The organism is Natrinema sp. LJW11 (genome assembly GCF_056135975.1).
Map to the genome: position 1 here is coordinate 280,307 of NZ_JBWBDM010000004.1, position 55,901 is coordinate 336,207.

55 protein-coding genes (1 of these 55 cut by a window edge) are annotated in these 55,901 nt (G+C 66.2%); 29 read left to right on the plus strand and 26 right to left on the minus strand.

Annotation, left to right across the window (positions count from 1 at the left end; genetic code table 11):
* Positions 1 to 41: 41 nt before the first annotated feature.
* Complete coding sequence (locus tag AC0QDI_RS13195; RefSeq protein ID WP_474668837.1) at positions 42 to 1,421, plus strand: tryptophanase; 1,380 nt, start codon at positions 42 to 44, stop codon at positions 1,419 to 1,421.
* Between the two features lie 30 nt (positions 1,422 to 1,451).
* Here the strand turns inward: AC0QDI_RS13195 and AC0QDI_RS13200 are convergent, their stop codons facing one another.
* From AC0QDI_RS13200 to AC0QDI_RS13215, 4 genes are all read right to left on the minus strand, one after another.
* Complete coding sequence (locus AC0QDI_RS13200) at positions 1,452 to 1,820, minus strand: hypothetical protein (RefSeq protein WP_474668839.1); 369 nt, start codon at positions 1,818 to 1,820, stop codon at positions 1,452 to 1,454.
* Between the two features lie 96 nt (positions 1,821 to 1,916).
* Positions 1,917 to 2,369: a GNAT family N-acetyltransferase gene (locus AC0QDI_RS13205; protein WP_474668841.1), complete on the minus strand. Its 453-nt coding sequence runs from the start codon at positions 2,367 to 2,369 to the stop codon at positions 1,917 to 1,919.
* A gap of 104 nt (positions 2,370 to 2,473) precedes the next feature.
* Positions 2,474 to 2,731, minus strand: a complete 258-nt coding sequence (samp2, locus tag AC0QDI_RS13210; protein ID WP_474668843.1) for a ubiquitin-like small modifier protein SAMP2 — start codon at positions 2,729 to 2,731, stop codon at positions 2,474 to 2,476.
* A gap of 145 nt (positions 2,732 to 2,876) precedes the next feature.
* Complete coding sequence (locus AC0QDI_RS13215) at positions 2,877 to 3,971, minus strand: bactofilin family protein (protein ID WP_474668845.1); 1,095 nt, start codon at positions 3,969 to 3,971, stop codon at positions 2,877 to 2,879.
* A gap of 130 nt (positions 3,972 to 4,101) precedes the next feature.
* Between AC0QDI_RS13215 and AC0QDI_RS13220 the strand changes: the two genes are divergently transcribed.
* Positions 4,102 to 5,094: a replication factor C small subunit gene (locus AC0QDI_RS13220; RefSeq protein ID WP_474668847.1), complete on the plus strand. Its 993-nt coding sequence runs from the start codon at positions 4,102 to 4,104 to the stop codon at positions 5,092 to 5,094.
* A gap of 379 nt (positions 5,095 to 5,473) precedes the next feature.
* On the opposite strand, the gene AC0QDI_RS13225 is transcribed toward AC0QDI_RS13220, so the two are convergent.
* From AC0QDI_RS13225 to AC0QDI_RS13235, 3 genes are all read right to left on the minus strand, one after another.
* Positions 5,474 to 7,696 (minus strand): GAF domain-containing protein, encoded by a 2,223-nt coding sequence (locus tag AC0QDI_RS13225; protein WP_474668849.1) that lies wholly within the window; start codon positions 7,694 to 7,696, stop codon positions 5,474 to 5,476.
* A 132-nt stretch (positions 7,697 to 7,828) separates the two neighbouring features.
* The gene (locus AC0QDI_RS13230; RefSeq protein ID WP_474668851.1) at positions 7,829 to 8,521 is read right to left on the minus strand and encodes a hypothetical protein; all 693 of its coding nucleotides are present in this window, start codon (positions 8,519 to 8,521) and stop codon (positions 7,829 to 7,831) included.
* A complete protein-coding gene (locus AC0QDI_RS13235; protein ID WP_474668853.1) occupies positions 8,518 to 9,174 on the minus strand; it encodes a hypothetical protein in 657 nt (218 codons plus the stop codon). The genes AC0QDI_RS13230 and AC0QDI_RS13235 overlap by 4 nt, the downstream gene beginning before the upstream one ends.
* 353 nt (positions 9,175 to 9,527) lie before the next feature.
* On the opposite strand from AC0QDI_RS13235, the gene alaS reads away from it, so the two are divergent.
* From alaS to AC0QDI_RS13255, 4 genes are all read left to right on the plus strand, one after another.
* Positions 9,528 to 12,305, plus strand: a complete 2,778-nt coding sequence (gene alaS / locus AC0QDI_RS13240; RefSeq protein ID WP_474668855.1) for an alanine--tRNA ligase — start codon at positions 9,528 to 9,530, stop codon at positions 12,303 to 12,305.
* 78 nt (positions 12,306 to 12,383) lie between these two features.
* Positions 12,384 to 13,169 carry an alpha/beta fold hydrolase gene (locus AC0QDI_RS13245; RefSeq protein WP_474668857.1) on the plus strand — a complete coding sequence of 262 codons (786 nt, stop codon included), beginning with the start codon at positions 12,384 to 12,386 and terminating at the stop codon, positions 13,167 to 13,169.
* Positions 13,170 to 13,311: 142 nt separating this feature from the next.
* Positions 13,312 to 14,559 (plus strand): class I adenylate-forming enzyme family protein, encoded by a 1,248-nt coding sequence (locus AC0QDI_RS13250; RefSeq protein ID WP_474668859.1) that lies wholly within the window; start codon positions 13,312 to 13,314, stop codon positions 14,557 to 14,559.
* 131 nt (positions 14,560 to 14,690) lie between these two features.
* A complete protein-coding gene (locus AC0QDI_RS13255; protein WP_474668861.1) occupies positions 14,691 to 15,422 on the plus strand; it encodes a type 1 glutamine amidotransferase in 732 nt (243 codons plus the stop codon).
* 382 nt (positions 15,423 to 15,804) lie between these two features.
* On the opposite strand, the gene AC0QDI_RS13260 is transcribed toward AC0QDI_RS13255, so the two are convergent.
* Entirely contained in the window at positions 15,805 to 17,982 is a 2,178-nt protein-coding gene (locus tag AC0QDI_RS13260; RefSeq protein WP_474668863.1) for a (Fe-S)-binding protein, read from the minus strand.
* A gap of 181 nt (positions 17,983 to 18,163) precedes the next feature.
* Here AC0QDI_RS13260 and AC0QDI_RS13265 point away from each other — a divergent pair, with 181 nt between their 5' ends.
* Both AC0QDI_RS13265 and AC0QDI_RS13270 read left to right on the plus strand, forming a co-directional pair.
* Positions 18,164 to 18,754, plus strand: a complete 591-nt coding sequence (locus AC0QDI_RS13265; RefSeq protein ID WP_474668865.1) for a conditioned medium-induced protein 4 — start codon at positions 18,164 to 18,166, stop codon at positions 18,752 to 18,754.
* Positions 18,755 to 18,928: 174 nt separating this feature from the next.
* Positions 18,929 to 19,615, plus strand: a complete 687-nt coding sequence (locus AC0QDI_RS13270; protein WP_474668867.1) for a CRISPR-associated protein Cas4 — start codon at positions 18,929 to 18,931, stop codon at positions 19,613 to 19,615.
* A gap of 292 nt (positions 19,616 to 19,907) precedes the next feature.
* Here the strand turns inward: AC0QDI_RS13270 and AC0QDI_RS13275 are convergent, their stop codons facing one another.
* From AC0QDI_RS13275 to AC0QDI_RS13285, 3 genes are all read right to left on the minus strand, one after another.
* Entirely contained in the window at positions 19,908 to 20,492 is a 585-nt protein-coding gene (locus AC0QDI_RS13275; protein WP_474668868.1) for an L-threonylcarbamoyladenylate synthase, read from the minus strand.
* Positions 20,493 to 20,553: 61 nt separating this feature from the next.
* On the minus strand, positions 20,554 to 21,069 hold the full coding sequence (locus AC0QDI_RS13280) for a redoxin domain-containing protein (protein ID WP_474668870.1): 516 nt from the start codon (positions 21,067 to 21,069) through the stop codon (positions 20,554 to 20,556).
* Positions 21,069 to 21,374, minus strand: coding sequence for a glutathione S-transferase N-terminal domain-containing protein (locus tag AC0QDI_RS13285; protein WP_474668872.1), 306 nt, complete (start codon positions 21,372 to 21,374; stop codon positions 21,069 to 21,071). The genes AC0QDI_RS13280 and AC0QDI_RS13285 overlap by 1 nt, the downstream gene beginning before the upstream one ends.
* 112 nt (positions 21,375 to 21,486) lie before the next feature.
* Here AC0QDI_RS13285 and AC0QDI_RS13290 point away from each other — a divergent pair, with 112 nt between their 5' ends.
* Complete coding sequence (locus AC0QDI_RS13290) at positions 21,487 to 22,896, plus strand: hemolysin family protein (protein ID WP_474668874.1); 1,410 nt, start codon at positions 21,487 to 21,489, stop codon at positions 22,894 to 22,896.
* Between the two features lie 11 nt (positions 22,897 to 22,907).
* On the opposite strand, the gene AC0QDI_RS13295 is transcribed toward AC0QDI_RS13290, so the two are convergent.
* From AC0QDI_RS13295 to AC0QDI_RS13305, 3 genes are all read right to left on the minus strand, one after another.
* Positions 22,908 to 23,639: a hypothetical protein gene (locus AC0QDI_RS13295; RefSeq protein ID WP_474668876.1), complete on the minus strand. Its 732-nt coding sequence runs from the start codon at positions 23,637 to 23,639 to the stop codon at positions 22,908 to 22,910.
* Positions 23,640 to 23,727: 88 nt separating this feature from the next.
* Positions 23,728 to 24,921 (minus strand): inorganic phosphate transporter, encoded by a 1,194-nt coding sequence (locus AC0QDI_RS13300; RefSeq protein ID WP_474668878.1) that lies wholly within the window; start codon positions 24,919 to 24,921, stop codon positions 23,728 to 23,730.
* Positions 24,922 to 25,011: 90 nt separating this feature from the next.
* On the minus strand, positions 25,012 to 25,734 hold the full coding sequence (locus AC0QDI_RS13305) for a DUF5828 family protein (protein ID WP_474668880.1): 723 nt from the start codon (positions 25,732 to 25,734) through the stop codon (positions 25,012 to 25,014).
* Between the two features lie 201 nt (positions 25,735 to 25,935).
* Between AC0QDI_RS13305 and upp the strand changes: the two genes are divergently transcribed.
* Positions 25,936 to 26,613, plus strand: a complete 678-nt coding sequence (gene upp, locus AC0QDI_RS13310; protein WP_474668882.1) for a uracil phosphoribosyltransferase — start codon at positions 25,936 to 25,938, stop codon at positions 26,611 to 26,613.
* 84 nt (positions 26,614 to 26,697) lie between these two features.
* Positions 26,698 to 27,075, plus strand: a complete 378-nt coding sequence (locus AC0QDI_RS13315; RefSeq protein WP_474668884.1) for a cupin domain-containing protein — start codon at positions 26,698 to 26,700, stop codon at positions 27,073 to 27,075.
* Between the two features lie 53 nt (positions 27,076 to 27,128).
* Here the strand turns inward: AC0QDI_RS13315 and AC0QDI_RS13320 are convergent, their stop codons facing one another.
* Positions 27,129 to 27,329, minus strand: coding sequence for a YgaP family membrane protein (locus AC0QDI_RS13320; RefSeq protein ID WP_474668886.1), 201 nt, complete (start codon positions 27,327 to 27,329; stop codon positions 27,129 to 27,131).
* A 192-nt stretch (positions 27,330 to 27,521) separates the two neighbouring features.
* Between AC0QDI_RS13320 and AC0QDI_RS13325 the strand changes: the two genes are divergently transcribed.
* Positions 27,522 to 28,370, plus strand: a complete 849-nt coding sequence (locus AC0QDI_RS13325; protein WP_474668888.1) for a hypothetical protein — start codon at positions 27,522 to 27,524, stop codon at positions 28,368 to 28,370.
* A gap of 45 nt (positions 28,371 to 28,415) precedes the next feature.
* Here the strand turns inward: AC0QDI_RS13325 and AC0QDI_RS13330 are convergent, their stop codons facing one another.
* Positions 28,416 to 29,030 carry an IMPACT family protein gene (locus AC0QDI_RS13330; protein ID WP_474668890.1) on the minus strand — a complete coding sequence of 205 codons (615 nt, stop codon included), beginning with the start codon at positions 29,028 to 29,030 and terminating at the stop codon, positions 28,416 to 28,418.
* A gap of 162 nt (positions 29,031 to 29,192) precedes the next feature.
* On the opposite strand from AC0QDI_RS13330, the gene AC0QDI_RS13335 reads away from it, so the two are divergent.
* Complete coding sequence (locus AC0QDI_RS13335; protein ID WP_474668892.1) at positions 29,193 to 29,612, plus strand: DUF7522 family protein; 420 nt, start codon at positions 29,193 to 29,195, stop codon at positions 29,610 to 29,612.
* Positions 29,613 to 29,705: 93 nt separating this feature from the next.
* Here the strand turns inward: AC0QDI_RS13335 and AC0QDI_RS13340 are convergent, their stop codons facing one another.
* Positions 29,706 to 30,209: an amino acid-binding protein gene (locus AC0QDI_RS13340; RefSeq protein ID WP_474668894.1), complete on the minus strand. Its 504-nt coding sequence runs from the start codon at positions 30,207 to 30,209 to the stop codon at positions 29,706 to 29,708.
* 150 nt (positions 30,210 to 30,359) lie between these two features.
* On the opposite strand from AC0QDI_RS13340, the gene AC0QDI_RS13345 reads away from it, so the two are divergent.
* A complete protein-coding gene (locus AC0QDI_RS13345) occupies positions 30,360 to 31,082 on the plus strand; it encodes a hypothetical protein (protein ID WP_474668896.1) in 723 nt (240 codons plus the stop codon).
* 89 nt (positions 31,083 to 31,171) lie between these two features.
* Here AC0QDI_RS13345 and hisB read toward each other — a convergent pair whose 3' ends face one another.
* Positions 31,172 to 31,759, minus strand: a complete 588-nt coding sequence (gene hisB / locus AC0QDI_RS13350; protein ID WP_474668898.1) for an imidazoleglycerol-phosphate dehydratase HisB — start codon at positions 31,757 to 31,759, stop codon at positions 31,172 to 31,174.
* Between the two features lie 272 nt (positions 31,760 to 32,031).
* Between hisB and AC0QDI_RS13355 the strand changes: the two genes are divergently transcribed.
* Together AC0QDI_RS13355 and AC0QDI_RS13360 are read left to right on the plus strand one after the other, a co-directional pair.
* On the plus strand, positions 32,032 to 32,298 hold the full coding sequence (locus AC0QDI_RS13355; RefSeq protein ID WP_474668900.1) for a DUF8028 family protein: 267 nt from the start codon (positions 32,032 to 32,034) through the stop codon (positions 32,296 to 32,298).
* A gap of 109 nt (positions 32,299 to 32,407) precedes the next feature.
* Positions 32,408 to 33,904 (plus strand): TrkH family potassium uptake protein, encoded by a 1,497-nt coding sequence (locus tag AC0QDI_RS13360; RefSeq protein WP_474668902.1) that lies wholly within the window; start codon positions 32,408 to 32,410, stop codon positions 33,902 to 33,904.
* Between the two features lie 211 nt (positions 33,905 to 34,115).
* Here the strand turns inward: AC0QDI_RS13360 and hisA are convergent, their stop codons facing one another.
* A complete protein-coding gene (gene hisA, locus AC0QDI_RS13365) occupies positions 34,116 to 34,868 on the minus strand; it encodes a 1-(5-phosphoribosyl)-5-[(5-phosphoribosylamino)methylideneamino]imidazole-4-carboxamide isomerase (RefSeq protein ID WP_474668904.1) in 753 nt (250 codons plus the stop codon).
* 118 nt (positions 34,869 to 34,986) lie between these two features.
* On the opposite strand from hisA, the gene AC0QDI_RS13370 reads away from it, so the two are divergent.
* The 3 genes from AC0QDI_RS13370 (at position 34,987) to AC0QDI_RS13380 (ending at position 38,640) form a co-directional block, all read left to right on the plus strand.
* Positions 34,987 to 36,846: an SLC13 family permease gene (locus AC0QDI_RS13370; RefSeq protein ID WP_474668906.1), complete on the plus strand. Its 1,860-nt coding sequence runs from the start codon at positions 34,987 to 34,989 to the stop codon at positions 36,844 to 36,846.
* A gap of 163 nt (positions 36,847 to 37,009) precedes the next feature.
* Positions 37,010 to 38,173: an inorganic phosphate transporter gene (locus tag AC0QDI_RS13375; protein WP_474668908.1), complete on the plus strand. Its 1,164-nt coding sequence runs from the start codon at positions 37,010 to 37,012 to the stop codon at positions 38,171 to 38,173.
* A gap of 41 nt (positions 38,174 to 38,214) precedes the next feature.
* A complete protein-coding gene (locus AC0QDI_RS13380) occupies positions 38,215 to 38,640 on the plus strand; it encodes a universal stress protein (RefSeq protein WP_474668910.1) in 426 nt (141 codons plus the stop codon).
* 21 nt (positions 38,641 to 38,661) lie between these two features.
* On the opposite strand, the gene AC0QDI_RS13385 is transcribed toward AC0QDI_RS13380, so the two are convergent.
* Positions 38,662 to 39,366, minus strand: a complete 705-nt coding sequence (locus tag AC0QDI_RS13385) for a hypothetical protein (RefSeq protein WP_474668912.1) — start codon at positions 39,364 to 39,366, stop codon at positions 38,662 to 38,664.
* Positions 39,367 to 39,706: 340 nt separating this feature from the next.
* On the opposite strand from AC0QDI_RS13385, the gene AC0QDI_RS13390 reads away from it, so the two are divergent.
* From AC0QDI_RS13390 to AC0QDI_RS13410, 5 genes are all read left to right on the plus strand, one after another.
* Entirely contained in the window at positions 39,707 to 40,888 is a 1,182-nt protein-coding gene (locus tag AC0QDI_RS13390; protein WP_474668914.1) for an inorganic phosphate transporter, read from the plus strand.
* A 492-nt stretch (positions 40,889 to 41,380) separates the two neighbouring features.
* Positions 41,381 to 41,770 (plus strand): ferredoxin Fer, encoded by a 390-nt coding sequence (gene fer / locus AC0QDI_RS13395; protein WP_474668916.1) that lies wholly within the window; start codon positions 41,381 to 41,383, stop codon positions 41,768 to 41,770.
* Between the two features lie 442 nt (positions 41,771 to 42,212).
* Positions 42,213 to 42,611, plus strand: a complete 399-nt coding sequence (locus AC0QDI_RS13400; protein WP_474668918.1) for an ArsR/SmtB family transcription factor — start codon at positions 42,213 to 42,215, stop codon at positions 42,609 to 42,611.
* On the plus strand, positions 42,604 to 43,767 hold the full coding sequence (gene arsB / locus AC0QDI_RS13405) for an ACR3 family arsenite efflux transporter (RefSeq protein WP_474668920.1): 1,164 nt from the start codon (positions 42,604 to 42,606) through the stop codon (positions 43,765 to 43,767). The genes AC0QDI_RS13400 and arsB overlap by 8 nt, the downstream gene beginning before the upstream one ends.
* Positions 43,768 to 43,787: 20 nt before the next feature.
* Positions 43,788 to 44,231: a low molecular weight phosphatase family protein gene (locus tag AC0QDI_RS13410; RefSeq protein ID WP_474668922.1), complete on the plus strand. Its 444-nt coding sequence runs from the start codon at positions 43,788 to 43,790 to the stop codon at positions 44,229 to 44,231.
* A 22-nt stretch (positions 44,232 to 44,253) separates the two neighbouring features.
* Here AC0QDI_RS13410 and AC0QDI_RS13415 read toward each other — a convergent pair whose 3' ends face one another.
* The gene (locus AC0QDI_RS13415) at positions 44,254 to 44,760 is read right to left on the minus strand and encodes an HPP family protein (protein WP_474668923.1); all 507 of its coding nucleotides are present in this window, start codon (positions 44,758 to 44,760) and stop codon (positions 44,254 to 44,256) included.
* Positions 44,761 to 44,957: 197 nt separating this feature from the next.
* Here AC0QDI_RS13415 and AC0QDI_RS13420 point away from each other — a divergent pair, with 197 nt between their 5' ends.
* Positions 44,958 to 45,986, plus strand: a complete 1,029-nt coding sequence (locus AC0QDI_RS13420; protein WP_474669242.1) for an A24 family peptidase C-terminal domain-containing protein — start codon at positions 44,958 to 44,960, stop codon at positions 45,984 to 45,986.
* Between the two features lie 301 nt (positions 45,987 to 46,287).
* Here AC0QDI_RS13420 and AC0QDI_RS13425 read toward each other — a convergent pair whose 3' ends face one another.
* The 4 genes from AC0QDI_RS13425 to AC0QDI_RS13440 all read right to left on the minus strand — a co-directional run bounded on the left by AC0QDI_RS13425 (position 46,288) and on the right by AC0QDI_RS13440 (position 48,366).
* Positions 46,288 to 46,515 (minus strand): hypothetical protein, encoded by a 228-nt coding sequence (locus AC0QDI_RS13425; RefSeq protein ID WP_474668924.1) that lies wholly within the window; start codon positions 46,513 to 46,515, stop codon positions 46,288 to 46,290.
* Positions 46,516 to 46,602: 87 nt separating this feature from the next.
* Positions 46,603 to 47,022, minus strand: a complete 420-nt coding sequence (locus tag AC0QDI_RS13430) for an HIT family protein (RefSeq protein WP_474668926.1) — start codon at positions 47,020 to 47,022, stop codon at positions 46,603 to 46,605.
* A 70-nt stretch (positions 47,023 to 47,092) separates the two neighbouring features.
* Positions 47,093 to 47,467, minus strand: coding sequence for an SRPBCC family protein (locus AC0QDI_RS13435; RefSeq protein ID WP_474668928.1), 375 nt, complete (start codon positions 47,465 to 47,467; stop codon positions 47,093 to 47,095).
* A 197-nt stretch (positions 47,468 to 47,664) separates the two neighbouring features.
* Complete coding sequence (locus AC0QDI_RS13440) at positions 47,665 to 48,366, minus strand: uracil-DNA glycosylase (RefSeq protein ID WP_474668930.1); 702 nt, start codon at positions 48,364 to 48,366, stop codon at positions 47,665 to 47,667.
* Between the two features lie 119 nt (positions 48,367 to 48,485).
* Between AC0QDI_RS13440 and AC0QDI_RS13445 the strand changes: the two genes are divergently transcribed.
* The 4 genes from AC0QDI_RS13445 to AC0QDI_RS13460 all read left to right on the plus strand — a co-directional run bounded on the left by AC0QDI_RS13445 (position 48,486) and on the right by AC0QDI_RS13460 (position 55,559).
* Positions 48,486 to 48,716, plus strand: a complete 231-nt coding sequence (locus tag AC0QDI_RS13445; protein ID WP_474668932.1) for a DUF8151 family protein — start codon at positions 48,486 to 48,488, stop codon at positions 48,714 to 48,716.
* 96 nt (positions 48,717 to 48,812) lie between these two features.
* Entirely contained in the window at positions 48,813 to 52,064 is a 3,252-nt protein-coding gene (ileS, locus tag AC0QDI_RS13450) for an isoleucine--tRNA ligase (protein WP_474668934.1), read from the plus strand.
* Between the two features lie 309 nt (positions 52,065 to 52,373).
* Positions 52,374 to 54,464 carry a CARDB domain-containing protein gene (locus tag AC0QDI_RS13455; protein WP_474668936.1) on the plus strand — a complete coding sequence of 697 codons (2,091 nt, stop codon included), beginning with the start codon at positions 52,374 to 52,376 and terminating at the stop codon, positions 54,462 to 54,464.
* A gap of 75 nt (positions 54,465 to 54,539) precedes the next feature.
* Entirely contained in the window at positions 54,540 to 55,559 is a 1,020-nt protein-coding gene (locus AC0QDI_RS13460) for a sensor histidine kinase (RefSeq protein ID WP_474668938.1), read from the plus strand.
* Between the two features lie 201 nt (positions 55,560 to 55,760).
* Here the strand turns inward: AC0QDI_RS13460 and AC0QDI_RS13465 are convergent, their stop codons facing one another.
* Positions 55,761 to 55,901, minus strand: partial view of a heme NO-binding domain-containing protein gene (locus tag AC0QDI_RS13465; RefSeq protein WP_474668940.1) — the 3' portion only. It continues 402 nt past the right edge of the window; only the last 141 of its 543 coding nucleotides appear in the window; the start codon falls outside the window, past its right edge; its stop codon occupies positions 55,761 to 55,763.

Here is a 55,901-nt window from a genome sequence, read left to right on the forward strand (position 1 = left end):
ACTTCAACTAGAGTGAACACGCGCGGCGGTGTCGAACGAGTATGGTCGCCTACAAGTCGAAAGTAGTCCAGCGGATCCGCCTTCCATCGAGAGAACAGCGGGAACAAGCGCTCGAGGACGCCGGGTACAACGCGTTCAATCTCTCCGCCGACGACGTCTTCGTCGATCTCCTGACCGACAGCGGGACGGGCGCGATGAGCGACGACCAGTGGGCCGCGCTCTTCCGGGGCGACGAAGCGTACGCCGGGTCGGCGAGCTTCGATCGCCTCGAGTCCGCGGTCGCGGACGTGATGGGTTTCGACCGCGTGGTGCCGACTCACCAGGGTCGCGGTGCGGAAAACGTCCTCTACGGCACCCTACTCTCCGAGGGCGACGTCGCGCTCAACAACACCCACTTCGACACGACGCGAGCGCACGTCTCGAATCAGGGTGCCGATCCGATCGACTGTCCCGTGTCGGGCGCACACGATCCGGCGGCGACCGAGCCGTTCAAGGGAAACTTCTCGCTCGAGGAGGCGCGAGCGGTCGTCGACGAGGTCGGTCCGGAGCGCGTCCCGCTGGTGATCCTGACGATCACGAACAACTCGACGGCGGGCCAGCCGGTCAGCGTCGCGAACACCCGTCGCGTTCGGGCGTTCGCCGACGAGATCGACGCGACGTTCGTGATCGACGCCTGCCGGTTCGCGGAGAACGCCTACTTCGTGACCCGGCGCGAGGACGAGTTCGCCGACGCGACGGTGGCCGAGGCGGCTCGCGAGCAACTCGGATACGCCGACGCGCTCGTCATGAGCGGGAAGAAAGACGGGCTGGTGAACGTCGGTGGCTTCGTCGCGACCGACGACGAGGCCCTCTTCGAGCGGTGCAAACAGCGCGCGATCCTCTACGAAGGATTCCCGACGTACGGCGGGATGGCCGGGCGGGACGTCGCCGCGATGGCCGTCGGCCTGCGCGAGGCCGTCGAGGAGTCGTACGTCGAAGACCGGGTCGAACAGGTCCGCGAACTCGGCGCGATGCTCGAAGCGGTCGGGCTTCCGGTGTACACCCCGACCAGCGGGCACGCGGTCTACATCGACGCGGGAGCGACGTTTCCGGAAATCCCGGCCGACGAGTTTCCGGGGCAAGCGCTGGTCTGTGAACTGTATCGAGAGGGCGGGGTTCGCGGGGTCGAACTGGGGAGCTTCGCGTTTCCCGAGACCGACCGGCCGGAACTGGTTCGGCTCGCGGTCCCGCGCCGGACCTATCACCGGGAGCACTTCGATCACGTCGTCGAGACGGCCGCAGCCGTCCTCGAGAAGCGCGACGAGGTCTCCGGACTCGAGATCGTTTCCAATCCCGCCGTCCCGGAGCTCCGTCACTTTTCGGCGTCGCTCGCGCCGCTCTCCGCCGAGCCCGCGACTGTGACTGACACGAATACTAACTGACCGTGAGAGGAGGATCCTCGGATCGGGCCGCTACAGACTCGAGAAGACGCCGCGAGCGCGGTCGCGTAGCGTCGGTTCCGGTTCGGGCTCCGATCGACCGCCGAGTTGCCGTTTCGCGAGTGATCGGAGGGCCCTCGAGGCGGATTCCGAGGTCATCGCGTCGACCGCCCAGTCCGGGACCTGGGACTCGAGTTCCCGTCGTTTCTGCGCTTTCATCCGGCTGAACCGGTGCAGGACGAACCCGACGCCGAGAAACAGGCCGGCGTCGAGTAGCTCGCGCCGGAACCGCTCTCGATCCTTCCGGACCGCGAGCGCTTTGACCAGCGAGAGCGCACCGATCGCCAGATAGACCTTCGAACTCTTCGACGGATCGCCGCTGAGCATCCGTTGGAGCGCCATGCGGAGGTGGCTACCACGTTCTCTCGGATAAAACTCCGCCGGCAGGCGACGGGTCGCGGCGAGAATCGGGACCGGACGGCCTGGCGCGGACCGCGGTCAGACGCTGTCGGTCGCGATCACGACGCCGGAGTAACGCTGCTCGTCGATCGGCTCGATCGAAAACCCGAGGCGATCGTAGAAGGGCCGGACGCCGTCGTCGAATCTGGCCGTTAGTCGGCCTTCACGTTCGAGGCCCCTCTCGATCAGCGCTCGCCCGATACCCTGGCCCCGATGGCGACGCCGAACACCGATCGCGCCGACGTGTGCCCCGGACTCGGCGTCGAGGGGTTCGAGAACGGCCGTGCCGAGGATTCGCTCGCTCGCGTCCGGGCCGTCCGCGGGAGCGGCCCCGTCGTCACCGGCGCTCGCCGCGCGACCCCGTCGATCACCCGCGACGAGGACGTCACTGGCGTCGATTCGGCTTTCGACGTCGCCCGGCTCGAGTAACGCTGCGTCGAGGATGCGCCGGACCTCGAGGGCGTCGTCGGGAGTGGCCGTGCGGACGAACATCCGTCATGAGGGTCGATCGGCGGGGGCTAACAACGCGTCGGTTTCGGGCCGATCGAATACCGTCCCGTCTCGCGGAACGGGTTCGACCCTTTCGGAGCCGGTTCTCAGTGGCTGCCGCCTTTGATGAGCCGCAACACCGTCACGCGATCGCTCTCGACCGGCTGGTCCTCGGGGACCGGCCGCCCGTCGACGAGGACGCTCACTTCGTGGGGGCTGAGTTCGACCTCGCGGAGCAGGTCCGCGTACGTCGGCGTCGCATCGGTCGGCCCGCCGTCGTCGACGCCCCCCGACGCGTCGGCGGTCACCGCCTCGAGCTCGAGTTCGTAGGTGTCCTCGCCCTTGACGTCGACGGTGACGTGCATACGGCGCGTTGTGGAGCGATGGTCTTGAGCGCGTCGCTCCGCGCGCTCGCAGGTTCCGCATCGTCACACGACTACTGTCGGTCAGTTTCGGCGCACCCGCTGGACGATTCGCGGCCGCGCCGGCAGCTCGGTACGACAGACTGTATCAGTCCGTCGTCGGTTCGTCCGCACCCGAGCCGACCCGCCGTTCTCGCTCTCGAGCGTGCCGTCGATTGCTGAACAGCGCCCGAGCGATCGCACCCAGTCCGAGCAGGAGGACGATCAGATTGATCGCCTCGCCGACGACGGGGACGGGCAGCCGAGAGAGGAGGGCACCGGCGAGCAGGCCGACGACGAGCGCGAGCCAGCGGTTGCCGAGACCGACCAGCGAGAGGAGCCACGCGGCAACGGCGAAGCGGCCGTAGATGACGCCGATCCAGAGCAGCAGAGCGAACGCGAAGCCGCCGACTATCGACAGCGGGATGCCGACGACGGTGATCGCGAGCGCGATCAGGAGGATCGGGATCCCCACGAGCACACCGAGCCCGACCAGTCCGGAGCGGAGGGGACCCGTCGCGACGCGGTCGGCGACGGCGTCGGAGAACCGCGGGAACAGCGCGAGCAGTATGGCGCCGAGTAGCAGATTCACCGCGAACGCGTAGGCGGTGAACAGCCACGACGCGAACGGCTGAATCGTCGGCGCGACGTCGACCCCGAGCGAGGAGTCCTCCCGGATCTCGCCCGCGACGGCATCGGTGTTCCCCTCGAGGTCGCCGTCGTAGCGCAGATCGCCCGCGATCGAGGCGCTCTCGCCCAGCCGAATCGTCTCGGCTCCGATTTCGGCGTCGCTCTCGAGCGTACCGTCGACCGTCGCGCTTCCGACCCCGGCCGTCACGGTGCCGCCGACGGTCCCGCTCTCGGTGACCGTGAAACTCCCCGCGCCGACCTCCACGTCGCCGTCGACGGTCCCGGCGATGGTGACGCTCCCGCCGGCGGCCTCGAGGTCGCCGTCGACCTGGCCCGTCTCCTCGATTCGAACGTCGCCCCCGACGGCGCTGACGTCGCCGGTGACGGTGCCACGAACGATGACGCTTCCGCCGAACGCCTCGAGGCTGTCGACCGTTTCGCCTTCCTCGACGACGACGCTTCCGCCGGTTCGGGCGTCGGATTGGGCGGCGGCCGTCGCCGGGACGATACCGATGACCACGACCGCGACCAGTAGCGCGACGACGAGCCGCGATCGGTTGTTCTCCCCGTTCATGGATCGCTCTCCGATAAGCAGAGAGAAAAACATGTTACTCAAATATCAACATGTGTGGCGGTTCTGGCGGCCGCTCGAGACGCACACCGACCTTCGGTCGTTTTATCTTCGGGCCACCCCTTCGACCGGTATGAGCGAGGCCGACGCCGAGGCGGCGGAGCCCACCCCCGGCAAGACCGAAGTCTGGATCGAGAAGTACCGCCCGGAGCGACTCGTCGACATCAAGGGCCACGAGAACATCATCCCGCGCCTCGAGAACTACGTCGAACAGGACGACCTCCCCCACCTTCTTTTCGCGGGACCAGCCGGTACGGGAAAGACGACAGCGGCGAAGAGTATCGCTCGAGAGGTCTACGGCGACGACTGGCGCGAAAACTTTCTCGAGCTCAACGCCTCCGACCAGCGCGGGATCGACGTCGTCCGCGACCGGATCAAGGACTTCGCGCGCTCCTCGTTCGGCGGCTACTCTCACCGCATCATCTTTCTGGACGAGGCCGACGCGCTGACCTCCGACGCCCAGTCCGCGCTGCGCCGCACGATGGAGCAGTTCTCGAACAACACGCGCTTCATCCTCTCGTGTAACTACTCGAGCCAGATCATCGACCCCATCCAATCCCGCTGTGCGGTCTTCCGGTTCACCGAACTCTCCGAGGACGCCATCGAGGCGCAGGTCCGCGAAATCGCCGCGAACGAGGACATCGCGGTGACCGACGACGGCGTCGACGCGCTCGTCTACGCGGCCGACGGCGACATGCGGAAGGCGATCAACGCCCTGCAGGCCGCCGCGGTGATGGGCGAGACCGTCGACGAGGAGACCGTCTTCGCGATCACCACGACGGCCCGCCCCGAGGAGGTCGAGGCGATGGTCGGCCACGCCATCGACGGCGACTTCACCGCCGCTCGAGCCGCCCTCGAGGACCTCCTGACCGAGCGCGGGCTCGCCGGCGGCGACGTCATCGACCAGCTCCACCGCTCCGCCTGGGAGTTCGACATTCCGGAGCGGGCGACGGTCCGCCTGCTCGAGCGCCTGGGCGAGGTCGACTACCGGATCACCGAAGGCGCGAACGAGCGGCTGCAACTCGAGGCGATGCTGGCGTCGCTGGCGCTCGAGAACGAGGCCTGAAACGGTCCGCCGGGCCCGTATGCCGGTGCAGTCGTCTGGCGGGTCTCGGATGCGCCGGAACTGACGGAGAGTAGTCCGTACGAGAGGAAAACTGTGTGAATGGAACAGTAGGTTTTGGCTGGAATACAGTGAACGAAGTGTCCTGCTATCGTGGCAACAGGGGATCGCCACGCCCTCCCCAGCCGATTCGTTCGCGCCTCACGGCGCTCACTCATCCCTCGCACGGCTTTATACCGCGGCTCACAGTCTGTTCGCCGCGGCCCAGCGCGCGCCACCGCATGCCGTTGGCTGGTCTCGAGTGAGACGTGGCTACCCTGTACGGAACGGCTGAGTTACAGCCAGTTCGAGCCGCGTACCGCTGGTCGACTCTCGAACGGAGTCACTCTCCCTCCACGTCGGCCGGTTCGATCCCGCGAAACGAGACCGTGAGGCGACCGTTCGCGTCGGCGACGCCGACGTCCCAGCCGTGGGCATCGGCGATCCGTTCGACGGTACCGAGCCCGAAGCCGGTCCCGTCCGCCGCGGCCAACCGACCGGAGGCGGGATCCGCCTCGAGATCGGCGTCCGCCTCAGCGGCGGCCGGGTCGCGGCGAACGACGGCGAAGCCGTCGTCGGTCGCGCGGACGGTGACGACTGGCACTTCCTCGGTCGCCTCGTCCACGACGGCCACCAGCAGGGATTCGAGTAGCTCCCGCAAACGCGCCTTGTCGGCCTCGAGGACGCGATCGCTCGCCGCCCGCGTGACGAGCCGCGCGTCGCCGGTGTCGACGGCGACCCAGGCCCGCCGCGCAACGTCGTGGACGGCGACGGGTTCGGTCTCGACGATCACCTCGTCCCGTCGGGCGATCGCGACCAGCCGATCGACGAGTTCCCGCAGCCGCTCCTGCGCGTCGTCGACCGCCGCGAAGTGCTCCCGATCGCCGGTCTCCTCGGCGATCTCGAGGTAGCCGCGGGCGACGTTCAGCGGCGGTCGAACCTCGTCGGCGACCAGGGCCGCGATCGTCTCGAGGCGCGCTTCGGCGGCGGCCAGCTCACGTTCGCGGCGGTTGGTTTCGGTGACGTCGCTGTAGACGATCAATCCCTCGGGATTGTGGTCGGCGTCCTCGTTCCCCTCGGCGACCGCACCTCTGTGTTCGTCCCCGGCGGCGTTTACAGCGAGGGGGACCAGCGTGAGCAGGAACTCGCGGACGCCGTCGACGGTCTCGCGCCGGCTGCCGAGTTGGCGACGCTCGCCCGCCCGCAGCGACTCGAGGAGCGTCGCCCGCCGTCGCTCGAGACCCGGCGGGACGGTCGACTCGTCGACGGGGTCGCCGACGATCGTTTCGGGGTCGGTGCCGAACACGTCGACGAAGGTGTCGTTGACGCTCTGCACGACGGGCTCTCCGTCGACGACCTCGTACCGGACGGCCGGCTTCGGAACGTTCGCGAAGAGCGTTCGGTAGCGGTCGCGTTCGGCCGCCAGTTCGTCGCGTTCGGCCGCGAGTCGGTCGCGCTCGGTCCGTAGTCGGTCCCGTTCCCGACGCAAGCGCTCTCGCGCCGTGGTGTGGGTCGCGTCGGCGTCGAGTCGTTCGAGAACCGACGTGGCGATCCGGCCCCACGCCGCCAGGGCGTCGCAGTCGCGCTCGGCGAACGCGGCCGGCTCGTCGGCGGCCGCGTGCACGATTCCGACGTCGCCGACCGGAACGCAGTACAGCGACTCGACCCCCTCGAGCGGGGTCGCCAGCCGATCGTCGGTCGCGAGGTCGTCGATTCGGAGCGGCTCGCCCGTCCGGAGGACGTCTCCGAGCGGTCCCGCACGCGACGGCGACTCGAGCGCGTCGGCCGAGAGCCCCGGCGCGGTCGTCCGCGGGACGAGGTCACCGAAGCGGACCGTCGACAGCCAGCAGTACTCGGGTTCGAGCGCGTCTGCCGCGATTTCGATGACCAGTTCGAAGAGCCGATCGCGGTCGCGGCAGGCGACCAGTTCGGGGATCGACTCGAGGAGTACGTCGGCCGGTCCGTGGCTCGGTGGCGCCGGGACGCCGGCCATCGCGATCACGTCAGCCTCGGCATCGGTTTCGGTGTCGGATTCAGCCTCGGGATCTGTTTCGGCGTCGGTGTCGGATTCGACCTCGGCATCGGAGTCGGATTCGACCTCGGCATCGGAGTCGGATTCCGCGTCGATATCGCGCCCACCGGCGTTTCCGGTGGTCCCGACGCCGCCACAGACCCACTCGATCTCGTCCGCGAGGTGGGAAACGGCGTCGTCGGTATCGCGGCGGACGTAGCCGTCGATGCCGTCGGTCGACCGGGCGGCAGCGGGCGCGTACGACGCCTCGGAAAAGAGGATCACGGGCGCGGAGTCACAGGCCTCGACCACGTCGAGCAGATTCGACCCCGCCGCGGTCGTCGGCGTCTCGGCGAAGACGACGCAGTCGGACTCCGGCGCCCAGGTGCGGACCCGGTCGACGTCGGTCACGGCGCGGACCGACCGTTTCGGCCCCGACTCGACCCCTTCGAGCGCACCGGCACCGTCGCTGGCGGCCGTCTCCGAGGCGGCCACGTAGAGTACCGTTCGCGGTCGGGGGTTCGCTGGCGGAGTCGCCGTGCCGTCGCCGTTCAATTGTCTGTGTAGCGTGACTGTCCCGCACGATAAAGCTCTACTGTGCGTATCGAACGCTGAGTTGCAAGCGGAGATCGACGGGCTCCGGTCGCGGATCCGATCGGCCGTCGGTTCGGGAGACCCGGTGGAACACTACGACCCTCCGGCGCTCCGGTCGGTACGAGCGTGCCACGCCGACCGAACCCAGTTCAGCCAGTAGCTCCCGAGGATGGCGGCAGTCACGAGCCAGACGGGACTCATCGGCGCGTACCACTCGAGCACGTAGGACGGGGCGGTACCGACGAACCGGCCGACGCCGACGGCGGCGACGGTCGCGATCGCGGTGACCAACAACAACCGATCCTCGTCGATGCCGGCCCGCCAGAATCGAACGGACCCCACCCGCCGAACGTCGGCGGAGAGGAGTGCGAGTGCGGCTGCACTCGCGCCGACGGTCAACGCGACCGCGAGATCGAGATCGAGCACGTACGCACCGGCCACGGCGTCGCCGACGACGACCGGGACGAGGGGAAGACCGAACGACAGCAGCGGACCGCCGTTCCAGACCGCGTAGCAAAACGGCGCGAGCAGAATCGTCGCCGCCACCAGCGAGATGACGAGCAGGCTGAGCGTATCCAGCCCCGCTGTCAGCGGCGTGCGAAGGGCGTCGCCGATCGGTACCCCCGTTCCGACGTAGCTGGCGAGAAACATCGCGATGAGCCCCAGTACAGAGGCTCCCGCGAGCGCCGTCCGTCGCGGGTCGAGACCGAGCAGGGGGTGCTCGAGGGCAGCGCTAACGGCCGCCCGTACCTCGAGCGATCGGTGGTCGTCCGTCTCGGTACTCATGGGTCCTCCGCGACGACCGTCGCGAACCCGTCGTGATCGGGTGCCTTCGCGTTCGCCAGATCGATCGCACCGGGGGAGACCCGCCAGCCGGCTCCGTCGAAGATCGCTTCGATCGTGTCTCGGCCCCGCCGGTAGGAGGGGACCCCGTGCGTCGGCCGAGCGGGGGAATCCTCGTGGGCCTGCATCGAGACGACGCCTTCGAACGACCAGCACCGGACGTGGCGGCGACCGTTGACGCCGTAGTAGGCCTGGGCGGCCGTGGCCTGCTGGCGCACGTACGACTCGGTCTCCCGATCCCAGGCGAACCGCGTGTATTCCTCGGGGCCGCGTATCCACCCTTCTCCCTCGAGGACGGACATGACAGTCTCGAGGCCGCGCTCGCCGTCGGCTTCGGGGAGCACGACGACGTTGAACGGAGCGGTCGCGCGGAACCCGTCGACCGTCGGCTCGTAGTGGTAGCGACCGATCGGCGCGTCGTCTTCGTCGGTGATCGGTTCGTCGACCCAGTCGGCGACCGCCGCGGGGGGCTCGGCGGCCTCGACCGTCCCCGTCGGTTCCGTCGCGTCGGGCGGCGACGGGAGGAGGCTGATACCGGCGACCGTTCCGACGGCGGACAGGCCGACCTTCCGGAGGAGGGACCGTCTGGTCGTCATCGTCAGTATTCGACCTCGTTCGCGAACCCGCGTGTGTCACCGGGTCGATTCGGACTCGCTCGATCCGTCCCAGCGGATCGCGTCGTCCGAACACCCCCTCGGTTTCGCTCGAGATTCGCCATTACCGGTACGCTTCACTGGCAGATACTTATCAATTACTTATCTTAATCGAAGATGATATTGTAACTCCACCGGTTTAACAAATCACACCGGAGTATCGGGCGGATAGCTCGATTGCGGCGGTGCCGCGGGGCTCCGGTCCGTACGAAGACCGGTCGCCGCCGCCGCGAACGATCGCGTCGTGACGCCGGTTGCGGAACTGTTTTACGCGCTGCAGGGCCAATAGACGCGTAATGAGCGAACTAGAGGAGGAGTACCGCCTCGAGTACTTCGAGGAGGAAGGATTCGAGCGCAAAGAGTGTCCGGAGTGTGGCGCTCACTTCTGGTCGCGCGACGAGAGCAGGGTGACCTGCGGTGAACCGCCCTGCGAGGAGTACGGCTTCATCGACAACTCGGGATTCGACGAGTCGTACGATCTGTCGGAGATGCGCGAGGCTTTTCTCTCTTACTTCGAGGCCAACGAACACGAGCGAATCGATCCCTACCCGGTCGCGGCGAACCGCTGGCGCGACGACGTCCTGTTGACGCAGGCGTCGATCTACGACTTCCAGCCGCTGGTGACGAGCGGCGAGACGCCGCCGCCGGCGAACCCGCTGTGCGTCTCCCAGCCCTGCATCCGGATGCAGGACATCGACAACGTCGGCAAGACGGGTCGACACACGATGGCCTTCGAGATGATGGCCCACCACGCGTTCAACACGCGCGAGGACGTCGAGGAGGACGAGTACGCCTACCACGGCGAGGTCTACTGGAAGGACCACACCGTCGAACTCTGCGACGGCTTCTTCGAGTCGATGGGCGTCGATCTCGAGGAGGTCATCTACATCGAGGACCCGTGGGTCGGCGGCGGCAACGCCGGCCCCGCCATCGAGGTCATCTACCGCGGCGTCGAACTCGCCACACTGGTCTTCATGTCGATGGAACAGGACCCCGACGGCGAGTACGAGATGAAAGACGGGAACCGCTACAGCCCGATGGACACCTACATCGTCGACACCGGCTACGGGCTCGAGCGCTGGACCTGGGTCTCCCAGGGCACGCCGACGGTCTACGAGGCGGTCTACCCCGACATGATCGCGTTCCTCAAAGAGAACGCGGGGATCGACCACACCGAAGAAGAGGAGGAGCTGATCCACCGCACGGCCAAGCTCGCGGGCCACATGGACATCGACGAGGCCGAGGACATGGAGACCGCCCGCGGCGAGATCGCCGCCGAACTCGGCGTCGACGCCGCGGAACTCGAGGCGCTCGTGGAACCCCTCGAGGACATCTACGCGATCGCCGATCACTGCCGCACGCTGGCCTACATGCTGGGTGACGGCATCGTCCCTTCGAACGTCGGAACGGGCTACCTCGCGCGGATGGTGCTTCGCCGCACCAAGCGGCTCTGTGACACCGTCGGCATCGACGCACCGCTTGACGAACTCGTCGACATGCAAGCCGAGCGCCTCGCGTACGAGAACCGCGATACGATCCGCGATATCGTCCGCACCGAGGTCGAGAAGTACCGCGAGACGCTCGAGCGAGGCGGCCGCCGGGTCGAGACGCTGGCCGAGGAGTACGCGAAGAAGGGCGAGCCGATCCCGACCGAGGAACTGATCGAACTCTACGACTCCCACGGCATCCAGCCGGACATGGTCGCTGAGATCGCCGAGGAGACGGGCGCAGCGGTCGACGTTCCCGACGGCTTCTACAGCCTCGTCGCGAAGCGCCACGACACGCCCGAAGCGGCCGCGACCGCCGAGGAGGGCGAAAACGAGCGCTTCGAGGACCTCCCCGCGACGGAGAAACTCTACTACGACGACCAGGAGCGAACCCAGTTCGAGGCGGTCGTTCTGGACGTCTTCGAGCGCGAAGACGGCTACGACGTCGTCCTCGATCAGACGATGTTCTACCCGGAGGGCGGCGGTCAGCCCGCGGACGCGGGAACGCTTTCGACCGACGACACCACCGTGGAGATCGAGGACGTCCAGATCGTCGACGGCGTCATCCTCCACCGGGTCGACGAGGACCCCGGGAAGGGCGAACTGGTCAACGGCCAGGTCGACGGTGAGCGTCGCCGACAGCTCATGCGACACCACACCGCGACCCACATCGTCATTCACGCCGCACGGCAGGTGCTCGGCGAGCACATCCGACAGGCCGGTGCCCAGAAGGGCGTCGAGAGCTCGCGGATCGACGTTCGCCACTACGACCGGATCGACCGCGAGACCGTCAAACGGATCGAGAATCTCGCCAACGAGATCGTGATGGACAACACCGCGGTCTCCCAGGAGTGGCCCGACCGCCACGACGCGGAGGCCGAGTACGGCTTCGACCTCTACCAGGGCGGTATCCCGCCGGGCGAACAGATCCGCCTGATCCACGTCGACGAGGATACCCAGGCCTGCGGTGGCACGCACGTCGCCCGGACCGGCGACATCGGGACCATCAAGATTCTCACCACCGAGCGCGTGCAAGACGGTGTCGAGCGGATCACCTTCGCGGCCGGCGAAGCCGCCATCGCGGCGACCCAGGACAAAGAGGACGCGCTCTACGAGGCCGCCGAAATTCTCGATGTCTCTCCCGCAGACGTGCCCGAGACCGCCGAACGGTTCTTCGAGGAGTGGAAGGGACGGGGCAAGCAGATCGAGGACCTGAAAGAACAGCTCGCCGAGGCTCGAGCCGGCGGCGGTGGCGGCGGCGAGGAAGTCGACATCGGCGATGCGACGGCCGTCATCGACCGGATCGACGCCGACATGGACGAACTGCGCGCGACCGCGACTGCCATCGCCGAGGAGGGCAAGATCGCGGTCCTCGGCAGCGGCGAGAGCGGTGCCCAGTTCGTCGTGGCCGTGCCCGACGACGTGGGCGTCAACGCGGGCGAGGTCGTCGGCGAACTCGCCGGCCGAGTCGGCGGCGGCGGCGGCGGCCCGCCGGACTTCGCACAGGGCGGCGGCCCCAACGTCGAGGCGTTAGACGACGCGCTCGAGGACGCGCCGGACGTGTTGCGGCAAGTACTGAACGCCTGACCGCGACCCGCCGCTACGTCTCTCGTCGCTCGAATCGAATCGGTTCCTTCTTTCACCGTTCGTCCCGTCGGCCCCCACATGCCGACTGCGTCGAACGGCTCCGTCTCCATCCACTACGACCGCGCCGGCGAGGGCGAATCCGTCGTCTTCGTCTCCGAGGCCGGCCTCGGCGGCTGGCTCTGGGGCTGGCAACACGCCGCGATCGCCGGCCCCCACGAGGCCGTCGTCTGGGACCTCCGCGGGACCGGCCGCTCCGACCGACCCGACGGCCCCTACGCCCTCGAGACGCTCGTCGACGATCTCCAGGCGGTTCTTTCGGACTGCGAGATCCGCAACGCGCACCTCGTCGGCTGCGGGCTCGGCGGCGCGGTCGCGCTCGCGGCGGCCCGGATCTCGAGTCGCGTGGCGACGCTGACGCTCTTCGGAACCGCGCCTCGAGGGGCCGAGTACGACCTCGATCCGCTCTTCGCGCCGCCAAACGATCGGGACGCGCTTCGCCGATCGATCGCGGCGGGATTCTCAGACGACTTCCTCGAGGCCCAGCCCGACGTGCTGGACGGAATCGCTGACTGGCGCGCGGACGGCGACGCCGACCGCGAGGGGTGGGACGCCCAGGTTGGGGCGCTCGAGGGTTTCGATGCGACGGGGTGGCTGGTCGAGGTGACCCAGCCGACGCGGGTGATTCACGGCGGTGCGGACGAACTGGTCTCGCCCGCAGCCGGGCGGGACCTCGCTCGAGGGCTTCCGCGAGGGGAGTTCCGCGAACTCGAGGGGGCCGGCCACCTGGCGTTCATCGAGCGCTCGCGGACGGTCAACGATCTGTTGCTCGGCTTTCTCGAGGCGCAGACGGCCGATTCCGAGTGAGTCGGCCGGACCGGCGGTGGGACTTGACGCAAGCGCGAACCGTCGACCTCGGGGCGCCAGCTCGAGCGTCGGCCCGTCTTCCGGTTCCGTGCTTGCGCTTGACCCCCTGTCTACTACGTGCTCGAGCGTTGGAGCATTCACCGTGACTCTCTCGCTGGCTCGTCGGGCGGAACGATTTCCGGATCGGACGGCGGTCGTCGACGTCTCCGAGCGGCGACTCTACGCCCCCGCGGCGACGATTCACGAGGACCGCGTCTCCTACGGCGAGCTATCGACTATCGCGACGCGGACGGCCGAGCGGCTCTCGACCCTGGACGTCGGCCCCGGGGACGCCGTCTGTCTCCTCACGCGAAACCGGGTGGCCGCGATCGCGCTGTTTTTCGCCTGTCGACGGCTCGGTGCGACGTTCGCGCCGATCTCCCACCTGCTGACGCCAGCTACCGTCGAGCGCCCCTTCGACATCCTCGAGCCCGATCTGGTCGTCTCGGAGGCGGCTCAGCGGGATCTTGTCAGGTCGATCCCGTTCGATCGCTCGGTGACGCTCGAGGAACTGGTCGAAACCGAACGCGACGAAGTCGATGCCGACGAGCGACCGTCGATGGAAAACCCGCTGCTCGCCCTCCACGGCGAGACGGGGCGGCCGGTCGCCGGCTACTCGCCCGCGACGATCGAGCGCAACTGCTCCAGTGCCGTCGCGGCCTGGGGACTCGCTGCGAACGACGTCGTTCCACTCACGGCACCGCTGTCGACCCCGGCCGGCCTCGTTCGCGTCGCGCTGTCGGTGCTGTACGCCGGCGGTACGCTCCTGCTCGATCGAGCGTTCGATCCCGGCGACGCGCTGGCCGCGATCGAACAGGAGGGAGCAACGCTGTTGCCCGGTCGGGAGACAGTCCTCCGCGATCTCGCGGCCGAATCCGGCTTCGAGGACGCCGTCGCATCGCTCGAGCGGGCGATCTGCGAGGCCCCGGTCCACGACGAGGTGGTCGCGGCCTACCGAGACCGCGGCGTGCCGGTCGCACGGGTCTACGGCCGCCTCGAGTGTCCGACCGCGCTGAGCCAGGGATTTACCGACGATTCGGCGGATGCCGACGACGAATCCGGTGTCGGTCGACCGGTACCGGACTGTCGCGCCCGGTTGGTCGACGGCGACGGCGCGGTTCTCGAGGGTGCGGCCGACGGAACCCTGCAGCTCTCGGGGCCGATGGTCGCCGACGGCTACGTCGACGCTGCCGGAACCGACGACGAGAACCGGGACGACCCCGTCGAAACCGAGCGCGGACTCGAGGGCGGGGGTGGCGAGAGCGGCGACCGCGGTCGGTTCGCGGACGGCTGGTTCGATTCCGGCGAGCGATTCCGTCGCGACGCGTCCGGAAGCTATTACCTGCAGTGAGCGTCAGTCGGTCGACCGCTGCTGGCTTCCGGTCCCTCGACTCGAGTCCGAGGCGAGCGAGCCATCACCGGTCGCGGCAACGTCGGCACCGGGCGGAACACCTATTCCCGTCGAGTTGCCACTAGCGCCCAATGAGTCAGCTCCGAATCGCCGTTCTGAACGCGGCCCATCAGGACGAGAACACGACGCGAAACTTCCGGCGCGAACTCGACGCCTCCCTGGCGGAGTTCGACGCCACCGACGGCGCGGTCCCCGACGATTTCGACTACGACGGAGCCGTCGTGACCGGCTCTCGAGCGTCGGTGTACTGGGACGACGAGTGGATGCAGCCCGTCAAGGAGTGGGTCGGCGAGGCGATCGATCGCGGACTCCCCTTCCTCGGCGTCTGTTGGGGTCACCAGCTGCTGGCCGACGTTCTCGGCGGTACCGTCGCGGATATGGGCGTCTACGAGGTCGGCTACAGCGAGATCGACCAGGTCGCGGACGCGGAGTCGCGATTGTTCGACGGTATCGACGAGACGTTTACCGCCTTCACCAGCCACTCCGACGAGCTCGCAGCGTTGCCGCCGGGTGCCCAGCCCCTCGCCGAGAACGAGTACTCAAACCACGGCTTCCGCAAGGATCGGGTCTTCGGCGTCCAGTTCCACCCCGAGTACGATACGAAGACCGCCCGCGAACTCGTCCACCGGAAGGAGCTTTCCGACGAGCGCCTCGAGTCGATCCTCGGCGAAATCACGGACGCGAACTATCAACGGTCCTGCGAAGCGAAGCTCGTTTTCGACAACTTCCTCGAGTTCGTTCGCGAGGTGACGCGGATCGATACCGCTGCTGACGCGTCGGCTTCGCTCGGTCGTTCCGATTGAAGCGGTGTTCCGTTCCGCCCGGTGTCTGCTGCCAGCTACTGACGGTTCGGAACGGAACCCAACGAAAATATTTTCCTGAGAGGGGTCAAAATAAGGACATATGACGCCATCGATCGAGATCACGGAAACGACGCCCGACCGGCTCGAGGAGCTTTAGGCGGAGATTCGTTGCGAGATCGGACGGAACGTCCCCGAATCGGTGGTACTCGAGAAGATAATTCGGGGTACCTACGAGTCGAAAGACGAGGTAATCGAGCCGTTTCGTGGCGATTTGGAGTCGTAACCGGACAGTGAGTACACGGCTCCGTAACAAGCACGTCAGTTCGCAGGAGAACGCGATCGAAACGCACGCATCACCGAGATCGAACTGACTGCGGATCGATCAGTCCGCGGCGACTTCGACCTGCGCTTCGTCGGCCTTCCCGATCGCTTCGACGATGAGCTCGGCCACGTCGACGACTTCGATGTCGTCCTCGTAACCGCCGGTCTTGCGGCCGTCCTCGTACATCGTCATGCACATCGGACAGGCGACGACGAACTTCTCGACGCCGCTGCCGGCATCGGTGTCCTCGAGCGCTTCTCGAATCCGTTCTTCGCTCGGCTTCGGATCCTCCTCGAAGTCCATCCAGAGGCCGCCACCGCCGCCACCACAGCAAAAGGAGTTGCTGCGGTTGCGGGGCATCTCGTCGAGCGTACAGCCGGTGGCTTTGATGAGTTCGCGCGGGGCCTCGTACTCGTCGTTGTATCGGCCGAGGTGACACGGGTCGTGGTAGGTGACCGTGTAGTCGAGCTCGGTGCCGCTCAGATCGAGTTTGCCATCGGCAACGAGCTCTTCGACGGCTTGCGTCCAGTGATAGACCTCGATTTCGCCGTCTTCGTTCCACTGCTCCTCGTAGTCGAACGGCATCATCGGATCGTCCGAGAACTCGTCGAAGTTGACCTCGGGATACTCGTTTTTGAACGTGTTGTAGGAGTGGGGATCGGTGCAGACGATCTTGTCGAACTCGCAGTCCTCCCAGGTCTCGACGTGGTGGCCGGCAAGTTCGACGTAGAGCAACTCTTCGCCGACGCGGCGGATGTCGTTGCCGTCGAACTTCTCGTCGTCGAAGAGGATGCCGAAGCTGACGTCCGCTTCTTTGAGAATGGTCGCGAGCGAGCGGGCGACCTGCTTGTTGCGCTCGTCGTAGCTCGGGAAGTCGCCGACGTACCAGAGGTAGTCGACTTCCTCTTCGCGGGCGTCCGTGACGTCGAACTCGAGTTCGTCCGCCCAGTCGCCCCGGTTGCGCGGCGAGTCGCCGAACGTGTTGCCGTTTTGCATGACGTTCTGGAAGACGTCCTGCATGCTGGGGGCGACGTCGCCCTGGTCGGTCATCTGGCGGTTGAGCCGGGTAAAGCTCTTGAGGTGCTCGATTTCGACGGGGCAGGCGTCCATGCAGGCCATACAGGCCATGCAGGACTCCATCGTTTCGGCGTTGATCACGCTCGTCCCGCCGTCGGCGATGATCGGTTTCTCCTCGCCGCCGGCGTCGAGGTCCTCCCGGTACGATTTCAGGTCGAGGATGACGTTTCGCGGGTCGAGCGGTCGGTCGGACGCCTTCGCGGGACAGACGGAGGAACAGCGGCCGCACTTGGTACAGGCGTCCTGGTCGAGGATCTCCTTCCAGGTGAAGTCGTCGATGGATTCCGCGTTGGTCGCGTCCAGATCCGAGGGAACGTTCGGAAGGCGCTGCCCGGCCTTCTCGTCGCGCGTGACGACGTTCGCGAACGAAGAGAGCATGTGGAACGGCTTGGCGTAGGGGATCCACGCGATGAAGAAGAACGCGATCAGCGAGTGGGTCCACCACGCGAGCCAGTGGAGGTTCTCGACGTTCAGCCCCGAACCGTTGAGCCCGGCCTGCTCGGCCCCCAGCGTCGCGAGGCCGACCCCGTTGAAGCCGAGCGCCAGCCCGTAGCCGACGAAGCTGACGATCTCGTGGTCGGGGATACCGGCGCTGTAAATCCGAAGCCCCTCGAGGAGGAAGCCGCCGATGCCGAGCGCGAACAGCGTCCAGATGAAGATGTCGTCTTCGGTGGAGGTGTGACGGTCCCAGAGGCGGTGGTTACGGACCCAGTAGCGGCGGTACATCGCCATTCCGATTCCGACGACGAACAGCAGTCCCATCGCGTCGACGATGAACGAGTAGGCGAGATAGAAGTCCCCCTCCCAGAACGTCATGTGGAGGACTTTCTGGAAGGCGTACTGATCGACCATGATGATCAGGGTCGCGATGAACAGCGTCAGGAATCCCCACATGATAAACGAGTGCATCAGTCCGCCGTAGAGGTCCCTGTTGAACTGCTTCTCGTTCGAGAGCACGATTTTGGCGCTGCTGACGATTCGATCCGACAGGTCGTTCAGCCGCTCGAACGAATCGTCGTCCCCCTCGGCGTAGCGGCTGAACCGCTGGTAGACGCCGTACGTGAGAACGGCGATAGCGATAAACGCAAGGAGATAAAACACCGCGTACTCGACGCTGGTGATCCCCCAGTACGTCTCCCTCGTTTGTGCGATGGTGCTCATGTGCATTGACGGGCAGGGCTGTAACTTAATTCTTCCCCCACGGGCCGGAAGACAACCTCGCTGCCGTCTTGCGGAAATTTTCCTCCGATTTCGAGTTTATAATAGTCGTCCGTGTTCGATTCGACGGCCCAACGTGATCTGGCAACAGGCTTAAATAGACTCCCGTCTGGAGTGTCCACCCATGAACGACAAAACCGAAGAACTCCGGGATATCTTCACCGACGTCACCGATGGCGAGGAAACCGTCACCGAATCGCAGGAGAACACCCGCGGTTCGCTCGAGCGAGACGAGCGGTCGGACGAGGAGCGCCTCGAGAGCGTCGTCCAGCAGATGCGCGAGCGCTACGAGTTCGAAACGGCGCTCTCGGACGACGAGTTGATCACGGTCGCCAGGGGCTTCTACGACGACCGGAGCGACGACGACGTCGCCGACGAGTTGGGGGTCGACGCGGACGAGGTCTTCGAGGCGCGACTGTCGTTACACCTCGTCGGCGAGACCGATGCGGACGAGGTCGACCTCGCGGCGATCCGCGACCGCGAGGAGGACGACGCGACGCTGGCCGACGAGTACGACGTGAGCGAGGCCCGGATCCGGCGGTACCGCCGCGTCGCCGAGGCGGAAGACCAGTCTCGCGCGGCGAACGACCGCTACCGCGACGAGTTCGACAGCGTCCTCGCCGACGCCGATCTCTCCGAGCGCATGACGTCCGACCTCCGCGAGGACGGCCTCGAGGACGCGACGGAGGGGATGGAGACCGAAGTCGAGTTCTGATACGGTCTGCTGTACCGATGTACCGGAGCAACCGCAGGACGGTTCGCGGTTGCTCCGGAACTGACTCACAGCAGTCCGTATGAATCGTCGATGAACGCAGCCGGCGCGAGCGACGCGACCGCTCGGTCGACAGCCGGCCGAGGCTTTTTACGAGAAGGAGCGGCCAGACGGAGCGTGACTCGCACGCCCGTCTCGTTTAGCGACTTGCGGACCGCCGCCTACTGTCCGCGGAAGTGCTACTATCAGCGGATGCTGCCGGACGAGGACCGCGAGCCGCCGCCCGAAGTCGAGTCGATTCGAGCGCTCGCCGCTCGGTACGACGAGTTACTCGAGGCCCCGTCGGGAGCCCTCGAGTCCGAACCGATCGCCGTCCCCTCCGTTCGCTACCGCGATCGGCTGGCGGCGACCCGGGACCGACTCGAGGGGAGCGGCCAGTGGGAACGCCTCAGTGAGCCCGCCGATCGAGAGGTGTTTGCGACCGGCCGACACTGCCGGGGAATCGTCCACAAGGTGCTCGCGGACCCGCTCGAGCCGGCGCTGATCTCGTCGGGGGAGCCGCCCGAAAACGGCGTCTGGAAGTCACAGTCGGTCCACGCCGTCGCGGCCGCGAAGGCGCTGGCCTGGGAGCACCAGGTGCCGGTGGAGCGGGCCTGGCTCGAGTATCCGGCTTACGGCGTGATTCGCTCGATCGAGCTGACGACGCGACGGAAGGCGCAGTACCGGAGCGCGTTGCGGGCGGTTCGCGAGTTAGACGGTCCGCCCGGGCGGACGAACAACCGATCGAAGTGCGAGTCCTGCGAGTTCGCGGCCGAATGCGGGGTCAAGACGCGGACCTTGCGGTCGCTGTTGGGGTTCGGATAGTGACGGAACGGGGTTTCGATCGATGCAGGCGGCTCGAGTCGCTCCATTCGATAGGCGTGTGAATGGAACAGTGGGTTTTGATAGTGACTTGGTGAGATGAAGCGTCCTGCTATCGTGGCGGCAGGGAATCGCCACGCCCTCCCCAGCCGATTCGTTCGCGCCTCTCGGCGCTCACTCATCCCTCGCACGGCGTTGCGCCGCGGTGAACCGCGGCCCAGCGCGCGCCACCGCACGCCGGGTGACCGGTCCGAAGTGAAACAGTGGTCCTCGCTACTGACCGCATCCCCTTCTGTTAGGCGTCCTCGAGCCACGCGTCGATCTCGTCGGCCTGCGCCCCGCGCCGGTGGATCGTCTCGCTCGAGACGTCGACGACGGTGCTCTCGGTGCCGTCGGTTTCGCCTCCCTCGAGGACGACTTCCGCGGCCGCCCGGATCTCGGGATCGAGATCCGCGAGCCTTCGCGCGCTCTCCCGGCCGCTGACGTTCGCGCTCGTGGCGGTGATCGGGGTGCCGGCCCGCTCGCAGAGCGCGAGCGCGAGGTCGTGATCCGGCACGCGGACGCCGACGCGCTCGCGCCCCGCCGTGAGTTCGTCCGGGACGGCCTCGCGTCGCCGACAGAGGACGGTCACGGGGCCGGGGAGAAACGTCGCCATGAACCGCCGCTCTCGATCGGTCGCGCGGACATACCGGAGCGCCGACGGGACCGACGGCACAGCGAACGAAAGCGGCTTCGACCGGTCGCGCCCTTTCACCTCGAAGACGCGATCGACTGCGTCGGGCTCGAGCGCGTCCGCGGCGAGGCCGTAGACCGTCTCGGTCGGATAGACGACGAGTGCCCCCGAATCGATCGCGTCGGCCGCGCGGTCCAGTTCGCTCATTCGGTTCGAAATCGGCGGATGGCGGGCAAAAATGTATCGGGACTCGCGGGCGAGACGGTCGCTACTCGAGGCCGAGTTCGTCCTCGAGGTCGTCGTAGTCGGGGAAGTCGGGCCAGTCGGTGGCGACCCACGCGCCCTCGACGGTGCAATCTGCGTCGAGGGCGAAGAAGGCGACGCGCGGTTCGCTGACGCCGGCCATCCCGTCGAGGTCGTGGGCGATCCCGTACGACGCCGCGACCTCGTTTCCGGGGTCGCTGAAGAATGCGAAGGGGGAGTCGTTGTCCGCGAGGAAGCGCTTGACACCGTAGGGAGTCGATGCCGTGAGGCCGACGACCCGGCCTGCGCGCTCGTCCCAGTGTCGGTCCGCGAGCTCGTCCCAGACGTACTTCGCGACGAAGGAGCCGGTCATCGGCGTGAAGACGAGGATCGTCCGGCCGTCGGTTTCGCCGACCAGGTCCGACAGCGTCCGATCCTCCCAGAACTCGTCGGTGACGAGCGGTCGGGTGAAGTCGGGGGCCGCCTCGCCCGGTTCGGGGTGGTCCGCCGGACCCAACTCGACGACCTCGAAGTCGGGCATCAGTCGTTACCTCCCGCGCTCGCCGCGGCCGCGTCGGGGCGGTTCCCCTCGCCGTAGGTCGACTCGAGGTAGTCGACGATGTTGGCGCTTTCAGCCATCGTGACGCCCGTGTTCTCGTCGACGATGACGGGAACGGCTCGGACGCCGGCGACGCGTTTCACGACGTTCCGGTCGGAGTGCATCGGTTCGACGAACCGCGATCGGTACGAGAGGTCGTACTCGTTCAACAGCCGGGTGACCCGCTCGCAGTACGGACAGCCCTGGAGCCGGTAGAACGTGATCGGTGGTTCGGCGGTCTCGCTCATAGACGAATGTAGGGGAGAGGGCCGGGTAAACGTGTCGTCGCCGGCGGCGATACCCGTCACCGATCCTAAAATGGGAAACGGTTAACCGATCCGGCTGTAAGCCTGTACATCAATGGCGTTGTCTCCGCCCCTCGAGGTCGTGTTCGCTGTTTACGAGATCCCAGTGGTCGGTCTCGAGATCGACCAGTCGATGGTGACGATTCTCGGCACGCTCGCCCTCGTCGTCCTCGTCGGTCTCTCCGCGTTCTTCTCGTCGTCCGAAATCGCGCTGTTCTCTATCCCGAAACACCGCGTCGAGGGGATGGCCGAAGACGGCATTCCCGGCGCGGAGCGCGTGAAAGCGCTGAAGGAGGACCCCCATCGGCTGCTCGTGACGATTCTCGTCGGGAACAACATCGTCAACATCGCGATGTCGTCGATCGCGACGGCCCTCCTCGGGCTGTATCTCGGCGGTCTGGCGGCCGTCCTGGCCGCGACGCTCGGGATCACCGCCGTCGTCTTGCTGTTCGGCGAGAGCGCGCCCAAGTCCTACGCCGTCGAGAACACCGAATCGTGGTCGATTCGCGTCGCCAGGCCGCTGAAAGCCGCCGAGCGGTTGATGCTCCCCCTCGTCGTCCTCTTCGACTATCTCACCCGACAGCTCAACCGCCTCACCGGCTCGACGACGGGAGCGATCGAGACGCCGTACGTCACTCGCGACGAGATCCAGGAGATGATCGAGTCCGGCGAGCGCGAGGGGGTCTTGGAGGAGGAAGAACACGAGATGCTCCAGCGGATATTCCGCTTTAACAACACGATCGTCAAGGAGGTGATGACCCCGCGGCTGGATATGACGGCCGTTCCGAAAAACGCCGGGATCGACGAGACCATCGAAACCTGTATTCAGAGCGGTCACGCCCGCGTGCCGGTCTACGAGGGAAGTCTCGATAACGTCCAGGGCGTCGTCCACATCCGCGATCTCGTCCGCGATCTCAACTACGGCGAGTCGGCGAACGACGAACTCGAGCTCGCGGATCTCATCCAGCCGACGCTACACGTTCCCGAATCGAAGAACGTCGACGAGCTGCTGACCGAGATGCGCGAAAACCGGATGCACATGGCGATCGTGATCGACGAGTTCGGGACCACCGAGGGGCTGGTGACGATGGAGGACATGATCGAGGAGATCATCGGCGAGATCCTCGAGGGCGGCGAGGAACAGCCGATCGAGGAGATCGACGACGACACCGTCCTCGTCCGGGGCGAGGTGAATATCGAGGACGTCAACGAGTCCCTCGAGATCGACCTCCCCGAGGGTCAGGAGTTCGAGACCATCGCCGGCTTCATCTTCAATCGAGCGGGCCGGCTCGTCGAGGAGGGCGAGGAGATCACCTACGACGGCGTCCGCATCACGGTCGAGTCCGTCGAGAATACCCGCATCATGAAAGCCCGTCTCAAGAAACTCGAGAGCACGGACGCGGAACCCGAACCGGATGAAAAACCGGGTGCCGCGCCACTCGAGATCGACGAAAACGACGAGTGACGAGCAAGTGATCAGCGCTGCGAGTCGACGATCGCCGCGACGTCGCGGGCGACTGCGGGCGGGACGACGAGCCGTCTCGGCCCCTGGACGTACTGGCCGTCCGGCTGGGCGTAGCTGAGCGTCATCACGGCGCTGTCGCCGATCGTCCGGATCGAAACGTCTTCGATGACCGAGAGATCGATCGCCTGATCCGGTTCGTAGAGGTAGATCGTGCGGTCCCCGCGGTCGAGCGCGCCGACCGACTGGAGGAACGAGGCGAACACGAGCGCGAAGAGGGCGATCGGAATCAGTAGCGCGGCCGCGCCGGTGAAGGGGCCGGCACCGACGGCCAGGAGCTCGTTCTGCGAGACGTACCGACCGATCCCCATCAGCGCGCCGATGACCGCTCCCATCACGACCGCACCGACGGCGGCGTCCATCGCTCGATCCAGTTTCGTTCCCGACGGGACCTCGACGGGGAGCGGTCGGGTGAGCCGCTCGAGATGCCGTTCGGTGTCGTTCGTGGCGGCGAGGGCGAGGACCGTCGCGGCCAGCGCGGCGATGAGGGCGATGACGACGGCTCCGCCGCCGATCTCGCCGGCGACCCTGTACAGTCGCCAGGAGACGACGGTGCCGATCGCGGCGAAGAAGGTGCCGACGCCGAAGGTCCACAGGAGTCGAACGGTTCGCGAGGTGCTCGCGTCGCGTCGCCACTGGGTCGTCTCGTCGGGGGCTTCGGTGACGTCGACGGCGTCCTCGTCCATACTCGCACTCGCGACCCGTCGTGTAAAGACCGTTCGATGTCGCTCGACTCGTCCGATCAGGTGTGACAATGATGCACGGGAGTCCGTCTCAGAGCACGACCGCAGCGACGGCGATATAGGCGACGTAGGAGACGGCGATCGCGCCGGCGAGCGAACCGATCCACGCGAGCACGGTAAAGCCCATTTTACGGGGGCTGACGCCGCCGCCCGCGCCGGCCGCGGCGTAGCCGCTCCCGATGATCGCGCTGACGATGATCTCGTTGAACGAGACCGGGATACCGTAGAGGACCGCGGCCTGCGCGATGATAAAGGAGGGGATGAGCGCGGCGATCGACCGTCGCGGCCCGAGCGAGGAGTAGTCCTGCGAGATCGCCTTGATCATTCGCGGTGCGCCGGTCCACGACCCGATGAGGAGCCCGAAGCCGCCGCCGACGAGCATCGCGATCAGCGGGAGCTCGAGCTCGCCCGAGAGGGGGATCAGCGGCCCGATCGCCAGCCCGACCTGACTGCCGCCGGCGGAGAACGCGACGAGCCCGCCGAGGATGAGCAGGAAGTGTCGCTCGCCGCGTTCGGTCCCGTTGTTGAGATCCAGCGCGATCGCCCCCGCCCAGGCCGCCGCGATGACGAGCGTCGCGGCCGCGGTCCCGGCGATCGCCGGGCCGGGGAGCGAACCGCCCGCCACCTGCGCGATCGACGCCCCGCCGGCTCCCGGCGAGCCGAGGATCGCGAACTCGATGTTGGCGACGATCGCGCCGACGACGGCGGCCAGCGCGATGATGAGGTACTCTTCCGCGACCGCCTCGGCGCGGAGGGCCCGAGCGACCGCGTAGGCGATACCGCCGCCGACGAACGGCGTCAGTACCCACAGCGTAGCGATTTCGGTGTATTTCGCCCACGCGGGATCGCCGCCCATGGCGAGCCCGGTCCCGATGACCGCCCCGGTGACGGTAAACGCGGTCGCGATCGGATACCCCGTGAAGATCCCGATCGCCACCAGCCCGGCCGCGATGAGCAGGGCGATCGTGGCGGCGAGCGACGACAGCGTCACGCCGCCGATCAGTCCGGTCCCGACCGCCTCGGAGACGTTCGCGCCCTGCAGGACCGCACCGGCGAACCCGAGCAACCCGACGAGAAACCCGGCTCGCATCACCGAAATCGCGTTCGCGCCGACGGCCGGTGCGAACGGCGTCGAGCCGCTCGAGCCGGCACCGATCGCCCAGGCCATGAAGAGACTCGCGACTGCGGCCACGGCGAAGGTGCCGAACGTGGCGATATCGACCATCTATCCGGTCCCTATTAGCGGCCCCTACAAGTGTGTGCCGACTGTCGGCCGGCAGTAGCGGCCGCTGGCAGCGTGAACCGGCCGGCCCGCTCAGTTGGTCGTCGACCGCGAGTTGTCATCGGGCTCGGGCGGCGGCTCCGCGCCCTCGATGGCTTCGGCGGCGTCGGTGTCCTTCTCGACTTCGACGTGCCAGCGGTCGACCTCGTCTTCGTACTCGGCGAGGCGGTCGGAGACCTCGTCTTTCAGGTCGTCGTCGTTGACGTTGACCTCGAAGACGAACTGCTCGCCGTTGCCGCCGTTGCGGGTCGACTGCTGGACGTTGGCGCTGACGAGTTCGTTGTCGAAGTAGTAGGGCGCGAGCTGGGTCATCACGTTCTGGTAGACCGTGTCCTCGACCCGCCGTAACGCCTTGCGGCTCGCGGAGTCGGCCGCCCGGGCGACGTAATCGATCGATTCCTTCCAGTTGTCCATCGCGGCCCCGGCGTCGTCCTCCTCGAGTTGTTCGTACGACTCCGAAAGCTTCTCGCCGGCGGTCTTGATGTCCTCGTCCGGCTCTTTGCCGGCTTTTTCGCCTTTGCCCTCCTCGACGCTGGCCTGATCGGCGGTCTTTTCACTGACGTCGGAATCGAGGGTTTCGTGGGCCTTGGGGCGCCACTCGTCCCACTCCTCGAACGCGGCGACGTAACGCGCGTCGGCGTCCTGCTCCGGTTCGTGGACGCCGGCGTCTCGAAGCGCGCGCGTGATCCGCTCGCCGTGTTCGACGATGTCGCCCCAGTCACCGCGAACCTTGAACCCCGAGATGCTCTCTTCCATTCGGCTGGCCGACTGATAGCGTGCGGACAGGTATAAACTTCTCTGCCGTCACCCGCCTGTACTGACGGAACCGCTCGATCAGTTTGCATTTGGGCCGTGGTACCGCCCCGCTCGTATTCGAGCGGTGTCTCGAGACGGCCCGCTGGTCCTCGACTGTGGCTGATCGATACTGTGAACTACCCGGCGAGTGGCTGTTGAGATATGACGATCGAAGACCGGGATAACGCCCACCTCATCACGCACGCACTGGCGAAGGACACCCTCTCGCGCATTCGCGACGTCGAGACCGAACAGGTCAGCTTCCGCAAGGGACTGGTCAAACTCGGCCGAATCTGTGGGTACGAGATCATCGACGGCCGGATGGAGACCGAGTACGTCGAGATCGAGACGCCCCTCGAGGCGACGATGGGCGAGCGCGTCCGCGGCCTCGACGACGTCGTGATCATCAACGTCTTGCGCGCCGCGACGCCGTTCGTCGAGGGACTGCTGAAGGCCTTCCCGCGAGCGCGACAGGGAGTCATCAGCGCGAGTCGGGACGAGGAAGCCGGCCGCGCCGAGGACGGGTCCTTCCCCATCACGGTCGACTACGTCAAACTGCCCGAGATCCACGAGGAGGACACGGTCATCATCGCCGATCCGATGCTCGCGACGGGGAGTACGATGTGTACCGTCCTCGAACACATCGTCGGTAACGCGGTCCAGCCGGAGAACCTGATCGTCCTCTCGGCCGTGTCGGCACCCGAGGGGCTCCTTCGCGTCAACGAGGAGTTCGACGAGGCCGACCTGCTGACGGTGTCGATCGACGACCGTCTCGACGAGCACGGGTTCATCGTCCCCGGCCTGGGCGACGCCGGCGATCGGGCGTTCCGGACGACCTGAGCGTCCGTCAATCGACGGCTCCCGCGCGGCCGCGTGATCGACGAGCGCCGACGGACTTTTGCGGATCGGTCCGAATCGAACCGCATGGACTACAGCGTCGTCGATCCGGACGATCTCGAGCGCGTCGACGGTCGGCCCTGCGATCTCCGCAGACTGAGCGAGGCGGCCGGGATGGACGCGGTCGCGATCAACCGATTCGACGCGGAGCCGGGCGAACAGCTGCCGCTGGCCTACCACTACCACGAAACGCAGGAAGAGGCGTTCGTCGTCCTCTCAGGGACGCTCCACGTCGAGACGCCCGAGGGCGAACTCGAGGTCCCTGCGGGATCGATGTTCGCGGCCGAACCCGAGGCACCGCATCGGGCCTATAACCCCGAAGACGCCGACGGGCCGGTCTCGGTCGTCGCCATCGGCGCCCCGCCGGTCGACGGCGACGCCGTGGCGTACGACCCCGACGAGTGAGCGGGTCGCAAGCGCACGCTCTCGAGGGGCGTGTTTCGTTCGCTCCACCGCCGTCACTCGGTCCCGCAGGTGTCGATACCGAGCAGCGCGTTCACCGGACAGCGCCGGATGACTGCGGTCGCGAGGAGGTCGCTCCCGGCGACGAACGCCAGCGCGCCGAGCGTTCGATTTCGGTTTCGATAGCCGACCACGAGAAGTATCGTCGCGAGAATAACGCGGCCGAGACGGTCGAACCCTCCCACGTTTCTGTCCATATTTCGCCGGAGCAGCGAGACGCGGATATCGGTGTCCCTTGCAACCCCTCCGTTTCCGGTCGAACCTCGCCGTAGTCTACGGATTTTCTCGTCGCCTGATCCAGACGAACCGGTCATCGAACGGACGGTCACAGGAGTACTATCCGCGACGATAACCATACCATTTTAACACGACCCGACATAGGACCGCCTATGACTGGCGACCGGAACACCGGAACGGCGGAAACGGCGTTTCGACTCGCGTTCGCCGGCTACGTCGGTGCGCTCGTCGCCGGGCTCGTCGCGGTCGCTCTGACGGTCACGGAGTCGGCCTCGAACGCTGTCAGCGGGGCGGCCGCGATCGGTCTCCTGGGTGGCGCGCTCGTCGGTATCGCACTCGCGAGGCGGGTCCGCGAACTCCCGATACGCCTCGGTCGGAGCCGGCTTCGACGGGTTGCCCTTCCCCTCTCGGCGACACCGTTCGGCGTCGCCGTCGGCGCTGCGCTACTCGGCTGGCTCGAGTTCCGGTTCCTCGTCGCGGCGCTTGCCGTCGCCGTGGCGATCGCCGGGTACGTTGTCATGCGGCTGGCGGAGACCTGCTACGTCGATTCGATCACCGACGACGAGCCCGCCGCGACGTGGCAGTGGGAGCCGCCGGGGACCCCGAAACTGGACGCGATCCTCCTCGCCATGTGGCTGTTACTGGGTGTAGCCAATGCCCTCTCCGGTGACTGGCTGCCGTCGATCGTGTGGACGGGAGTCGCGATCTTCTGGATAGTCACCAGCCTCGCCGAGGGCCGGTGGCGGGTCGGATCGCTGGGGAACCCACCTGCGATCAGCGTCCACGATGTCGGTCTCGTCAAGCGACGACCGTACACCCGCTCGCTCGTGCGGTGGTCCGATATCTCGCACGTTCGGCTCCGCGAGGACGAACTCGTTCTCGATCGCGGCTTCTTCGACGTGCGCTTCGAGCGCGACCAACTCGCCGACCTCGAGGCCGCACGGACGGAGATCGAACGCCACCGTCAGTCCCTTCGGAACGGCGCGCCAGGCGCGCCGTAACGCGGCCTCGAATCTGTTAGTGTCGCACTCTTTCCGCGTTCGCACTCACTCGAGGTCGGCCCGACCGCTCGTCGCGCTCCGAACGCGATCCCGAAGCGCGTCGCCCTCGGCGAGCGGAACCCGAACGTCGAACCTGACCTCGGCCTCGTAGTCGGCCTCGAACTCGTAGCCCTCGCTCTCGAGGATCGAGCGAACGGTCCCGGAGTCGTCGTACGCGACGGTGATCGCCAGCCGCTCGTGCGGTCGTTCCTCGACGATCTCAGCCGCCTCGACTGCCTCTTTCACCGCGCGGGAGTACGCCCGGACGAGGCCGCCGACGCCGAGGTTCGTGCCGCCGTAGTAGCGCGTGACGACGGCCGCGCAGTTCTCGAGGTCCTGCTGTGCGAGGACGTTCAGCGCCGGCTTGCCGGCCGAGCCGGAGGGCTCGCCGTCGTCGCTCGAGTACTCCCGGAGAAAGTGGCCGTCCGCGTCGTCGCCGTCTCGAACGCGATAGGCGGGCACGTTGTGGGTCGCGTCGGCGTACTCGTCTCCGACGGCGTCGACGAACGCTTCGGCGGCCGGAACGGAGTCGATCGGGCGGACGTGGCCGATGAACTCCGACCCCTGCACGACGAACTCGACGGTGGCGGCGGTCGCGACGGTTCGGTACGCGCTGCTCACGCTCGGCCACCCCGCCGCTGTCGGGTCCCGACGCTGCTCATGGCGGCGATTCGTCGGCCGACGGAAAGAGACCGTCGGTCCCCCCACGTCGCGAGCGGCGGCGTCCCGTTGGGTTCGCCCGGACCACAGACGCTATTATTCTCGGGTGCCATGTGTGCACACATGAACGGCGATACGATCGATTCCGAGCTCGCGGACGAAATTCACAGCGTCTGCCGGACGACGGTCGGGGACGAACTGCGGAGTATCACCTACTTCACCGAGGACGACGTCGAACAGCTCTACCTCCGCTCGGACCTCGAGCAGACCGCCGATCTGATCGGCTTCGCCGACCACGAGCGACTGGGATTTCACTCGCAGTCGGCCTATCGGAACACGCAACTCGGCGAGTACGAAGCGACGATCCGCATGTTCGAGAACGGGTTCCTCTCGCGGGTGATCCGGGGCCCCCACGGCGTCTGGGTGACGACCGACGACATGTCGATCGACAGGTTCGAGGAACTGACGAGCGCACTCGCGGCGGTGCTCGACGAGTTCGCAGACGCAGTCGCCGCGGCCGATTCAGACGACGCCGACGATTGAGACGGTTTGCTGTGACGATGTACCGGAGCAATCGCAGGACGGGCCGCGGTTGCTCCGAAACTGACGTCCGACAGTCCGTCTGACTCGCACGGACTACTGGAGTTCGATCTTCCGGACGAACTCGAGGTCGCGGATCTCGGTGATTACCTCCCCCGAGAGCGTTTCGTCGGTGATCAGGTAGAGTCTGGGCTCGTCGGTGAACTCGGGGTCCTCGCTGATAGTCTGGCGGATCGAGATGCCGTTGTCCGCGAGCGTCCCCGTGACTCGAGCGACGATCCCCTCCCGTTCGGCGTCGTCGACGGCGACCGACAGCACCGTCAGATCCAACACCGGCGCGAGGTCCATCAGGCTCGGCACCTGCGAGATGTTCTGGAAGATGCGCCGGAGTTCGGGATCGTCGAGGATGACGTCGGTCGTCGAGTCGACGACCCGTCGGTCGACGCCGATCTCGCGAGCGATCCCCGTGTTCGGAATCTCGATGCCGCCAGAGACGACCCGTCCGTCGTCGTTGACGGAGAAGCCCCGCTCGAGCAGCAGGCGGATGACGGCCTGTTGACTCGGCGATCCCTCGAACTTCTCCATGATCTCGTCGAACATTCGTTCCCGGGTGTACGCACGCGTCGGTATAATGCCCGGCGATCGGTCTCGCGCCGCGTCAGCGTTTCGTCTCGAGCGCGGAGAGCAATACGATCGCGTGACTGTTCGTCTGACGGATGATTTTTCACGGTTTCCGTGCTAACCGACGCTATGCGCGCACTCCGGAACTGCGACTTCTGTGCCGACGACGCCGTCGGTGCGTTCGAAATCGTCCCGCCCGAACTCGAGCCGACCGAGGCCGAACAGCGCCGCGTCGTCTGTTGTTCCGACTGCAGCGAGCGACTCGAGACGCTGCTCGAACCGCTGCTCGCCCGCGCCGGAGCCGAGACGGCTGTCGAGACAGACGACGGGAGCGCAGCCGACGCCCTCGAGACGACAGACGACGGGTCGACCGCTGACGGGTCGAGCCTCGCCGCCGGAGCCGATCCGAACGGCACCGAACACGAGCCGAATATCGCCGCGAGCCGCGAGGAGGGGATCACGCTCGAGCGCGACGAGCGTCCGACCGGCACCGACACGGCGAACGAGGACGAGACGGCGGACGACGGCGAGGCGACGGACGACGGCGAGGCGACAGACGACGGCGAGACGTCGATTGCATCCGGTACCGCGACCGAAGCCGACGATCGAGCGGAGGCAGTCGTCGTCTCCAGCGACGAGAACTCGCCGTCCGCGTCGACCCGCCCACCGGCGACCTACCGCAAGGTCGTCCGGCTCCTTCGGAACCGCGAGTTTCCCATGACGCGCAGCGCCGTCGAGGAGCTCGCCGCGGGTGCCTACGACCTCGAGCGCCACGAGGTCGAAGCGGTCGTCGATCACGCCGTCGAGAACGGCGAGTTCGTCGAAGAGCAGGGAACGTTGCGCCGTCCGTAGCAGACCGCAGCTCGGATGCGGTCGCCCGGCAGCGACTCGAGGCACCGCTCGGACCGAATACGTGCGATCGCGACAGCGCTGGCCGACGACTAGAGCGTTCCCTTCGTACTGGGCGCTCCCTCTCGCCGCTCGTCGATCCGCGTCGCGTCGTCGAGCGCTCGAGTCAGCGTCTTGAACAGCGCTTCGACCTCGTGGTGGGCGTTCTCGCCGGCGACCTCGAGGTGGAGCGTCACTCCGGCGTTCATCGCCAGCGATTCGCCGAAGTGCCGCGCCATGTCGCTGGTGAACCCGCCGATCGACTCTTGAGAGAAGGTCCCGTCGAAGTAAAACCGCGGGCGACCGCTCACGTCGACGACGGCCCCGGCGACGGCCTCGTCCAGGGGGACCCGTCGGTCGGCGTATCGGACGATCCCCGATCGGTCGCCCAGCGCCTCGTCGAACGCCTCGCCGAGGACGATCGCGACGTCCTCGACCGTGTGGTGGTCGTCGATCTCGAGGTCGCCGTCGCACTCGACCTCGAGGTCGAACAGGCCGTGCTTGGCGAACGACGTCAGCATGTGATCGAAGAAACCGATGCCGGTGTCGATCTCGGCCGTCCCGGTCCCGTCGATCGTGAGCGTGCACTCGATCGAGGTCTCGGCCGTCTCGCGCGTACGGGTCGCCGTTCGCTCGCTCATGACGAACTCATGCCGCCCCCGGTACAAGGGAATTCCGCTCGTCTCCCCGCCGGCCGCCGGCCGCCGCTCGGAGGGCGGCCCGGGCAATTCGGAGAAATTCCGGGAAAATGGCTCAGAATGGATAGTAAAACGTCTAACGGTTTCTGAGGGCATTTGAAAACAATAGTATGATTACAGTACGTCGGTAAAACGGGCCGAAACGGCGACAATATTCGTGCCGTTATATGATCCGGGGAGTGAATGTCGTAATCGAGAAGAGGTGTCCCGTCTCGATGTCCAATCCCTCCCCCGTTTCGAACGAATCGATCGCTCCGTCGAACCCTGAGCCGGAGTCCCAGCACGAGCGGAATCGACTGCTTCGCTCGGTAAAAGCTCCCGTCCAGTTCCTCTCGTTCTGGGTCGCTATCGCGCTCCCGTTCGTGCATCTCCCCCTCCTCGCACAGGGACTCGGCGATCCGAACGTCACGCTGGCGTTCATCGTCCTGTTGGCGGCCAACGTCTTCGCTCTCTACGTGGGTCACGGCTACGACCAGCACTGAGCGTTCGGTTCGCTGCCGGCAGTCACGGTTCTCCCGCTTCGGTCCACTCCGTCCAATCAGTCCCGTTCCGAACTGTTATGCCTCCCGTTACCAACGTGATTGGTACTAGATGTCGTTGCGCGTCGATTGGCGCTCGAGTTGTAGCCTCACCGGAACGATCCTGAAGTGGCTCGCCGTTTCGTTAGGCGGGCCGCTCGCGCTCGCGCTCGTGGACGGCGACGATCCGCTGCCGTTCGTCGTCACCGTCGTCGTCACCGTCGTCCTCGGCACCGGCCTCGAGGCGCTGACCGACGAGCGCGAGATCGGACAACGGGAGGCGTTCCTGATGGTCGCGCTGACGTGGCTCGGCGTCGCGCTGGTCGGCGCGATTCCGTTCCTCGTCGCGGGCGACGGCGTGCTCGCGCGGCCGGTCAACGCCGTCTTCGAAAGCACGAGCGGCGTGACGACGACCGGCGCGACCGTGATCGCGGATTTCAGCGTCCACTCCCGGGCGATCATGCTCTGGCGGGCGATCCTCCAGTGGCTCGGCGGCTTGGGAATCCTGATCGTCGCGATCGGCCTCTTCTCGCACCTGCTCGTCGGCGGTGCCCAGTTGATGGAGACCGAATCCCAAACGCAGAACGTCCGCAAGCTCCATCCCCACCTCGATCAGACCGCTCGTCTCATCTGGGGACTGTACGTCGGACTGACGGTCCTCACGACGGGCGCTCTCTTCGCGCTCCACCTCGTCGGACTCGCGCCCGAGATGACTCTCTACAACGCCGTCACACACGCCCTTACGAGCGTTTCCACGGCCGGTTTCTCACCCGAGCCCGACAGCATCGGCGCGTTCTCGCCGGCGATCCAGTGGACGCTGATCCCGGTGATGATCGTCGGCGCGACTAACTTCGTGCTGCTCTACGCCATCACCCAGGGCGACTTCCGGCGGCCGCTCGAGTCCGCCGAGTTCCGCTTTTACGCCGGTATCCTCGCGACGATCACGACGATCGTCGTCGCCATGCTCGCGCTCGACCCGGATCTCGCGATGGGACTCGAGCCGACGATCCGTCACGGACTCTTCAACGTGGTGTCGATGGTGACGACGACGGGCTACGCCTCGGTGAACTTCGATCTCTGGTCGCCCGGCGCGAAGCACATGCTGTTCCTCTGTATGTTCACCGGCGGGATGGCCGGGTCGACGACGTGTTCGATCAAGTCGCTTCGCTGGCTCGTGATCAGCAAGGCGTTTCGCCGAAACCTGTTTACCGCCGTTCACCCGGACGCCGTTCGGCCGGTCCGACTCGACGACACGGTGGTCGACGAGGAGACCATCGGAGACGTCTTCACGTACGTCATGCTCGCGCTCGTGATCTTCTTCCTGCTGACGGTCGTCATCGTCGTCGACGCCGCTCGAATCGGCTCCCCTGTCGACGAGTTCGATGCCCTCGGTGCGGCCGCCTCGATCTTCCTCAATATCGGGCCCGCGTTCGGCGTCGCCGGCCCGTTCGACAACTATCTGGCCTTCTCGCCGTTCACTCGCACCGTGATGATCGTCATGATGTGGATCGGCCGCATCGAAATCATCCCGGTGCTCGTCCTGTTGACGCCGGAGTTCTGGCGGTCCTAAATTTTGCTCTGCGGGCCGCATTCGGCGGCCCTCGGCAAAATTTAGTATAAAAGCACTCCTCCCTCCCTTACAGGTCGGTCGTCGGCCCGCTCGCTCACCCTTCGGGTTCGCTCGCGGTGAGTGTCGGGAAACCGCCTGCCCTCCCCCGAGTCACACGGCTCTCGCGTTGCTCGAGCCGCGCTCCCGGCCACTGAAAACGGGTTAGATGCGACTACTCATCTGAGCCGACCGCGGCCTGCGCGTCCTCGAGCGTGAAGTTCCCCTCGTACAGCGCGCTGCCGACGACGACCGCCGCCGCGCCGGCCGCTTCGAGCGCTCGGACGTCCTCGAGCGTCGCCACACCGCCGCTGGCGATGACGGGAATATCGGTCGCGTTGACCAGTTCGCGGACAGGTTTAGTCGCCACGCCCTCGAGTTGGCCCTCGACGTCGACGTTCGTAAAGAGGATCGCGGCGGCCCCGAGGTCGTCGTACCGCTGTGCGGCCTCGACGGGCGAGAGTCCCGCGCCTTCGGTCCAGCCTTCGACGACGACCTCGCCGTCCTTCGCGTCGAGGCTGACGACCACGCTGTCCGGATGGACTTCGCTAATTTCGGCGACGATGTCGGGGTTCTCGACCGCCGCGGTACCGAGGATGACGCGGTCGACGCCCCGCTCGAGGAGATCGATCGCGCCCTCGGCGGTGCGGATTCCGCCGCCCAGCTGGGTCGGGACGTCGACGGCGTCGATCACCGCGTCGATGGCGTCCGCGTTCCGCCGCTCGCCCTCGAACGCGCCGTCGAGGTCGACGAGGTGGAGCGTCCTCGCGCCGGCGTCGATCCACCGTCGGGCGGCCGCGACGGGATCGCCGTAGGTTTTCTCCGTGCCGCGTTCCCCTTGGACGAGCTGGACGACCTCGCCGTCCTGAATGTCGACCGCCGGAATCACCTCGAACTCCTCGAACTCGCCGCTCGCGTCGTCGTTCATACTCGAGTGCGCGAGGCCGGCGCGAGTAAAGGCGACGGTTTCGCCGAACGACCATCGCCGCGACACTGTACGCCTTTTCAACAGAATTGTTACATGTGTGGTCGGTGTGGCTCGTCTCATGCCGCTGTCGGCGTGCGATTTCCTCGCACAAGCGACTGTGCCTCGATCCGACGTGACGACCGACATGCTCGTCGTGTTCGGCGTCGTCGCCCTCGCGCTCGTCCTCTTTCTCACCGAGCGCCTGCCGATCGACGTGACCGCGATCTTGCTGATCGTGGTGCTGGTCGTGCTCGAGCCCTGGACCGGCGTCGACCCCGAGACCGGCATCTCGGGCTTTGCGAACGAGGCGACGATCACCGTGCTGGCCATGCTGATCCTGAGCGGCGGCATCAGCCGGACCGGAACCGTCCAGGAACTGGGTCGCCGGATGGCCGCGTTCGCGGGCGAAAGCACTCGAAAACAGGTGTTCGCGACCGTCGCCGCGACCGCCCCCGTTTCCGGCTTTTTGAACAATACCCCCGTCGTCGCGTTGCTGGTGCCGGTCGTTACCGACGTCGCGAACAGGGGGAACACGTCGCCGTCGAAGCTCCTGATCCCGCTCTCCTACGCCTCGCAGCTGGGCGGCATGCTCACGCTCATCGGCACCTCCACCAACATCCTCGCGAGCGACGTCAGCGCACGACTCGGCTCCGAATACCCCGAACTCCACCGATTTTCGATGTTCGAGTTCACGCAGTTAGGGGCCATCGTCGTCATCGTCGGCTCGCTATACTTGATCTTCGTCGGGCACTACCTCCTGCCCGAGCGCGTGCCGCCGCACGCGGACTACCTCGAGGCCTACGCGGTCGGCGACTACATCGCGGACGTTGCGGTCGTCCCGGGATCGCCGCTCGTGGGCGAGACGGTCCGCGATGCGACCGCAGCGCTCGGTCCCGATATCGACGTGGTGCAGGTCGTCCGCGACGAGGAGCGGTCGATCGCACCGCGACAGGGGACGACCCTCGAGGAGGGCGACGTCCTCGTCGTCCGGACCGACCGGGACGCGATTACGGCCCTCGAGGACGCCGCCGGTGTGGAACCGGTCGGCCGACCGGAGGAAACCGCGGACGCCGTGACGGCGGCCGACGGCGTGCTCACGGAACTGGTCGTCTCGCTCGATTCGCGACTCGTGGGCGACCACCTCGACCTCGAGTGGTTCCGCGAGGAGTTCGACGCCGCCGTGCTCGGGATGCGGAGTCGGGGCGAACTCGTCGGGGAACGCATCGTCGGTAAGCGCCTCGCCGTCGGCGACACGCTGCTCGTTCAGGCTCCACCGGACGCGCTCGACCGGCTCGCCCGCGAAGACGACGTAATCGTCGCCCGCGAACCGCCCCGACCCGACTACCGCACGGAGAAGGCACCGATCGCCGTCGCCATCATGCTCGCCGTCGTCGTCGTCGCCGCTCTCGAACTGTATCCCATCCTCATCTCCGCACTCGCCGGCGTCGTCGCGATGGTCGTCACGGGCGTGCTCGAGCCCAATGAACTCTACGACGCCGTCGAGTGGGACATCATCTTTCTGCTGGCGGGCGTGATCCCGCTGGGGATCGCCCTCGAGGACAGCGGCGGAGCGGCGCTGCTCGCGTTCGCGGTGGTCGAGGCCGCGGGACCGCTTCCCGAAATCGCGGTCCTCTGGCTGTTCTACCTGCTCACGGCTTTGCTGACCAACATTATCAGCAACAATGCCAGCGTCGTCCTCCTGATCCCCGTCGCGGCGGCGGCGGCCGCGGGGATCGGCGCGAACCCGTTCGCGTTCGTGCTCGCGGTCACCTTCGCCGCGAGCACCGCGTTTCTGGGCCCGATCGGCTACCAGACGAACCTGTTCGCCTACGGCCCCGGCGGCTACCGATTCGGCGACTTCGCTCGGATCGGCGCGCCGCTGCAGGTGGTGTTGTCGATCGTGACCGTCCTCGGAATCGCGGTCTTCTGGGGGGTGTGATCGGACTCGCTGCCCCTCGTGACGCGAGCCGTCAGTCGAACCGTCCACCGGAACCGTCCGCGCCGCCAGTCGCACCACAGTGTCGCCGGATTGCAGTATCGCGGCGCTCTCGCGGGGACCGGTTTCAGTACTTCTTTCAGGAGCATCCCTGTACTACCGATGAATGGTCGAAACCGTTCTTCTGGTGGGAATCGTCGCCTCGATTTTCGTCGGGTTCAATATCGGCGGCTCGTCGACCGGAATCGCGTGGGGGCCCGCCGTGGGTGCCGGTCTCCTCAGCAAGGCGTCCGCGGCCGGACTGATGACGTTCTTCGTCTTTCTCGGCGGCTGGACCGTCGGCCGAAACGTGATGGACACGCTCAGCGGCGACATCATCACGATCGAAATCTCGCTCGCGGCGGGCGTCGCCGTCCTCTTCTTCATCGGACTGGGGATCCTCATCGCGAACGTCTTCGGCGTCCCGGTCCCGACGTCGATGACCACCGTCGGCGCGATCGCGGGACTGGGGCTGGCGACGGGGACCCTCGACTTCGAGACGATCGGCTGGATCATCTCGTGGTGGATCGTCACGCCGATCCTCGCCCTCTGGATCGGCGCGTTCGTCGGCCGGTACGTCTACCCGGAACTCAATCGACGGTTCGAGATTTCGGCGACCGACGGGCCGTTGCTCACCGTCGACCGGACCGGATCGCTCCCCTCGATCGGCCTCGGTCCGAACACGACCCCGCAGGAGCTCGTCGGAACGATCGTCGTTCTCGTTATCGGCTGTTACATGGCGTTCAGCGCCGGTGCGAGCAACGTCCCGAACGCCGTCGCGCCGCTGGTCAGCAGCGGCGCGCTCGGGGCCGATAGTGCGATTATCATCGCGACCGTCGCGATCGGGCTGGGCGGCTTTACCATCGCCCGCCGGACGATGGAGTCCGTCGGCAGCGAACTCAGCGATATCCCGCTACTGGCGGCCCTCGTCGTCATGATCACCGCGTCGACGATCACGACCCTGCTCTCGGCGGCCGGGATCCCGATCAGCCTCGTGATGGCCTCCGTGATGACGATCGTCGGCCTCGGCTGGGGGCGAGCCACCCGCCCCGTCACGGCTCGAGACGCCGTTCGCGGTCGGGTCGACGCGGAGCTGTCGATGGGCGCACTGAAAGCGGAGCCGGAGGCCCCGGTCACGCGGATCGGTGAGGAAGAGTCCGAGGAGGCCCTGAACGCGGGCGATCTGTTCAACCCGCGGGCCATCATGAAGTACGTCTCGATGTGGATCATCGGTCCGTCGATGTCGACGGTTCTCGCCTACGGCTTCTTCGTCATGGTCCCGTTCGTCTGAGGCCCCACCACGTTTATCTCGCTCTCGATCGTCGGTCGCCTATGATCGCCCGCGTTCTCGTTCCCATGGACGGCTCGGAGATGAGCGAACGTGCTCTCGAGTACGCTCTCGAGGCGTATCCTGACGCCGCAATAACCGTTTTGCGCGTCGTCGGCGAGCCGTCGCCGATGTGGGGCGAGGCCGCGGGGATCGCGCTCGCCGACGATCTCGACGAGATCGCTCGGGAACACGCACAGCAGGTGTTCGACCGCGCACGTGACATCGTCGCGGACGCCGACGGCGACGCCGACCTCGAGACCGTCGTCGAACTCGGCCATCCGGTTCGTGCGATCAGTAACCGCGCTGACGACTACGACACGGTCGTGATCGGTGCGCACGGCGGAACCGTTTCGGACCGACTGTTCGTCGGGAACGTCGCGGAGAAAGTCGTCCGTCGATCACCGGTCCCAGTCGTGGTCGTTCGGTGAGCGGGCCGGCCTCGGAACCGGTCAGTCCTCGGTCCGGTCGTCCCGGTCGCCGTCGTCTCGGTCGCCGCCGTCCGATTCCTCGAGCAGTTCCTCGACTTCGTCCTCTCGCGGCCGGCGGTCGACGCGCTCGTCGACGGATTCGACCTTGGCCTGTACCTCCTCGAGTTGATCGCCGACCGTTTCTTCGACCGTCTCCTCGACGGTCTCACCGACCGTCTCATCGACCGTTTCTTTGACGGTTTCACTCACCGTTTTCTCGACGGTGTCACCGACCGTTTCGTCGACCGTTTCTTCGACGGTTTCGCTCACCGTTTTCTCGACGGTGTCACCGACCGTCTTGTCAACCGTCTCTTCGACGGTTTCGCTCACCGTTTTCTCGACGGTCTCGCCGACCGTTTCGTCGACGGTCTCACTGACGGTTTGCTCGACGGTGTCACCGACCGTCTTATCGACCGTTTCTTCGACCTGTTTCTCGACGGTCTCGCCGACCGTTTCCTCGACCGACCGCTCGACCGACTTCTCGACGGTTTCCTGGACGGTCGACGTCATCCAGTCGGGGTCGAACCGGGCCATCTTCCAGACGACGTGGAGGACGTACGAGGCGAAGACTCCCAGCCCGAACGTCAGCCCGACGCGGATATCGAGCGTCGCGATGAGGACGACCGCGAGCAGAATCAACCCGCCGTACGCGAGGTCGATGATCGCGTCGATGCGCGCCGGTCTCATGGCCGACCAACAGTCGCAGCCCCATCGATCGACGTGCTCTCCGACCGCGAGAACCGTCGTCCGTCCTTCGGATCGCCGTCCGACTGAATTGAGTACGCGCGTGACAACATGATACTGTACGACAGGGTCCGATTCGGTGAAATCCTTTGGGTTCCCGGTCGGGACGAACGAGCGCTGTCACTGTCGTTCCCGTCCTGACCGGTCGGGCTCGAGTAGCGTATTCGTCAGGTATCGAGACGAAGTTCGGGTGGCTCCTCGAGCGAGTGGGACCTAACTGGTGGCTCGCCGACACTGAGGCGAATAAGCGCGTTTTTAGGGTCGGATCGCATGACTACCGAACGTGCCGGAAGTACTGCTGATCGTCGGGATTCTCGTCGCCATCTTCGTCGGGTTCAACATCGGCGGCTCGACGACCGGGCCCGCGTTCGGACCGGCCGTCGGCGCGAACGTGATCACGAAAGTGATGGCCGCCGGACTGATGTCGGTATTCTTCTTCGTCGGGGCCTATACCATCGGTCCGCAGGTCGTCACCACGCTCGGCGAAGAACTCGTCACCGACACCTCGATCTTCACGATGCGATCGAACGTCGCCGTGCTCTTCTTCATCGGCGGCGCGCTGTTCGTCGGCAACTACGCCGGCGTCCCCGCCTCGACGTCGATGACCGCGGTCGGAGCGATCGCCGCGCTGGGAATGGCGACCGGCGAACTCGACCTCGAGGTGCTGGGCGAAATCGTCATCTGGTGGGTCGTGGCCCCGATCACCGGCTTCTGGGTCGCCGGCGTCGTCGGGCGGTACTTCTACCCCCGAATCAACGCCTGGGTCGCCATCGAAGGGCAACAAGAGGGACGGCCGATGGTCACGATCGACCGCTCGGGACTCGCCCCGCGGCTCCAGTTCGGCGCTGGTGCCACCCGTCGGGAAATCACGGGTGCGATGGTCGTCGTCGGTATCGGCTGTCTGATGGGCTTCGCATCGGGAACGAGCAATATCGCCAACGCGATCGCACCGATCTACGGGACCGGCGACGTCGACATGGTGCCGCTGATCCTGATCGGTTCGGCGGCGGTCGCGGTCGGCTGCTTTACCATCGCCCGCCGCACCCTCGACACGCTCGGGAACGACATCACGAACCTCCCGCTGACGGCGGCGATCGTCGTCGCCGTGATCAGTTCGGGAATCGTCGTGGGACTCTCGTCGATCGGGATCCCCGCGAGCTTCGTCGTCATCGCGACGATGAGTATCGTCGGGCTGGGCTGGGGACGTGCCACTCGCACGACGACCCTCTCGGGGGTCCGAGCCGGCGAGGAAACGCGCGTCTCGGTCGGTGCGCTGACCGCCGAGGAGGAGGGCGAACGCTCCCCCCAGATCGGCGAGGAGGAACCCGAGGATATCCCGCAGGCGTCGGATCTGTTCGACCCCTCGACGACCGCCCGCGTGATCCTCATGCAGAACGTCGTCCCGGCGATCTCGACGATCGGCGCCTATCTCACGTTCCGATTCGTTCCAATATTCGGGTTTTGAGACGGTCTGCCGTCAGTCAGTTCCGGCGCGAGCGCGAGCCGGCCTGCGGTCGCGCCGGTCCATCGGTACAGCGAACCGTCTGAGAGCACGGCCCCAGTAGCCGACCGCTGACGGGCCGGGAAACCGTTTCCGTCGTGCCGTGTCATTCGCTTTTCCGTTCCAACCCGTGATGGTGATCGTCGGAGCGGCCTGGTGTCGGGCTCTAGTCGCCGAGTCGCGACGAAGCGTCGTAGACTACCACGACCGGGTGGCCTCGAGCGGCGCCTCGCGGGTCCACGGATCGTATCGGGACGAACGATGCTGGTTTCGAATCCGGCAACAAACGCGTCGCTCGGGGGAACACGTTCGGACATTTCTTTTTTCTCTCCCGTTCGATCGCTAGTCTTGTATAGAATCACCGCATTCTTTCCTTCGAATTGGTCAATTCTGACTCAAAGACAATTTAGGACTGAACAGCAAGCTATACCAATGCGGCCCTCGAACCGCAGAGTGATGCCCACGGTAGAATACCTCAACTACGAAGTACTGGACGACCAGGGCTGGGACATGGACGACGACAACCTCTTCGACGAAGCCGCGGACGCCGGCCTCGACGAAGAGGACTACGGCACGCTCGACGTCGCCGAGGGCGAATACATCCTCGAGGCGGCCGAGGCGCAGGGCTACGACTGGCCCTTCTCGTGTCGCGCCGGTGCCTGTGCGAACTGTGCGGCGATCGTCTTCGACGGCGAGATCGAAATGGACATGCAGCAGATCCTCTCCGACGAGGAGGTCGAGGAGAAAGACGTCCGCCTGACCTGCATCGGATCGGCCGAGACCGACGAGGTCAAGATCGTCTACAACGCAAAGCACCTCGACTACCTGCAGAACCGCGTCATTTAAACTGCATCAGCCAGTCGCCGTTCGACTGTTCCCCCGTCTTCGGGGCGTATTTTCGTTCCCGTTCCCGCGGCGTCTCGTCCGTCTATAGCCCGTACTAGAACGGGTTGTACCGATCGCGAGACGACCGTACGGTCCGGTGTACAGTGACTGTCAGTGGCTACTGTCGCTCCCGTTTCGCCGTTTCCGCCATCCGAGCCGACTGACGGCGCTCGGTCGTTCGCTCGTTCTCCGCACTCCTCGAGCGACGTGTCGATTCCGTCTCCCTGGTACGGTTCGAGTGCTGTTTGGGCCCGAACTGAAAGCGGGATCGTCATCTCTATTTAGTTGAATAGTACCTCAATCAATATCTGATCTATCCTTTCAAACAGGATATATAGCGCTCTATTGACTCTATAGATCAGGACCGCAACTATTACTTGAATAAATTTTCAACTGTCTACCGATGACACACGCGACGGGTCGATTACAACGGTATCTCGAGGACGAACTCGAGGCGTGTCGCGACGAGGACGTCGATCGACGGCTCGAGGAGCTCGAGGCGCTCGGGGCGGCGATCGGAGCGGATCGAGTGACTGCCGAACTCGACGTGCTCTCGGCGCTGGCCAACGAGACGCGGTACACGCTCGTCCGCGTTCTCGTCGCGGCCGAGGCGGAGCTCTGCGTCTGCGAGCTACGGGCGGTCGTCGACGTGACCGAGAGCGGGCTCAGCCACGCGCTTTCCCAACTCGTCGACGCGGGACTCGTCGACGGCCGGAAGGACGGTCGCTGGAAGAAGTATCGAGCGACGAACCGGGCGGTGGCTCTCGTGACCGTCCTCGAGGGAAGCGTGGGAGATGAGTAACGCGGCCCACGAGCACGGTCCGGACTGCGGCTGTGAGAGTTGCGGCGATCCGCGGTCGATGGATTTCCTGGACAAGTATCTGACCGTGTGGATCTTCGCGGCGATGGCCGTCGGCGTCGGACTCGGCTCCGTCGCACCGTCGGTGACCGAACCGATCCGGGAGTTTCACCTCGTGGAGATCGGGCTCGTGGCGATGATGTACCCGCCGCTGGCGAAGGCGAACTACTCGCGGCTCCCGACGGTCTTTCGCAACTGGCGGGTGCTCGGTCTGAGCCTCGTCCAGAACTGGCTCATCGGCCCGACCCTGATGTTCGGGCTGGCGGTCGTCTTCTTCGGCGGGCTCGTGCCCGGCCTGCCGGCCCGTCCCGAGTACTTTCTCGGTCTCGTCTTCATCGGGATGGCCCGCTGTATCGCGATGGTGCTCGTCTGGAACGAACTCGCGGAGGGGTCGACCGAGTACGTGACCGGACTGGTCGCGTTCAACAGCCTCTTCCAGATCGTCACCTACGGCGTCTACGTCTGGTTCTTCGGACTCTTCTTGCCCCCGCTACTGGGCATGGAGACGCTCGTCGCCGGGATCACGACGTTCGACGTCTCGCCCGTGCAGGTGTTCGAGGCCATCGTGATCTTCCTCGGGATTCCCTTCGCCGGCGGCTTTCTCACGCGGTACGTCGGAACCCGGGCCAGAAGCGAGGAGTGGTACGACGAGTCGTTCGTGCCGAGGATCGATCCGCTGACGCTCGTCGCGCTCCTGTTTACCATCGTCGTGATGTTCGCCACGCAGGGCGAGACGATCGTCGCCGCACCGGGCGACGTCCTCCTGATCGCCGTCCCGCTGACGATTTACTTCGTCGTCATGTTCTTCGTGAGCTTCGGCATGGGTCGCGGGATCGGTGCCGACTACTCGACGACGACCGCGATCGGTTTCACGGCAGCCTCGAACAACTTCGAACTCGCGATCGCCGTCGCCGTGGCGGTGTTCGGCGTCGGCTCCGGCGTCGCCTTCGCGACCGTCGTCGGCCCGCTCATCGAAGTTCCGGTGTTACTCGCGCTGGTCAACGTCGCGCTGTACTTCCAGCGCCGGTTCGACTGGAGCGGGGCCGATATCGGCGGTCTCGAGACGACGACTACGGCTGAATCGCCGAGTGACGACTAATCGCACGAAAATCCACGACCATGTCCACCAACGCCACGTCCGACCCGATCCGTATCGCCTTCATGTGCGTCCAGAACGCCGGCCGCTCCCAGATGTCGACCGCGTTCGCGGAACGCGAACGCGCCCGGCGCGACCTCGAGGAGCGCGTCGAAATCCTGACCGGCGGTACCCACCCCGCCGACGAGGTCCACGAGGAGGTGATCGAAGTGATGGCCGATGCCGGCTTCAACCTCGCCGACCGAACGCCCCGCGAGATCACGATCGACGAGCTTCGGTCGTGTGACTACGTCGCGACGATGGGTTGTTCGACGCTCGAGGTCGGTGACGTCGGCACGGACGTGGCGATCCGCGACTGGGCGCTCGACGATCCCGACGGACGCGACCTCGAGCGGGTGCGCGAGATCCGCGACGAGATCGAGCGGCGGGTCGTCGCGCTGTTCGACGAGTTCAGCGATCCCGCGTGACTCGAGACTCCCGCTTTATTGTTCAGATCGGCACGTCGTCGTCGAACGACGGCCCGCGTCTCACGAGCTCGTGTGCGGCGACGAGGATCACGACGGCGAGGACGATCAGCGCGCCGTCGACGATCGACGAGAGGAACCCGAGCGAGACGATCAGCGTCGTCGCACAGGCGGGCGGGTGGACCGTCTCGGTCGCGAGCATGCCCCCCGAGGTGAGCACGACGGCGATCACGCCGCTGGCGACGAATCGGAGCTGTGCGGTCGCGAGGGCCGGTGCGGCCGTGGTCACGCTCACGCCGAGATCCGGTGCGAGCGCGTGATACGCGACCAGCCCGGCCGCGACGCCGATACAGTGTCCGCCGATCACCCGTCGAGGCGCGGTCACCTCCCCCTCTCGAACCGTCGCTAACAGGAACGCGGAGGGCCCGAGGCTCGGAAAAATGAACGCCTGTCCGGTCACCCAGGCCAGTAGCCCCGGGACCGCGAGCAGAACGCCGACGTACAGGGTCGAAAACGCCGCGCCTTCCCTCATGGGCGGTGCTTGTCAGTGCAAACGGATAGACGTTCACTTTCTGTCGGTTCTACCTCTCAGAACTGACGCTTTGAACACAATCGAGACATTCGAGACATCCGTCGGAGCGGGACCGATGCGCTCGAGCGGGGAGTGAGCCGATGACGGATTTCGGACAGGCCGAAAACGTAACGGCACCGCGCTTCGGAAGAACGGTCGTGACGCTCGCTGGTGCCATCGGGACGGCGCCGGATCTGCTCCGACTCCTCGCCGTTCCCGTCTTCGCCTGGACCGCCTACCGCGATATCGAGACCAGACGCGTCTCGAGTACCGTCTGGATCCCCCTCTCCCTGCTCGGCGCCGCGCTGCTCGGCTGGGACGGCTGGCTCGCCTGGAGCGCCGGCGGAGACGCCTGGACCTACGAGTTCCTGATTCCGACGGCGATCAGCCTGGGACTGGTCGTCCCGATCGCTTACCTGTTCTGGTGGTTCGGCGGCTTCGGCGGGGCCGACGCGAAAGCGCTGCTCGTGTTGGCCGTTCTCTTTCCGACTTTTCCCGAGTACGCGCTCGGTTCGTGGTCGTTCCCGCTCGCCGAGACGACTGCCGTCGGCACGTTCTCGTTTACGATCCTGACGAACGCGGTGCTGGTTGGAATCGCACTGCCGGTCGCGCTGGCGATCCGCAACGCCGCCGCGGGTCGGATCGCGCCGGTCATGTTCGTCGGCTGGCCCGTCTCCCGGGACCGGATTCCGGAGACCCACGGCCGCCTGCTCGAGACGCCGTCGGGGCTCTCTCGAGGCGGCCTCGATCTCGACGCGCTCCGGATGTACCTCCGCTGGCGAGGGCTCTCGTTGGCCGATTTGCGCGATGACCCCGAGCGGTACCGAGATCCGGCGACGCTGCCCGCCGAGCCGAATCCGCCGACCGACGGTGCGGTGACTGCAAGCGTCCAGCCCCGCGGCGACGGTGGGACGCTCGAGTCGAAGGCCGCCGACGCGGTCCCCGAAGCCGTGGCGGACTCGGACGCGCCCGGGTACGACGATCCGTGGGGTGCCGACGCCTTCCTCGAAGACATCGACGGCTCGGCGTACGGAACGACGCCGGAGACGCTCCGTGAGGGCCTCGAGGTGCTCGCGACGGAAGAGACGGTCTGGATCTCGCCGGGAACGCCGTTTCTCGTCCCGGTGTTCGCCGGGCTGGTGATCGCGCTGGTCTACGGCGACCTACTGCTGGGAACGTTGTTCTGACTGCACTGGGGCCGTTCGTTCTGTATTCGAAGCTACCGACAAAACTCACGATAGAGAGAGGAGCAACGCATCACTTCAGACCAGCCAACCGGCATGCGGCGGCGCGCGCTGAGTCGCGGTGAGTCGAAGACGAATCGCGACTCGAAACTGTGCGAGGGATGAGGGAGGGAGCAGAGCGACCGAACGAATCGGCTGGGGAGGGCGTGGCGATTCCGTGTAGCCACGATAGCAGGACACTTCGTTCACCGTATTTCCATCAGAACCCTCTGTTTCATTCACGAACTCAAGTACCATGAACCGTCTACAACGTTCGCTCGTAGAGCGGGACCAGGACCGTCCAGAAGAGGACGAACGCGACGCCGACGCCGATCAACGCCAGCCACGGATCGCCCCTGCCGGTCGGCACGCCACTCGAGAGGAGGACGAACGTGCCGGCGAACAGCAGACAGCAGACGAGGACGCTGCCGAGCTCGAGAGCTGTGGCGACCGGGTGGGCGCGCAACTGGGCGACGATGCCGGCGAGGGTCATACCCGAGGCTCACGCGCGGACGGTAAAAACGTCACGGCGACCTCGACGATGGCGACGTGACCGACTCGACGACGGCGTTCGCTCGAGTCAGGCTCGAGACTCGATCTCGTCGGCGATCTCGTCGAGTTCGTCGTCTGCGAGATCGGCCGGGCCGCCGAACATGGCGTGAATGGGGCCGCCGCCGTCGCCATCGAAGCGCGGGACGATGTGACAGTGGACGTGTGGAACCTCCTGTCCGGCCTCCTCGCCGTTGTTGAACGCGACGGTGGTCGCGTCGGCGTCGACGCTCTCCTCGACGGCGGGGACCATACGATGGATCGTCGCGTAGAGATCCGTGGCGATGTCTTCTGGGACGTCGTTCAGCCGCTCGTACTCGTCTTTGGGGATCACCAGCGTGTGCCCCGGTGCCAGCGGGTTGGCGTCGAGGAAGGCGATGGTCGTATCGTCCTCGTACACGATTCGTGCGGGAATGTCTCCCTCCACGATCTGGCTGAAGATCGTACTCATGCTCGAGTGTGTGTCGGCTCATCGTAAGAAGGTTACCCGACCCCTCGTCCCGGCGGCCGCGTGACCAGGGTCACTCGGTCAGCAGCGCCCGGGTCCGACGGTGGCGATACCACAGCGTGACCGCGAGCGACGGCGTCGCCAGCGGAAGATCACCGACGCCCGGCAGCCGGCAGTTCACCCGATCGTGGATCACGGTTTTCCCGTCCAGCGCCGCGAACCGGTGCGTATGCCGCCACCGTTCGAAGGGCCCTCGATCACCGACCTGTTCGTCGACGAAGGACGCCCGCTCCTCGCCCGGCTCGTGTTCGGTGATCCGAACCACCCACTCGCCGGCCGGAAGCGCCTCGAGCAGCGGCGATCGGAGGTGGATCTCGGTTCCCACCTCGTAGCCGTCCGGATCCCGCTGGCCGTCGGGGCCGACGACGCGAGGCACTTGCAGCCCCATCCAGTCGGGCGTCAGGACTTCCAGTTCCTCGACGCCGTCGTAAAAATCCTAGACCGTCTCGAAGTCGGCATCGACCACTGACGTCCGCTGATACGTCGGCATACCGAACGTCCGCGTTCGAGACTTAAATTATGGCATATGGGCCGTGAACGTCTAATCGACTCGAGAACTTCGACGGTCCGAACGGCCGAGCTCCCTTATGGGTCGGCGGTACACAGTCCGTCGAGCGTTTCGCCGATCGCCTCGAGGTACCCCTCGGGCTCGTAGCCCAACCGGCCGATCCAGACGTCCTGATACGAAGGATGCAGAATCGGGACGAGCCACACGTCGAGACGCTCGCACCGCACCGGCTCGAGCACGCTGTCGAGAAAGCCCTCGAGCGTCCGACCTTCGGCCGCTAACACGGTCTTCGTCGCGTGTTTTCCCGTCGCGAGCACGACCGTCGGATCGACCGCCTCGAGTTCGGTTAGCAGATGAGCCCGGCAGTTCGCGCGCTCCTCGGGGGTGGGTTCGCGATTACTTGACGGATCGTCGGAATCGGCGGGAAAACACTTCACCGCGTTCGTGTAATAGGCGTCGCCGTAGCCGATCCGTTCGATCATCCGGCGGACTCGTCGGCCAGAGTGGCGCGACGTATACGCTCTGCCGGTCCAGTTGCCGCCCCGCCAGCGGTCGGCGTCGGGGTTGCCATAGCCCGGCGCTTCGCCGATGACGACCACATCGGCCTCGAGCGGGCCGGTTCCCCACGAGATGCACTCGCGGCTCTCGGTGAGGTCCGGACAGCGCGCGCAGTCGGGCTCGAGAACGTTGCGATCGCTCGGATAGGCCGGTGATTCTGCGGTCGCCGAATCGGGCTCGGAGTCGGGTCCAGCGTCGGCATCGGGGTCGGTCGCGGGCACGCCCGAGAATACGTCCGAGGCGGTATATGCGAGTCGGTCCGCGCCATCCCGACGCCGGTCGAGTCGCGTCGCGCGCGAGGGGACAGATTTACCTTGAGCGGGTGGGTAGAAGAGTGCTAATGCCAACGCTCGAACCGGAACTACTCGTGGAATCACTCACGCTGGTCGTCTACACCGTCGTCGCCGGTGTGTTGACGGTCGGCGGCGTCCTCGTCGAACAGGCGAGTCTCCAGCACCTCGGGGGCGGCGAGGCGATGATCGCGATGTGGATGGCGCTCCTCGGCGGCGTCATGCTCTACGCGGGCGTCTATGGGCTGGGCTATCAGAAGGTTCTCTCGAAGTACGTCTGAGTAGCTATTGACGACGTTCGGTTTCTCGGAGTGCCGGTGACGCGAGCGACCTGCAATATCGATTCCTCTTTACTGCCGGAAGCGATTAGGTCCGGTATGAGCAGGTTCGACGAGGTCGACGACCAGTACGACCCACACGAACTCGAGCAGCGGGTCTTCAAGTACTGGGACGACGTCGACGCCTACGAGCGGACGGTCGAGCACCGAGCGGACGGCGAGTCCTATTTCTTCGTCGACGGCCCGCCGTACACGTCGGGATCGGCGCACATGGGGACCACCTGGAACAAGTCGCTGAAGGACGTCTACATCCGCTTCCTGCGAATGCAGGGGTACGACGTCACCGATCGGCCGGGCTACGACATGCACGGGCTTCCCATCGAGACCCGCGTCGAGGAGCGACTGGGCTTCGAGAACAAGCAAGACATCGAGGAGTTCGGCGAGGAGAACTTCATTCAGGAATGTAAGGACTACGCCGACGAACAGCTCGAGGGCCTCCAATCGGACTTCCAGGACTTCGGCGTCTGGATGGACTGGGACGATCCCTACCGAACGGTCGAACCGGAGTACATGGAGGCGGCCTGGTGGGGCTTTTCGAACGCCGCCGATCGCGGCTTAGTCGAGAAGGGCCACCGCTCCATCTCGCAGTGCCCGCGCTGTGAGACCGCCATCGCGAACAACGAGGTCGAGTACGAGGACGTCGAGGACCCCTCGATCTACGTCAAGTTCGACCTCGCCGAGCGCGAGGGCTCGCTCGTCATCTGGACGACGACCCCGTGGACGATCCCGGCGAACACTTTCGTCGCGGTCGACGAGGACGGCGATTACGTCGGCGTTCGCGCCGAAAAGGACGGCGAGGAGGAACTGCTCTACCTCGCCGAGGCGAAACACGAGGAGGTCCTGCGGGAGGGGCGCTACGACGACTACGAGGTCGTCGAGGAGCGCTCCGGCGAGGACCTGCTCGGCTGGGCCTACGAGCAGCCGCTCAGCGAGGAGGTGCCCGATCACCCGGACCACGAGGGTGCGCTCGAGGTCTACGCGGCCGACTACGTCGACACCGACGGCGACGGCACCGGGCTGGTTCACTCCGCGCCCGGCCACGGTGAGGTGGACTTCGAGCGCGGTCGCGAACTCGGCTTCCCCATCTTCTGTCCCGTCGGCGGCGACGGCGTTTACACCGCGGAAGCGGGCAAGTACGAGGGGCAGTTCGTCAAGGACGCGGACGACGAGATCACGGCCGACCTCGAGGACGAGGGCGCGCTGCTCGCCTCCGGAACCGTCCATCACAGTTACGGCCACTGCTGGCGGTGTGATACGGGGATCCTCCAGATCGTCACCGACCAGTGGTTCATCACGATCACCGACATCAAAGACGATCTCCTCGACAACATCGAGGACAGCGAGTGGCACCCCGAGTGGGCCCGCGACAATCGCTTCCGCGACTTCGTCGAGGAGGCACCGGACTGGAACGTCTCCCGCCAGCGCTACTGGGGTATTCCCCTCCCGATCTGGACCCCAGAGGATCGGGACGACGACGAAGACCGGATCGTCATCAGCGACCGCGAGGAACTCGCCGAGCGCGTCGATCAGGACGTCGACCCCGAAGCGGTCGACCTTCACAAGGACATCGTGGACGACCTGACGATCACCGACGGTGACACCACTTACACTCGCGTTCCCGACGTGTTCGACGTCTGGCTCGACTCCTCCGTCGCCTCCTGGGGGACGCTGAACTACCCCGCCGACGACAGCCGGTTCGACGAGCTGTGGCCCGCCGACCTCATCCTCGAGGCCCACGACCAGACCCGCGGTTGGTTCTGGTCCCAGCTCGGGATGGGCACCGCCGCGCTCGGCGAGAGCCCGTATCAGGAGGTCCTGATGCACGGCCACGCGCTCATGCCCGACGGCCGCGCGATGAGCAAGTCCAAGGACATCCTGGTCGACCCCCACGAGGCGATCGATCGCCACGGTCGGGATACCATGCGGCTATTCCTCCTGTCGAACAACCCGCAGGGCGAGGACATGCGCTTCGACTGGGACGGGATGCAGACGATGGAGAATCACCTCCGGACGCTGTGGAACGTCTTCCGGTTCCCGCTGCCGTACATGCGCCTCGACGAGTTCGAGCCCGGCGTTGCGACGGAGTCGCAACGAGGCGAAGGCGGCGAAGCCGCCGAAGCGACCACGCTGGAAGACGTGGACGAAGATCTCGAGCTGATCGACGAGTGGGTGCTCGCCCGGCTGCAGTCCACCAAAGCCGAGATGACCGAACACTTCGAGGAGTTCCGGCAGGACAAGGCGGTCGACGCCCTGCTCGAGTTCGTCGTCGAGGACGTCTCGCGCTTTTACGTGCAGGCGGTCCGGGAACGGATGTGGGACGAAGCGGACAGCGGCTCGAAGACGGCCGCCTACGCGACGATCTATCAGGTGCTCCGGGAGAGCGTCGCCCTGCTCGCGCCGTACGCGCCCTTTATCAGCGAGGAGATTTACGGGACGCTCACCGGCGACGAGGGCCATCCCACGGTCCACATGGAGGACTGGCCCGCGGTCGACGAGCACTGGCAAGACGCGCAACTCGAGGAAGACGTTGCCCTCCTCCGCGCGATCGAGGAGGCCGGCGCGAACGCCCGTCAGCAGGCCGGCCGCAAACTGCGCTGGCCCGTGCCGCGCGTCGTCGTCGCCGCGGACGACCAGCGGGTCGTCGACGCCGTCGAGCGTCATACCGGACTGCTCGAGGACCGGCTCAACGCCCGAGAGATCGAACTCGTCTCGCCCGAAGAGCGCTGGGGCGAACTGAACTACAGCGCCGAGGCCGACATGAGTAAACTCGGCCCGGCCTTCGGCGACCGCGCCGGGCGGGTCATGAACGCGCTCAACGAGGCTCGCATCGACGAGCCGAGCCTCGAGGCGATCGACGACGCCGTCGCGGACGCGCTGGAGGCGGGCGAGGAGATCACCGACGAGATGGTTTCGTTCGTCACGCAGACGCCCGACGGCGTCGCCGGCACCGCGTTCAGCACCGACGGCGACGACCGCGGCGTCGCCTACGTCGACGCCTCGCTGACCGACGACATCGAGAGCGAGGGCTACGCCCGCGAGGTCATCCGCCGCGTCCAGGAGATGCGCAAGGATCTCGATCTCGACGTCGAAGAGCGGATCGCGCTGGATCTCGAGATCGACGACGACCGCGTCGCAGACCTCGTGGCAGAGCACGAGGACCTGATCGACGAGGAGGTTCGCGCGGACGAGCGCCGACCGGTCGAGGACGGCCACCGCAAGGAGTGGGACGTGGAAGGCGTGACGATGGAAATCGCGCTCGAGCCGCTGGCGGCGGCTGAAGTCTCCGATTAGAACTGCCGAGCGGTGCGAGGACTGAGCGAAGCGAAGTCCTCGGAAGCGAACGTGCGCGAAGCGCCCGTGAGCAGCGAGGCAGCTTTTTGGTCCAGGTTTTTCGAGGAGTGGTGAGCGTAGCGAACCCGACGAGAAAAAGGTGGATGTCCGAGATCGCGCTCGAGCCGCTGGCAGCCGCGGAAGCGTCGGATTAGCGTCCGCCTCGCTGGTTCTTCCGTCCGCGTTCGTTCTCGTTTACGTCTGACTCTCCGCAACGTGACAGTATCGCTGCCATAAACGTCTTGAGCGCTGACTGACCAGCAACGGGTAGTGAAATCTCGGCTCACCGTCCTCGTGTTGGTCGTCTTACTCGCCGGAAGTCTTCCGGCCGGTGTCGGTGCGCTCGAGCCGGCACGAACCGCGGACTCCGGGGCGACGTCTGGGTTCGATGTTGGTCCCAGCGAGTCGCTGGTCTCGGCCGGGACGAGCGCCGGATCGGTGGCCGCGACGGCCGGCTCGGAGGACGTCCTCCATCGGACGACCGTCCTTCGGCACCGTCCGGCGGAGTCCGACCTGTTCGAGGCGGAGACGACGTTTGACGTCCCCGATCCCGTCACGAAACTCGAGATCACGCTCCAGCCCGAGGCGACCGTCGAGTCGACGACGGGGTTCGAACGGACCGGCGAGCGGACCTTCGAGTGGACCGAGTCGACCGACGAGCCGACGATTCAGTACACGATGCCGGCGGATCGGCGAGGGGACGAGGGGACCGTCGGCTCGTCGAGCGACGGCTACACGTTCGTCGACACCGGCGACTGGGGGGTGGTTCAGGTGCCCGACGTTTCGATCCGGTACAGCCGGACGGATCCGGTCGGCATCGAAAAGTCGGTGCGCGTCGACGGGCCGGGTGCGACCGGCGGCGACATCGCGTTCTTCGGGGAGGTACGAGAGCACCGGCGGACCGTCGACGGGGAGACGTTCAGGCTGGTCGTTCCCGAGGCCGCGACCCTCGAGGAGTCGCCGAAGGCGGTCCTGTCGGCGCTGACGGAGGCCAGCGGCCGACTCGACGTCGGGATGCGAAGCGACGAGGTGTTCGTCGTCGCGGTCCCGAACGACGTCGACTGGGGGCCGCCGGGGCTCAAGTACGGTCGATCTGACGCGTGGGTCGTCGCCGACGAACGTCTCGAGAAGTCGAACCCCGTCTGGTTCCACGAGTACGTTCACGTTCGCCAACGCTTCTCCAATTCGAACGCCGACACCGCCGCCGAAGCGGAGTGGCTGGTCGAGGCCCAGGCCGACTACTACGCTGGCTTGCTCGCCCTCGAGACCGGGCGGACCGACTTCGGGGACTTCAGCGACCTCCTCGAGCGAGGGGAGCGATCACGGTACGCCGACGGGGTACTGGTCGATCGGTCGACGTGGGACGACCCGGACACCGACTACGCGAAGGGGGCGCTCGTCTACGGCGAGATCGACCGCCGACTGCGGCTCGCGACCGACGGCGATCGCACGCTCGAGGACGTCTTCCGCGCGCTGAACGCCCGGGAGGGAGAGATCACCGAGGCGGACTTCCTCGGCCTGCTCGAGGAGTACGGCGGAACGGACGTTCGGACCGCCGCCGAGCGCTACACGCGGACCGAGGCGACCCCCGAGATGTGGAGCCGGAGCCAGCACGGGGCGGCTTTCGACCAGCCGGTCGCGGCCTTCGAGTACGGGCTGGGAACCGAGCCGATCGAAGTGGGAGACCGGGAGTGGCCGCGCTGGAAACCGTCGACGATCGATTCGATCAGCGGCGAGAACGGCGACGTGATCGCGGTTCCAGTCGGTGAGCCCGTGTCGATCCCGGTCACGGTCGAGAACGTCGGCGATCGCGACGGGACCTACGACGCGACCCTGCAGGTCGACGGCCGAGTGGCCGACCACGAGCAGGGGACGCTCGCGTCCGGCGAGGCGACGAGCCACCGCCTCTCGTGGACGCCGTCGAAGCCCGGCGAGTACACGGTTCGCGTCGGCTCCGAGCGGCTGACCGCCGTCGTCCGGTCGAAGACGAGCGTGACCGTCTCCGACCTCCGTCTCTCGTCCGAGACGATCGATCCCGGCAAGTCGGTGACGGCGACCGCGACGGTCGAACCCGCCGACGACCGACCGGCGGCGGCCGTCATCGCGTTCCGGACCGCCGAGGGCGTCGTCGCCGAGCGCTCGGTGGCGCTCCGACCCGGCGAGTCGACGACGGTCGAGGCGGCCCTCCGGTTCGACGAGAGCGGGCGATACGAGATCGGCGTGGGCGAGCGGACCGTCACCGTTCGCGTCGGCGGCGGGCCGGCCGCCGCGCTCGATGAGGTCCCCGGTTTCGGCGTCCCGGCGGCCCTCGTCGTCCTCGTGGTGGCCGTTTCCGGGGCGTTGCTTGCCCGCCGTTGCTGATCGCGACGCGATCGCGGCCAAAGCTGCCGGATCCGTGTACGAAGTCTGATATGGACTGACTGGCATCCATCGTGTATGACCACACCTGATGATCTCGCGCTCCGCGCTATCGACGAACTCGATTCGGAAGTAGCGGTCGTCGATTCCGACGGTGTGATCGTGTACACGAACGCGGCGTGGCGAGCGTTCGCCACGGACGGCGGATTTACCGACGATCCCGCGATGATCGGAACGAATTACTTCGATGCCTGCGAGCCGAGTCGCGACGACGATTCGTACGCCGAGCAGGCGTACGAGGGGTTACGATCCCTCCTCGACGGTCGAAACGAACGGTTCCAACTGGAATACCCCTGCGCGACGACCGACGACTCGGTGTCGTGGTTCCTGTTCTGGGCGACCACGTTCGAGCGTGACGGGGACCGGTACGTCCTCGTGGAACATCTCGACATCTCCGATCGAAAGCGGGTCGAACGAGAACTCGAGCGGCGCAACGAGCGCCTCTCGACGGTATCGAACGTTCTCTCACACGACCTCCGAAACCCGCTGACGCTCGCGCTCGGGTACGCGGAGGAACTCATGGAAGATCCGTCACCGGAACGGGTCGCGGAGGTTCGCTCTGCGCTCGATCGGATGACGGCTATCATCGATGACGCAGTGACGCTCTCGAAACAGGAACTCGACGACGTCGAGGTCGTCGATCTTCACGGCGTCGTCGACGACGTCTGGGCCGTCATCGAGACCAAGAACGCGACCGTCGAACGCGGCGGGACGCTCGCCTTCGAGGCCGACCGAAGTATTCTCTCGAGTATCCTGCAAAACCTCTTTCGCAACGCGATCGAACACGGCGGCGACGAGGTCACCATCGGCGTCGGCTCCCTCGAGGACCGACGCGGTTTCTACGTCGAAGACGACGGGCCCGGGGTTCCGCCACCGTTACGCGAAACGATCTTCGAAGCCGGTTACTCGTCGCTTTCGACCGACGAGAACAGCGGACTCGGGTTGTCCATCGTCGAAAACGCAGTCGCCGTCCACGACTGGAAAATATCCGTGACCGAGTCCGCGTCACACGGCGCTCGATTCGAGATCGAGCTCTAGTCCCCCAGCGCTGTTCACACCGATCGTCCGTCTGCCGGACGATCGGCCGCGTACTGAGCGGGAGTACCGAAGACGGTCAGGGGGCTGGAAGACGCTCTCGGGAGACACGACCGAGTCGGGAATGACGAACGGTCAGGTTGGCGACGCGACTCCCTCCGATCAGTCGTCCCTATCGATACCGAGCGACGCCACGCTGGACGGTTACGCCTCGAGGTCGACGCGGAACTGACACGCGTCGGCACCGTCGTCGGCGCAGGCCGTTTCCGCGACGGTCGCGTCGGCGTCGAACGCGGCGACGATCCCCTCGAGAATTCCGTGGGCGAGGCCGCAGTATCGGGTGTC

Bases quoted from the DNA above. Each gene is read 5' to 3' on its own strand.
- AC0QDI_RS13195 (WP_474668837.1), top strand. From the start codon at position 42: ATGGTCGCCTACAAGTCGAAAGTAGTCCAGCGGATCCGCCTTCCATCG.
- AC0QDI_RS13200 (WP_474668839.1), bottom strand. From the start codon at position 1,820: ATGGCGCTCCAACGGATGCTCAGCGGCGATCCGTCGAAGAGTTCGAAG.
- AC0QDI_RS13205 (WP_474668841.1), bottom strand. From the start codon at position 2,369: ATGTTCGTCCGCACGGCCACTCCCGACGACGCCCTCGAGGTCCGGCGC.
- samp2 (WP_474668843.1), bottom strand. From the start codon at position 2,731: ATGCACGTCACCGTCGACGTCAAGGGCGAGGACACCTACGAACTCGAG.
- AC0QDI_RS13215 (WP_474668845.1), bottom strand. From the start codon at position 3,971: ATGAACGGGGAGAACAACCGATCGCGGCTCGTCGTCGCGCTACTGGTC.
- AC0QDI_RS13220 (WP_474668847.1), top strand. From the start codon at position 4,102: ATGAGCGAGGCCGACGCCGAGGCGGCGGAGCCCACCCCCGGCAAGACC.
- AC0QDI_RS13230 (WP_474668851.1), bottom strand. From the start codon at position 8,521: ATGAGTACCGAGACGGACGACCACCGATCGCTCGAGGTACGGGCGGCC.
- AC0QDI_RS13235 (WP_474668853.1), bottom strand. From the start codon at position 9,174: ATGACGACCAGACGGTCCCTCCTCCGGAAGGTCGGCCTGTCCGCCGTC.
- alaS (WP_474668855.1), top strand. From the start codon at position 9,528: ATGAGCGAACTAGAGGAGGAGTACCGCCTCGAGTACTTCGAGGAGGAA.
- AC0QDI_RS13245 (WP_474668857.1), top strand. From the start codon at position 12,384: ATGCCGACTGCGTCGAACGGCTCCGTCTCCATCCACTACGACCGCGCC.
- AC0QDI_RS13255 (WP_474668861.1), top strand. From the start codon at position 14,691: ATGAGTCAGCTCCGAATCGCCGTTCTGAACGCGGCCCATCAGGACGAG.
- AC0QDI_RS13260 (WP_474668863.1), bottom strand. From the start codon at position 17,982: ATGAGCACCATCGCACAAACGAGGGAGACGTACTGGGGGATCACCAGC.
- AC0QDI_RS13265 (WP_474668865.1), top strand. From the start codon at position 18,164: ATGAACGACAAAACCGAAGAACTCCGGGATATCTTCACCGACGTCACC.
- AC0QDI_RS13275 (WP_474668868.1), bottom strand. From the start codon at position 20,492: ATGAGCGAACTGGACCGCGCGGCCGACGCGATCGATTCGGGGGCACTC.
- AC0QDI_RS13280 (WP_474668870.1), bottom strand. From the start codon at position 21,069: ATGCCCGACTTCGAGGTCGTCGAGTTGGGTCCGGCGGACCACCCCGAA.
- AC0QDI_RS13285 (WP_474668872.1), bottom strand. From the start codon at position 21,374: ATGAGCGAGACCGCCGAACCACCGATCACGTTCTACCGGCTCCAGGGC.
- AC0QDI_RS13290 (WP_474668874.1), top strand. From the start codon at position 21,487: ATGGCGTTGTCTCCGCCCCTCGAGGTCGTGTTCGCTGTTTACGAGATC.
- AC0QDI_RS13295 (WP_474668876.1), bottom strand. From the start codon at position 23,639: ATGGACGAGGACGCCGTCGACGTCACCGAAGCCCCCGACGAGACGACC.
- AC0QDI_RS13300 (WP_474668878.1), bottom strand. From the start codon at position 24,921: ATGGTCGATATCGCCACGTTCGGCACCTTCGCCGTGGCCGCAGTCGCG.
- AC0QDI_RS13305 (WP_474668880.1), bottom strand. From the start codon at position 25,734: ATGGAAGAGAGCATCTCGGGGTTCAAGGTTCGCGGTGACTGGGGCGAC.
- upp (WP_474668882.1), top strand. From the start codon at position 25,936: ATGACGATCGAAGACCGGGATAACGCCCACCTCATCACGCACGCACTG.
- AC0QDI_RS13315 (WP_474668884.1), top strand. From the start codon at position 26,698: ATGGACTACAGCGTCGTCGATCCGGACGATCTCGAGCGCGTCGACGGT.
- AC0QDI_RS13320 (WP_474668886.1), bottom strand. From the start codon at position 27,329: ATGGACAGAAACGTGGGAGGGTTCGACCGTCTCGGCCGCGTTATTCTC.
- AC0QDI_RS13325 (WP_474668888.1), top strand. From the start codon at position 27,522: ATGACTGGCGACCGGAACACCGGAACGGCGGAAACGGCGTTTCGACTC.
- AC0QDI_RS13335 (WP_474668892.1), top strand. From the start codon at position 29,193: ATGAACGGCGATACGATCGATTCCGAGCTCGCGGACGAAATTCACAGC.
- AC0QDI_RS13340 (WP_474668894.1), bottom strand. From the start codon at position 30,209: ATGTTCGACGAGATCATGGAGAAGTTCGAGGGATCGCCGAGTCAACAG.
- AC0QDI_RS13345 (WP_474668896.1), top strand. From the start codon at position 30,360: ATGCGCGCACTCCGGAACTGCGACTTCTGTGCCGACGACGCCGTCGGT.
- hisB (WP_474668898.1), bottom strand. From the start codon at position 31,759: ATGAGCGAGCGAACGGCGACCCGTACGCGCGAGACGGCCGAGACCTCG.
- AC0QDI_RS13355 (WP_474668900.1), top strand. From the start codon at position 32,032: ATGTCCAATCCCTCCCCCGTTTCGAACGAATCGATCGCTCCGTCGAAC.
- AC0QDI_RS13360 (WP_474668902.1), top strand. From the start codon at position 32,408: ATGTCGTTGCGCGTCGATTGGCGCTCGAGTTGTAGCCTCACCGGAACG.
- hisA (WP_474668904.1), bottom strand. From the start codon at position 34,868: ATGAACGACGACGCGAGCGGCGAGTTCGAGGAGTTCGAGGTGATTCCG.
- AC0QDI_RS13370 (WP_474668906.1), top strand. From the start codon at position 34,987: ATGCCGCTGTCGGCGTGCGATTTCCTCGCACAAGCGACTGTGCCTCGA.
- AC0QDI_RS13375 (WP_474668908.1), top strand. From the start codon at position 37,010: ATGGTCGAAACCGTTCTTCTGGTGGGAATCGTCGCCTCGATTTTCGTC.
- AC0QDI_RS13380 (WP_474668910.1), top strand. From the start codon at position 38,215: ATGATCGCCCGCGTTCTCGTTCCCATGGACGGCTCGGAGATGAGCGAA.
- AC0QDI_RS13385 (WP_474668912.1), bottom strand. From the start codon at position 39,366: ATGAGACCGGCGCGCATCGACGCGATCATCGACCTCGCGTACGGCGGG.
- fer (WP_474668916.1), top strand. From the start codon at position 41,381: ATGCCCACGGTAGAATACCTCAACTACGAAGTACTGGACGACCAGGGC.
- AC0QDI_RS13400 (WP_474668918.1), top strand. From the start codon at position 42,213: ATGACACACGCGACGGGTCGATTACAACGGTATCTCGAGGACGAACTC.
- arsB (WP_474668920.1), top strand. From the start codon at position 42,604: ATGAGTAACGCGGCCCACGAGCACGGTCCGGACTGCGGCTGTGAGAGT.
- AC0QDI_RS13410 (WP_474668922.1), top strand. From the start codon at position 43,788: ATGTCCACCAACGCCACGTCCGACCCGATCCGTATCGCCTTCATGTGC.
- AC0QDI_RS13415 (WP_474668923.1), bottom strand. From the start codon at position 44,760: ATGAGGGAAGGCGCGGCGTTTTCGACCCTGTACGTCGGCGTTCTGCTC.
- AC0QDI_RS13425 (WP_474668924.1), bottom strand. From the start codon at position 46,515: ATGACCCTCGCCGGCATCGTCGCCCAGTTGCGCGCCCACCCGGTCGCC.
- AC0QDI_RS13430 (WP_474668926.1), bottom strand. From the start codon at position 47,022: ATGAGTACGATCTTCAGCCAGATCGTGGAGGGAGACATTCCCGCACGA.
- AC0QDI_RS13435 (WP_474668928.1), bottom strand. From the start codon at position 47,467: ATGGGGCTGCAAGTGCCTCGCGTCGTCGGCCCCGACGGCCAGCGGGAT.
- AC0QDI_RS13445 (WP_474668932.1), top strand. From the start codon at position 48,486: ATGCCAACGCTCGAACCGGAACTACTCGTGGAATCACTCACGCTGGTC.
- ileS (WP_474668934.1), top strand. From the start codon at position 48,813: ATGAGCAGGTTCGACGAGGTCGACGACCAGTACGACCCACACGAACTC.
- AC0QDI_RS13460 (WP_474668938.1), top strand. From the start codon at position 54,540: ATGACCACACCTGATGATCTCGCGCTCCGCGCTATCGACGAACTCGAT.